The sequence below is a fragment of the Stenotrophomonas sp. I18B00994 genome, assembly GCF_014145825.1.
Lineage (GTDB): Bacteria > Pseudomonadota > Gammaproteobacteria > Xanthomonadales > Xanthomonadaceae > Stenotrophomonas > Stenotrophomonas maltophilia.
In genome coordinates this window covers 1-56834 of the sequence record NZ_JACIUW010000007.1, presented here as the reverse complement: position 1 = coordinate 56834, position 56834 = coordinate 1, and the positions used below count along the sequence as shown (strand labels likewise).

Annotated in this window: 50 protein-coding genes (1 of these 50 running past the window's edge); 24 read left to right on the top strand and 26 right to left on the bottom strand. The window is 67.8% G+C overall.

Going from position 1 to position 56834, the window contains the following annotated elements:
- Both dld and H4O10_RS09445 read left to right on the top strand, forming a co-directional pair.
- Positions 1 to 754: the 3' end of a D-lactate dehydrogenase gene (dld, locus tag H4O10_RS09450; RefSeq protein WP_049442216.1), read on the top strand. 947 nt of this gene lie to the left of the window's left edge; the window shows 754 of its 1701 coding nt (coding positions 948–1701); its start codon lies beyond the left edge, outside the window; the stop codon is at positions 752 to 754.
- A gap of 111 nt (positions 755 to 865) precedes the next feature.
- Positions 866 to 1750, top strand: coding sequence for a hypothetical protein (locus H4O10_RS09445; protein WP_012480576.1), 885 nt, complete (start codon positions 866 to 868; stop codon positions 1748 to 1750).
- Between the two features lie 94 nt (positions 1751 to 1844).
- On the opposite strand, the gene H4O10_RS09440 is transcribed toward H4O10_RS09445, so the two are convergent.
- The gene (locus H4O10_RS09440; protein WP_005413768.1) at positions 1845 to 2141 is read right to left on the bottom strand and encodes a hypothetical protein; all 297 of its coding nucleotides are present in this window, start codon (positions 2139 to 2141) and stop codon (positions 1845 to 1847) included.
- A 170-nt stretch (positions 2142 to 2311) separates the two neighbouring features.
- Here H4O10_RS09440 and H4O10_RS09435 point away from each other — a divergent pair, with 170 nt between their 5' ends.
- Positions 2312 to 2968, top strand: a complete 657-nt coding sequence (locus tag H4O10_RS09435) for a hypothetical protein (protein WP_044570435.1) — start codon at positions 2312 to 2314, stop codon at positions 2966 to 2968.
- Between the two features lie 68 nt (positions 2969 to 3036).
- Positions 3037 to 3813, top strand: a complete 777-nt coding sequence (locus H4O10_RS09430; RefSeq protein WP_012480573.1) for a CDP-diacylglycerol diphosphatase — start codon at positions 3037 to 3039, stop codon at positions 3811 to 3813.
- Here the strand turns inward: H4O10_RS09430 and H4O10_RS09425 are convergent.
- The gene (locus H4O10_RS09425; protein ID WP_033833900.1) at positions 3810 to 4409 is read right to left on the bottom strand and encodes a GNAT family protein; all 600 of its coding nucleotides are present in this window, start codon (positions 4407 to 4409) and stop codon (positions 3810 to 3812) included. The two genes, H4O10_RS09430 and H4O10_RS09425, sit on opposite strands and share 4 nt — an antisense overlap.
- A 217-nt stretch (positions 4410 to 4626) precedes the next feature.
- Between H4O10_RS09425 and H4O10_RS09420 the strand changes: the two genes are divergently transcribed.
- Together H4O10_RS09420 and H4O10_RS09415 are read left to right on the top strand one after the other, a co-directional pair.
- Entirely contained in the window at positions 4627 to 7353 is a 2727-nt protein-coding gene (locus H4O10_RS09420; RefSeq protein WP_182681006.1) for a TonB-dependent receptor, read from the top strand.
- Positions 7354 to 7463: 110 nt separating this feature from the next.
- Positions 7464 to 8090 carry a hypothetical protein gene (locus H4O10_RS09415; protein ID WP_099596117.1) on the top strand — a complete coding sequence of 209 codons (627 nt, stop codon included), beginning with the start codon at positions 7464 to 7466 and terminating at the stop codon, positions 8088 to 8090.
- Between the two features lie 29 nt (positions 8091 to 8119).
- Here the strand turns inward: H4O10_RS09415 and H4O10_RS09410 are convergent, their stop codons facing one another.
- The gene (locus H4O10_RS09410; RefSeq protein WP_012480569.1) at positions 8120 to 8761 is read right to left on the bottom strand and encodes a hypothetical protein; all 642 of its coding nucleotides are present in this window, start codon (positions 8759 to 8761) and stop codon (positions 8120 to 8122) included.
- Positions 8762 to 8943: 182 nt separating this feature from the next.
- On the opposite strand from H4O10_RS09410, the gene H4O10_RS09405 reads away from it, so the two are divergent.
- A complete protein-coding gene (locus H4O10_RS09405) occupies positions 8944 to 10104 on the top strand; it encodes an amidohydrolase family protein (RefSeq protein ID WP_043035214.1) in 1161 nt (386 codons plus the stop codon).
- Between the two features lie 77 nt (positions 10105 to 10181).
- Here the strand turns inward: H4O10_RS09405 and H4O10_RS09400 are convergent, their stop codons facing one another.
- Together H4O10_RS09400 and H4O10_RS09395 are read right to left on the bottom strand one after the other, a co-directional pair.
- Positions 10182 to 10619, bottom strand: coding sequence for a DUF3806 domain-containing protein (locus H4O10_RS09400; RefSeq protein WP_012480567.1), 438 nt, complete (start codon positions 10617 to 10619; stop codon positions 10182 to 10184).
- A gap of 132 nt (positions 10620 to 10751) precedes the next feature.
- The gene (locus H4O10_RS09395) at positions 10752 to 11633 is read right to left on the bottom strand and encodes a LysR substrate-binding domain-containing protein (protein ID WP_012480566.1); all 882 of its coding nucleotides are present in this window, start codon (positions 11631 to 11633) and stop codon (positions 10752 to 10754) included.
- Positions 11634 to 11755: 122 nt separating this feature from the next.
- Here H4O10_RS09395 and H4O10_RS09390 point away from each other — a divergent pair, with 122 nt between their 5' ends.
- Together H4O10_RS09390 and H4O10_RS09385 are read left to right on the top strand one after the other, a co-directional pair.
- Positions 11756 to 12457 carry an ankyrin repeat domain-containing protein gene (locus H4O10_RS09390; RefSeq protein ID WP_012480565.1) on the top strand — a complete coding sequence of 234 codons (702 nt, stop codon included), beginning with the start codon at positions 11756 to 11758 and terminating at the stop codon, positions 12455 to 12457.
- Positions 12458 to 12508: 51 nt separating this feature from the next.
- Complete coding sequence (locus tag H4O10_RS09385) at positions 12509 to 13966, top strand: amidohydrolase family protein (RefSeq protein WP_043035216.1); 1458 nt, start codon at positions 12509 to 12511, stop codon at positions 13964 to 13966.
- 93 nt (positions 13967 to 14059) lie between these two features.
- Here H4O10_RS09385 and H4O10_RS09380 read toward each other — a convergent pair whose 3' ends face one another.
- Positions 14060 to 14989 (bottom strand): LysR family transcriptional regulator, encoded by a 930-nt coding sequence (locus H4O10_RS09380; RefSeq protein ID WP_043035217.1) that lies wholly within the window; start codon positions 14987 to 14989, stop codon positions 14060 to 14062.
- A gap of 93 nt (positions 14990 to 15082) precedes the next feature.
- Between H4O10_RS09380 and H4O10_RS09375 the strand changes: the two genes are divergently transcribed.
- Complete coding sequence (locus H4O10_RS09375; protein WP_012480562.1) at positions 15083 to 16273, top strand: MFS transporter; 1191 nt, start codon at positions 15083 to 15085, stop codon at positions 16271 to 16273.
- Positions 16274 to 16315: 42 nt separating this feature from the next.
- Here H4O10_RS09375 and H4O10_RS09370 read toward each other — a convergent pair whose 3' ends face one another.
- Both H4O10_RS09370 and H4O10_RS09365 read right to left on the bottom strand, forming a co-directional pair.
- Positions 16316 to 16969 carry a response regulator transcription factor gene (locus H4O10_RS09370; RefSeq protein WP_012480561.1) on the bottom strand — a complete coding sequence of 218 codons (654 nt, stop codon included), beginning with the start codon at positions 16967 to 16969 and terminating at the stop codon, positions 16316 to 16318.
- Positions 16962 to 19991 carry a sensor histidine kinase gene (locus H4O10_RS09365; protein WP_012480560.1) on the bottom strand — a complete coding sequence of 1010 codons (3030 nt, stop codon included), beginning with the start codon at positions 19989 to 19991 and terminating at the stop codon, positions 16962 to 16964. Before H4O10_RS09365 ends, H4O10_RS09370 begins: the two co-directional genes overlap by 8 nt.
- Positions 19992 to 20087: 96 nt before the next feature.
- On the opposite strand from H4O10_RS09365, the gene H4O10_RS09360 reads away from it, so the two are divergent.
- From H4O10_RS09360 to H4O10_RS09330, 7 genes are all read left to right on the top strand, one after another.
- Positions 20088 to 20420: a hypothetical protein gene (locus H4O10_RS09360; protein ID WP_005413754.1), complete on the top strand. Its 333-nt coding sequence runs from the start codon at positions 20088 to 20090 to the stop codon at positions 20418 to 20420.
- Between the two features lie 50 nt (positions 20421 to 20470).
- Positions 20471 to 20914, top strand: a complete 444-nt coding sequence (locus H4O10_RS09355; protein WP_012480559.1) for an AraC family transcriptional regulator — start codon at positions 20471 to 20473, stop codon at positions 20912 to 20914.
- Entirely contained in the window at positions 20911 to 21567 is a 657-nt protein-coding gene (locus H4O10_RS09350; protein ID WP_012480558.1) for a hydrolase, read from the top strand. Before H4O10_RS09355 ends, H4O10_RS09350 begins: the two co-directional genes overlap by 4 nt.
- A gap of 2 nt (positions 21568 to 21569) precedes the next feature.
- Positions 21570 to 21995: a DoxX family membrane protein gene (locus H4O10_RS09345; protein ID WP_005410009.1), complete on the top strand. Its 426-nt coding sequence runs from the start codon at positions 21570 to 21572 to the stop codon at positions 21993 to 21995.
- Positions 21996 to 22114: 119 nt separating this feature from the next.
- Positions 22115 to 23962 carry an amidohydrolase gene (locus tag H4O10_RS09340; protein ID WP_180845632.1) on the top strand — a complete coding sequence of 616 codons (1848 nt, stop codon included), beginning with the start codon at positions 22115 to 22117 and terminating at the stop codon, positions 23960 to 23962.
- Entirely contained in the window at positions 23941 to 25224 is a 1284-nt protein-coding gene (locus H4O10_RS09335) for an alginate export family protein (RefSeq protein ID WP_099596118.1), read from the top strand. The genes H4O10_RS09340 and H4O10_RS09335 overlap by 22 nt, the downstream gene beginning before the upstream one ends.
- A complete protein-coding gene (locus H4O10_RS09330) occupies positions 25218 to 26864 on the top strand; it encodes an MFS transporter (RefSeq protein ID WP_044570429.1) in 1647 nt (548 codons plus the stop codon). Before H4O10_RS09335 ends, H4O10_RS09330 begins: the two co-directional genes overlap by 7 nt.
- A 226-nt stretch (positions 26865 to 27090) precedes the next feature.
- Here the strand turns inward: H4O10_RS09330 and H4O10_RS09325 are convergent, their stop codons facing one another.
- Positions 27091 to 27915, bottom strand: a complete 825-nt coding sequence (locus tag H4O10_RS09325) for an alpha/beta hydrolase (RefSeq protein WP_012480554.1) — start codon at positions 27913 to 27915, stop codon at positions 27091 to 27093.
- Between the two features lie 185 nt (positions 27916 to 28100).
- Here H4O10_RS09325 and H4O10_RS09320 point away from each other — a divergent pair, with 185 nt between their 5' ends.
- On the top strand, positions 28101 to 28496 hold the full coding sequence (locus tag H4O10_RS09320) for a hypothetical protein (protein WP_024958102.1): 396 nt from the start codon (positions 28101 to 28103) through the stop codon (positions 28494 to 28496).
- A 69-nt stretch (positions 28497 to 28565) separates the two neighbouring features.
- Here H4O10_RS09320 and H4O10_RS09315 read toward each other — a convergent pair whose 3' ends face one another.
- From H4O10_RS09315 to H4O10_RS09255, 13 genes are all read right to left on the bottom strand, one after another.
- The gene (locus H4O10_RS09315; RefSeq protein ID WP_012480553.1) at positions 28566 to 29279 is read right to left on the bottom strand and encodes a DUF2968 domain-containing protein; all 714 of its coding nucleotides are present in this window, start codon (positions 29277 to 29279) and stop codon (positions 28566 to 28568) included.
- Positions 29280 to 29378: 99 nt separating this feature from the next.
- The gene (locus H4O10_RS09310) at positions 29379 to 31532 is read right to left on the bottom strand and encodes a TadG family pilus assembly protein (protein WP_099596120.1); all 2154 of its coding nucleotides are present in this window, start codon (positions 31530 to 31532) and stop codon (positions 29379 to 29381) included.
- A gap of 8 nt (positions 31533 to 31540) precedes the next feature.
- Positions 31541 to 31999 (bottom strand): DUF3613 domain-containing protein, encoded by a 459-nt coding sequence (locus H4O10_RS09305; protein WP_044570426.1) that lies wholly within the window; start codon positions 31997 to 31999, stop codon positions 31541 to 31543.
- Positions 31996 to 32886 (bottom strand): hypothetical protein, encoded by an 891-nt coding sequence (locus tag H4O10_RS09300; RefSeq protein ID WP_012480551.1) that lies wholly within the window; start codon positions 32884 to 32886, stop codon positions 31996 to 31998. The genes H4O10_RS09305 and H4O10_RS09300 overlap by 4 nt, the downstream gene beginning before the upstream one ends.
- Positions 32886 to 33821 carry a type II secretion system F family protein gene (locus H4O10_RS09295; protein ID WP_012480550.1) on the bottom strand — a complete coding sequence of 312 codons (936 nt, stop codon included), beginning with the start codon at positions 33819 to 33821 and terminating at the stop codon, positions 32886 to 32888. The genes H4O10_RS09300 and H4O10_RS09295 overlap by 1 nt, the downstream gene beginning before the upstream one ends.
- Before the next feature lie 28 nt (positions 33822 to 33849).
- Positions 33850 to 34806 carry a type II secretion system F family protein gene (locus H4O10_RS09290; protein WP_044570423.1) on the bottom strand — a complete coding sequence of 319 codons (957 nt, stop codon included), beginning with the start codon at positions 34804 to 34806 and terminating at the stop codon, positions 33850 to 33852.
- Between the two features lie 2 nt (positions 34807 to 34808).
- Positions 34809 to 36158 carry a CpaF family protein gene (locus tag H4O10_RS09285; protein ID WP_182681005.1) on the bottom strand — a complete coding sequence of 450 codons (1350 nt, stop codon included), beginning with the start codon at positions 36156 to 36158 and terminating at the stop codon, positions 34809 to 34811.
- Positions 36143 to 37399 (bottom strand): fimbrial protein, encoded by a 1257-nt coding sequence (locus tag H4O10_RS09280; RefSeq protein WP_012480548.1) that lies wholly within the window; start codon positions 37397 to 37399, stop codon positions 36143 to 36145. The genes H4O10_RS09285 and H4O10_RS09280 overlap by 16 nt, the downstream gene beginning before the upstream one ends.
- A 27-nt stretch (positions 37400 to 37426) precedes the next feature.
- Entirely contained in the window at positions 37427 to 38782 is a 1356-nt protein-coding gene (locus H4O10_RS09275; RefSeq protein ID WP_005413741.1) for a type II and III secretion system protein family protein, read from the bottom strand.
- An 18-nt stretch (positions 38783 to 38800) separates the two neighbouring features.
- Entirely contained in the window at positions 38801 to 39838 is a 1038-nt protein-coding gene (gene cpaB / locus H4O10_RS09270) for a Flp pilus assembly protein CpaB (RefSeq protein ID WP_012480547.1), read from the bottom strand.
- A gap of 23 nt (positions 39839 to 39861) precedes the next feature.
- The gene (locus H4O10_RS09265) at positions 39862 to 40338 is read right to left on the bottom strand and encodes a TadE/TadG family type IV pilus assembly protein (RefSeq protein WP_012480546.1); all 477 of its coding nucleotides are present in this window, start codon (positions 40336 to 40338) and stop codon (positions 39862 to 39864) included.
- Positions 40335 to 40880, bottom strand: a complete 546-nt coding sequence (locus tag H4O10_RS09260) for a prepilin peptidase (protein WP_005409992.1) — start codon at positions 40878 to 40880, stop codon at positions 40335 to 40337. The genes H4O10_RS09265 and H4O10_RS09260 overlap by 4 nt, the downstream gene beginning before the upstream one ends.
- A gap of 88 nt (positions 40881 to 40968) precedes the next feature.
- Positions 40969 to 41175, bottom strand: a complete 207-nt coding sequence (locus H4O10_RS09255) for a Flp family type IVb pilin (RefSeq protein WP_012480544.1) — start codon at positions 41173 to 41175, stop codon at positions 40969 to 40971.
- 694 nt (positions 41176 to 41869) lie between these two features.
- On the opposite strand from H4O10_RS09255, the gene H4O10_RS09250 reads away from it, so the two are divergent.
- The 4 genes from H4O10_RS09250 to H4O10_RS09235 all read left to right on the top strand — a co-directional run bounded on the left by H4O10_RS09250 (position 41870) and on the right by H4O10_RS09235 (position 49478).
- The gene (locus H4O10_RS09250) at positions 41870 to 42850 is read left to right on the top strand and encodes a helix-turn-helix domain-containing protein (protein WP_005409990.1); all 981 of its coding nucleotides are present in this window, start codon (positions 41870 to 41872) and stop codon (positions 42848 to 42850) included.
- 235 nt (positions 42851 to 43085) lie between these two features.
- Positions 43086 to 48167: a YadA-like family protein gene (locus H4O10_RS09245; protein ID WP_182681004.1), complete on the top strand. Its 5082-nt coding sequence runs from the start codon at positions 43086 to 43088 to the stop codon at positions 48165 to 48167.
- Between the two features lie 62 nt (positions 48168 to 48229).
- Entirely contained in the window at positions 48230 to 49066 is an 837-nt protein-coding gene (locus H4O10_RS09240) for an OmpA family protein (protein ID WP_044570414.1), read from the top strand.
- Positions 49067 to 49187: 121 nt separating this feature from the next.
- Entirely contained in the window at positions 49188 to 49478 is a 291-nt protein-coding gene (locus H4O10_RS09235) for a hypothetical protein (protein ID WP_019659952.1), read from the top strand.
- An 80-nt stretch (positions 49479 to 49558) separates the two neighbouring features.
- On the opposite strand, the gene H4O10_RS09230 is transcribed toward H4O10_RS09235, so the two are convergent.
- Positions 49559 to 50386: a class I SAM-dependent methyltransferase gene (locus tag H4O10_RS09230; RefSeq protein WP_012480540.1), complete on the bottom strand. Its 828-nt coding sequence runs from the start codon at positions 50384 to 50386 to the stop codon at positions 49559 to 49561.
- A gap of 63 nt (positions 50387 to 50449) precedes the next feature.
- On the opposite strand from H4O10_RS09230, the gene H4O10_RS09225 reads away from it, so the two are divergent.
- Positions 50450 to 50857, top strand: a complete 408-nt coding sequence (locus H4O10_RS09225) for a MerR family transcriptional regulator (RefSeq protein ID WP_044570411.1) — start codon at positions 50450 to 50452, stop codon at positions 50855 to 50857.
- A 71-nt stretch (positions 50858 to 50928) separates the two neighbouring features.
- Here H4O10_RS09225 and H4O10_RS09220 read toward each other — a convergent pair whose 3' ends face one another.
- The 3 genes from H4O10_RS09220 to H4O10_RS09210 all read right to left on the bottom strand — a co-directional run bounded on the left by H4O10_RS09220 (position 50929) and on the right by H4O10_RS09210 (position 55689).
- A complete protein-coding gene (locus H4O10_RS09220) occupies positions 50929 to 51645 on the bottom strand; it encodes an MgtC/SapB family protein (RefSeq protein WP_005416969.1) in 717 nt (238 codons plus the stop codon).
- 127 nt (positions 51646 to 51772) lie between these two features.
- Positions 51773 to 53587, bottom strand: coding sequence for a chloride channel protein (locus H4O10_RS09215; protein WP_080047704.1), 1815 nt, complete (start codon positions 53585 to 53587; stop codon positions 51773 to 51775).
- A gap of 20 nt (positions 53588 to 53607) precedes the next feature.
- A complete protein-coding gene (locus H4O10_RS09210; RefSeq protein WP_044570408.1) occupies positions 53608 to 55689 on the bottom strand; it encodes a TonB-dependent siderophore receptor in 2082 nt (693 codons plus the stop codon).
- A 131-nt stretch (positions 55690 to 55820) separates the two neighbouring features.
- On the opposite strand from H4O10_RS09210, the gene H4O10_RS09205 reads away from it, so the two are divergent.
- Positions 55821 to 56741: a M14 family metallocarboxypeptidase gene (locus tag H4O10_RS09205; protein WP_099596121.1), complete on the top strand. Its 921-nt coding sequence runs from the start codon at positions 55821 to 55823 to the stop codon at positions 56739 to 56741.
- The last annotated feature ends 93 nt before the right edge of the window (positions 56742 to 56834 follow it).

Here is a 56834-nt window from a genome sequence, read left to right as displayed (position 1 = left end):
CGGCAAGGACAGCTTCCTGCTGATCGATCGCCTCGGCACCGCACGTGTACCTGCCGCGTTCGCATTGAAGAGCCGCGTCGACGGCTGGTTCGAACGGCTGGGCCTGCGTGGGGTGACTGACCGGGTGATGCAGGTTCTGACCGGCCTGCTGCCCTCGCACCTGCCCAAGCGCATGGGCGAGTTCCGCCAGCGCTACGAGCATCACCTGTTGCTGAAGGTCTCTGCCCAGGACGCTGCGGAAACCGAGGCCTGGTTGCGCGCCTTCTTCGCCGGGCACGAAGGCGGCTTTTTCCACTGCACGGCCGAGGAGGGGCGCAAGGCGTTCCTGCATCGCTTCGCCGTGGCCGGTGCCGCGGTGCGCTACCGCGAAGTGCATCGCGGGCAGGTGCAGGACATCGTGGCGCTGGACATTGCCCTGCGCCGAGATGATGCCGACTGGTTCGAGCAGTTGCCGGCCGATGTCGACGGCCGCCTGCTGCACAAGCTGTATTACGGGCACTTCCTGTGCCACGTGTTCCACCAGGACTACATCGCGCGCAAGGGTGAAGACCCGATGGCGATCGAGCACGCGATGTGGGCGCTGCTGGACCAGCGCGGTGCCGAGTACCCGGCCGAGCACAATGTCGGTCACCTGTACCCGGCCAAGCCGGCGCTGGCCGGGTTCTACAGGCAGCTGGACCCGAGCAACACGTTCAATCCCGGTATCGGCCAGACCTCGAAGGCCAAGGGCTGGGGTGGCTGCGATTGCGGATGATGTAGAGCCGCCCCTATGCTCGGCTGCTCCTGCCGACAGACAGCAGACGAGCATGGCTCGACGCCGCCCGGGCAACGGTTACCATCGGAAGCCCATCCGCAGGAGCCATCCATGCCCACCGCCGCCGTCCGCGCCACCCTGTGCACTGCATTGCTGGCGACCCCGCTGCTGGCGCTGGCCCAGAGCGCGATCCTGCCGCAGCAGCGCGATGCCGCCGGCAACGTGATGGAGCCGCTGGGACAGGTACTGATCGCGAGTGAGACTGGACCGTCGGGGCTTTATGACTGCACGCGGGACGGCAACTGGTGCGTGCGCGTGCAGCCGGTTGCCGAGGAGGGTGACCGGCCGACCGTGCTGGAAGTGCTTGAGAAGGCACCGGGCCAGGGCAAGCCGCACAGCTACCACGTCAGCATCGACGTGCCGCAGGAAAGCGAGCTGTCGCTGTGGCCATGGATCGTGCGGCTGGCCCATGGCGTGGGCAGCGATGAACCGGTGACCGACCCGCAGCAGCGCGCCCGCCAGAATGTGCTGGTGGGTGGCATCGTCAAGTTCAGCACCATGTACTCCGGTGGAGGTGCCGACGCGTCCACGCTGCAGCTGGCACGCGTGCGTCACCTGCAGGACGACATCCAGGTGGACGACGACGTGCTGACCGTGCCATGGCTGGGCAATGCGATGATCCGCGCCTGTTTCAGCGAGCAGGACATCAAGCAGCGCGCCGGTGCCTGCCACGACGAATACGGGTTCTCGGCGAAGCTGGCGCTGGATACGGTTGCCGAGGGCATGCCAGTGCTGCGCTACCAGACCGTGGCGACCCGGTACCCGGCCGGTGTTTCGCGCTTCGAGGATTCGCTGGCCAGGGGGCCGCTGAAGAAGCAGGATCTGCGCATCGAACAGGACCCGGCGTGTACCTACACCCGGCTGTTCCGCTTCGGGGCGGGGATGTTCCACCCGGACCAGGCACTGCCGGACTGTGCCGGCTATACCGAACCCTGAATTGTAGCGTCGAGCGATGCTCGACGGGTCTTCGGACGGGCGGCGCGAAAAGCCAGTCGAGCATGGCTCGACCCTACAAAAGCGGTGGCGGCGCTTACTCGCAGCGCGTGGACGTGATGATGTTGTCCTTGTCCACGAACACGCGCAGGCGGTCCTGGCGGATGTCCTTGGTGGTGATGGTGCTGGGGCCGATCGGGTTGACCAGGCCGGCGCCACTCTCGCGGGACAGGCGGCGGATGTTGGGCTCATTGGCCGGCTGGCCGATCGCCCAGCCCAGCTGGCTGGCGTCGCAGCGGCCGCTGCCTTTGACTTCCGGGCCAGGCGTACTGACACAGGCCGACAGCAGCAGGGCAGAGGCCGGCAGCAACAAGGACAGACGGAATGCAGACATGCGAGCGCTCCTGCGCAGGGAAGATGGCGGGAACGATAGCACCGAGCGTGCGAAAGGCGTCAGCGTCCCGGTCATTGCCGGCACAGCGTGGTCATTGCATAGTGGGAGGAATGGCTGGCAGTACGCAAGCGGGCAGGCCGGGCCTTTCCGGCGCAGATGTTGGATACGGTATGACGGCAGGCAGTTTCCGCGGCAAGGACAAGACGATGACGGCGCTGGTGTTGTCGTTGCTGGGCGTGGCGTTTGCCGCCTCCGCTGCCGATCCGGAACCCGCGCCGGTCGAAACCCCGGTATTCGGTGCCTGGCGCAACCTGCAGACCGAATCCGGCTACGCACCGGCCCAGCGTAACCTGGCCTTCGCCATGCTGCCGCAGGCGGCCACCCGCGGTGACCGTTTCGCCATTCTTGACCGCGAAGGCAAGCGCACGGTGTGCTGCCTGCAGGTGGCCAGCCCCTCGCTGGGCGTGGCCGCGCTGCGCGAGCAGTACCACCTGCCGCAGGCCTGGGTGACCGACCTGAGCAATGGCCGCAGCCCCGCACGTCCCTATGTGCCGCACGTCTATGCGATGCAGCGGGTGGACGAGCTGGCCGACTACAGCTTTGCCGATGTGCCTGGCGCCTACAGTGACCTGGGCGGGCTGCTGATTCCGGAAGGTGCAGCGCTGGAGGCCGACGGCAGCGCCGTGCGCCTGGGGGACACCCGCTACCCGCTGCATTTCCAGCGCCAGCCGCACGCCGATGACGATGGGGCGCTGGACCGCTACAGCCTGCAGGCCGGCGAGGGTGCCGCCCCGATCGTGGTTGAAGTGCCGTTCGGCACCTACTGATTGCAGCTTCGCACTGGCTAGAATGCAGCGCGGCGCTGTCTGCCGTGCCTGCTCCGTGAGTCGTTGCCGTGTCCCTGCGCCCCTTCCTGCTGTCGTCCCTGCTGTTGTTGTCCGCCTGTGCCAGTGCGCCGCCGCCGCCGGCCCATTCCGATGCATTGTGGCGATTGATCGAACGTGACTGCCGGGGCCCCGAAGGTCCACGCGGCGACTGCCTGCGCGTGGAGACGGCCGCAGACCGCCGCGATGTGCTGGTCAAGGATGCGCACGGCGACTACCAGTTCCTGCTGATGCCGCTGGACAAGGTGAGCGGTATCGAGAGCCGCAGCCTGTACCAGCGTGGTGCACCGAACTACTTCGCTGCCGCCTGGCAGGCGCGCAGCCACACCGAACAGGCCCTGCGGCAACCACTGCCGCGCAACGTCGCCAGCCTGGCGTTGAACTCGCCGCACGGCCGCTCGCAGCACCAGCTGCATATCCACGTGGATTGCCTGCGCGCCGACGTGCTGCAGGCGCTGGACACGCATGCTGCCGCCCTCGGCAGCCGCTGGGCACCGCTGCCGGTCCTGCTGCGCGGCCATCAATACCAGGCACGCCTGCTGGCGGGCGCGGAACTGACCGCCAATCCGCTCAATCTGCTGGCTTACGATCTCGCAGGCGTGGACGATGTTGGTCAGTGGAGCCTGGTCGTGGCCGGCCGGGACGCCGTGCAGGGCGGCCCGGGCTTCATCCTGCTGGCGACCCGGGTGGACGCCGGCACCGGCAACGAGGCCAGCGCCGAAGAACTGCAGGACCACGCCTGCTCGGTGCTGACCGGCGCAGGCGACGCGTTGGAGCGGGTCCGCTAACCCGGTGGCTGCTGGCGGCTGCGCCAGACCGGTGCAGTCAGCGCCAGCAGCTGGCGGTCCTGCCAGCCATCCAGATCCAGATGATGGTCGCGCAGCAGGCCTTCGTGCTCGAAGCCGAAGGCGTGCAGCGCAGTGGCGAACGGGTCACTGCAGTCCGGTGGCAGCATCACGAACAGGCGGTGCACGCCCACATCCTCGAACAGGAACGGGCACAGCGCGCGCAGCGCTGCATCCACGTGCGGGTGCCAGTGCTGCAGCGACAGCAGCTCGGCGCAGCGCGTATGCAGGGACTGCAGGCGGACATGCAGCTGGTCCAGGACAGTGCCGTGCTCGTCATCGAACACACCCAGCAGCAGCTGGTCGTTGTCCTGCTCCAGCCGCGAGCGATGCATGTGGGCAAGGAAGCGGGCTTCTTCGTCGATACCGGCCGGATGGCGGCGCCCGCGCCGGCGCCGGTCGTCGAACAGGCGCCAGGCCGGCAGATCGGCCCGCTGGAACGGGCGCAGGGTGACCGGTGCCACCTGCAGCTGCAGCAGATGGCGGCGCGACACAGGGCGCAGCGGGGGGAGGAGGGATGTGGGGTACGGGGTCATCATCCCCGGAACGATGGCAATGCCCGGTTCGCCAGACCATTCAAAAGATTGCAAAAACGCGACGATCACCGGGCGGAGCCTGATTCGGTTCAGGCATAAGTCCATCAGGGCTGGTCATTTCCGTTGAAACCATCCATTCAGGACACTTTCGTTACGGGATCGTTATGCGCCGCGCAGGCCTCCGGTCCCATACCACCCGTCCAACTCCCCCAGGAAGCCCATGTCTGCCTCCCACAAGGCGCTGCGCCCGCGTCCGCTGGTGCTCGCGCTGTCGTCCCTGATGCTGGTGTCGTCGCCGGCCTTCGCGCAGGAAAGCGCACCCACCTCATTGCAGGAAGTGAAGGTCACCGGCTCGCGCATTCCGCGCGCCAGTGTCGAAGGGCCGTCGCCGGTGACCGTGATCAGCCGCGAGCAGATCGACGCGCAGGGCTACCGCAACGCGTTCGACGCGCTGAGCGCCCTGACTGAAAACACCGGCAACGTGCAGGGGGAGGACTTCGGCAACACCTTCACCCCGGCCGCCAACACCATCAACCTGCGCGGGCTGGGCCCGAACCGCACGCTGGTGCTGGTCAACGGCCGCCGCCAGGCCGACTACCCGCTGGCCTACGAGGGCTCGGTGAACGTGGTCAACCTGGCCAACATTCCCAGTGCGCTGATCGAGCGCATCGAGGTCTTGGCGGCCGGTGCGTCGGCGGTGTATGGCTCCGACGCCATCGCCGGTGTGGTCAACATCATCCTCAAGGACCGCTTTGAGGGTGTGGACGTGAACGTGCGGGCCGGCGGCACCCAGCAGGGCGGTGGCGACAACCAGCGCGCGCAGGTGGTTGGTGGCAGTTCCGGCGAGCGCTGGGATGCCCTGTTCGGCTTCGAGTTCGATGTGCGCAAGGCGATCCATGCGCGCCAGCGCGATTTCATGGACTCGCTGGATGATGACCCCGCCGGCAAGGCGCCGCAGGCGACCGCGATCGCGTATCGCCGCAACGCCGCGACCGGTCGCAACATCGATCCGGGCGCCAATGGCTGCGACGCGGCGTCGGATATCTATGGCGGCAGCGTGTTCCGTGCCTTCAACCCGCGCCAGGGCTGGTATTGCGGCAGCAACGAGGCCGCCGCCAGCTACTGGACGGTGCAGACCGAGAAGCGCAACCTCAACGGCTACGGCCTGCTGACCTTCCACGTCAACGAGACCACCGACCTGTTCGCCGATCTGGCCGTGGGCAGCGCACGCATCACCAACAACACCCGTGCGCCCACCTGGACCTCGGCCCGCAACTACTTCTACAACCAGACCACCGGCAACCTGGAAAGCTGGTACCGCCGGTTTGCGCCCGAGGAAATCGGTGGCCTGCCGCGCAATGCCAACCGCTTCCTGGAAAACTCGTGGTCATTCAACGTCGGCGCGCGCGGCCAGATCGGCGACAGTGGCTGGGACTATGAGGCGGTCTACAGCCGTTCGCGTTACGAGAACCGCACCCGCCGCCCGGTGCTGCTGGCCGGCATCAATGAATACCTGCTTGGCCCGAAGCTGGGCGTGCGAAATGGCGTAGAGGTCTATGCGCCGGACCCGGCGCGCCTGTTCCAGCCGCTGAGCCCGAATGAGTACCAGGACCTGTCCGGCTACCAGGAGAGCCGCAACGCGGCGTGGCTGCAGACCTTCAGCGCCAGCGTCAACGGCCGGCTGTTCGCACTGCCCGGTGGCGACGCTGCGCTGGCCGCGGTGGTCGAGGCTGGCAGCCAAGGCTATCGCAATCGACCGGACCCGCGACTGGGCACCGGTGAATTCTGGAACACCAGCGCCGGTATTGGTGCCGGTGGCGAGCGCGACCGCTATGCTGCCGGCGTGGAGCTGCAGCTGCCGTTGCTGCAGTCGCTCACCACCACCCTGGCCGGGCGCTATGACCAGTACCGAGCCGGTGGTGAGCATATCGGCAAGGCGACCTGGAGCTTCGGCGTCGAGTTCCGCCCGATCGAGAGCCTGCTGATCCGTGGTACCGCTGCCACCAGCTTCCGGGCGCCGGACATGAAATACGTGTTCGCGACAGAGACGCGTGGTTACAACCCGGGCATGACCGACTACTGGCGCTGCCGCACCGCAGGCCAGTCGTATGACAACTGCGACTACAACGGCCTGTCGATCGATTACAGCAACCGTGCCAACCCGCAGCTGCAGCCGGAGTCGGCCAAGTCGTATGGCTTCGGCGTGGTCTGGTCGCCGCTGGCTGGCCTGGATTTCAGTGCCGACTACTACGACATCCGCATCGACAACGAGGTGACCAGCCTTGATACCAGCCGCATCCTGCGCGACGAGGCCGATTGCCGGTTGGGAAAGACGCTGGGCGGCGAGGCGCGTGACATCGGCTCACCGCTGTGCCTGGACGCGCTGTCGCGTGTGATCCGCAACCCGTCCAATGCAACCGTGCAGCCGGACCAGGTGACCCGTGTGCTGATCAATCCGATCAACGCCGCCTCCGAATCGGTTCGCGGGCTGGACCTGAAGGGCAACTGGCGTTTCGATGCCGGTCGCTATGGCCGCTTCACCACGCGCCTGGCCTACACCGTGGTGCTGGAGCACAAGTACCGGCAGTTCTCCGATGATCCGGAGCGTGACATCCGCAATTCGCTGGATGACTACCAGTGGCGCAGCAAGGCCAACGGCAGCATCACCTGGAACCAGGGTGACTGGACCACCACGCTGTACGGCAACCGCTTCGGCTCGCTGCCGAAGACCGATGGCAGTGGCCGCATCGCGCCGTACATGACCTACAACGCCAGCGTGTTCCGCCAGTTCGGCGAGAACCTGTCGGTGGGCGTGATCGTCAACAACCTGCGTGACAGCCGCCCGCCGGCGGACAAGAACGGTGGCGGCTGGCCGTTCTATCCGGTCGGCAACTACGATCCGTATGGCCGCCAGTACTGGGTGCAGCTGGACTACCGGTTCCGCTGATCCGGCAGGCGAACGAAAGGCCCGGCATTGCCGGGCTTTTCTTTGTGCAGTGCATCCGTGTTGCCGGCGCGCACATGGCATGCTGGGGCGATACACGGAGGAGGATGCGCATGGATGTCAGGGGGTGGAGTGTGATTGCCGTGCTGGCCATTGCAGGTTGCAGTGGCAGGCAGGCGGCCAGCGTGGAGGATGCCGCGGAGGTGGCCAATGCCGCGCCTGCGCCGTCCCTTTCCAACCCCGCGACCGATGCTGTATCAGCGCGCGTGCCAACGGCATCGAGTACCACGACGGCTGCCCCTGGGCTCGCGCAACCGGAGGGTCACTTCCTCGAGGGCGAGCGCATGCTGCTGAACGAGGGTGCGGTGTCCGCACAGAAGAGCGAGGCGGTGCTGGGTTCCGACAAGGCCTTCGCGCAGGCGATCAGCCAGTTCGAGCGCGATGCAGCCGGTCACCTGGAAGTGCAGGACCTGACCCGGCTCTACAGGGCGGCCGCGACCCGGCTCATCGGCAACGACGGCACGCTGGTGTCTTTTGCCTGCGGCTACAGCCTGTGCGTTGGCGAGATCCGCAGCCGTACCGATGAGGATTTCAGTGCCTGGTCCGAGGCGATCGGCATGGACAAGGTGGTCCCGGTCTACAGCCTGGCCACGGCGCCGATGACATGGGGCAGGGACCAGCATGGCGGGCGCTTCGTGTTCTCGGTGGATCCGGCCGCCAACGGCATCACGGGCCCGTAGCGCCGGCGGATGACCGGCGCCACGGCGCGTTACGGAAGCGCCTGTTGCAGGTACGACTCGATGACGTAGCTGAAAGGCTGCTGCTGGCGGTCGCGCAGCAGGGCGCGCACTTCAAGGATCACGCCGCGGTCGCCTTCGCCCCGCGGCGGCCAGAACGTCTGGTCGGCCAAGGTCTGGCGCTGGAAACCGAGCGGGCCGACCACGCGACCGAACGGTTCGTCGGTGCTGTCCAGCACCTGGTTCATGGCCGGGCTGAGATGGCCGGGCAGGTACCAGTTGTCGGCCTCGGACAGCACGCGGCTGCCGCAGACCAGCTGCACGCGGCGATAGCGCAGCTCGGCACCTGGCTTCACACCCAGCGCCTGCAGCACGTCGGCGGGGGCAGGCTTGTCCTGGCCGTGTACGCGCACTGCACGCACCCGCGCCTGTTCGGCCAGGCCGTGCTCGGCGCACCAGTGTTCCAGCGTGGCAGTGGCGCTCTGCCCGGACAGCACGCGCTGGTGCAGGCGCTCGACCAGTGCAGCCGGGGCAATGCGCTGCTGACCCGGCGGCGACTGCAGCGGCGCAGCGGCCGCCGCATCAGTGGCGGACAGGCTGGCGATCGGGGCGGCGGCAAGCAGGGACGCGGCCTGCCAGCGGCGGAGACGATCGTGGCGGTCGGACGGGCCCATGCGGCATCACAGCGGAAACAGGCGCCCATGTTACCCGTTCAGGGGTGTGCACGGCGTGGCTGCGACCGGTTGTCGCAGGGCAGTCATCGTTCTGGTGAATGCGTGCCATCCAGATATTTCGTTGGCCGATGGCTGCGGCGAGGCGCACGATGGCGCCATTCTTGGCATTCCGGGAGTTCCCGATGACCCTCCAGTTCGTCCATGGCGGTGTCGACCGCGACGGTGCGCCACTGCATTTCCATATCCGTGATGGCCGCATCAGCGGGCTCAATGGCGAGGCGGCGCCGGCCGACGCGGCGGAATGCGTCGACCTGCAGGGCTTCGCGGTGCTGCCCGGGCTGGTCGACGGCCATATCCACCTGGACAAGAGCTTCGTCGGCGACCGTTGGCACCCGCACCAGCCGGTGAACAGCCTGCGTGAGCGGCTGGCGGTGGAGAAGGCGGCGGTGGCGGGTGCGGCACCGATGGTGGACCGTGCCGAGGCGCTGATCCGCCAATGCAGTGCTTTCGGTACGGTGGCGATGCGCTGCCATGTCGATATCGACGGCAGCACCGGTCTCGGCCATCTCGAAGCGGTGCGCGAGGCGGCACTGCGCTGCGCCGACATCATGCGGATCCAGCTGGTGGCGTTTCCGCAGGCCGGGGTGATGTCCTGTCCCGGCACCGCCGCCGTACTGGAGCAGGCGCTTGCCGCGGGCGTGGAGGTGCTCGGCGGCATCGACCCGACCACGCTCGATGGTGATGCCGAAGGCCAGCTGGCGCTGCTGTTCGGCCTGGCCGAGCGTTACGGCGTGCAGCTGGACATCCATCTGCACGAGCCCGGCGAAACCGGCCTGGCCCAGCTGCTGCGCATCGCGGCGCGGACGCGGGCCGCCGGCCTGCAGGGGCGGGTTGCGGTCAGCCATGCCTATTCGCTGGGCGACGTGCCGCTGGCGCGCGCGCTGCAGGTGGGCGAAGCACTGGCCACGGCGGGTGTGGCGATCATGAGCAACGCGCCGGGCGATCATCCTTTCCCGCCGCTGCGCGCGCTGCATGATGCCGGTGTGCGCGTGTTCGCAGGCAACGACAACATCCGCGACTGCTGGTGGCCGTACGGTAACGGCGACCTGCTGCAGCGGGCGATGTTGCTGGGCTACCGGTCCGGCTTCTACACCGATGCCGACCTGATGCTGGCGCTGGACATGGTCACCACCCACGCCGCGCAGGCGATCGGCCTGCCGCAGCATGGTATTGCCGAAGGCCGGCCGGCGACGTTCGTGGCCGTGCGTGCCGACCACGGCCCGGCCGCTGTGGCCGGGGTGCCGGTGGAGCGCCGCGTGGTGGTCGACGGCCGCTGGCTGTAGATCCACGTCATGGCGTGGATGCGCCATCGCGTGGTCTCATTCATCCACGCATGGCGTGGATCTACCCCGATGTACCGTCAGGCGTAATCGTCGGCGCGGGTGGCGACGAATTCCTCAAGCCACGCAAGCAGGTGGGCGATGTCGATGATCTCGCCCTGTTCGACGCGCTTGAGCAGCAGTGTGCTGGCGCCGATCTGCAGGCTGCTGTCGGCATAACGCAGCACCGCGTCGATGCCCCATGCATCGGTGACCTGCATCCAGGCCAGGCCCGGCACGCGCTGGGCCAGGGTGTCACCGAATGCCACGCCCAGCGCTTCCCAGCCATCGCAGTCGGCACGGTCGATCAGCTTGGCATCGATCACGCGCTGCAGTGTGCTGGCCGCCAGCGGCCACTGCACCGGCAACGTCGGGAAGCCGGCCGCCACGCGCGCGGCGATCAGCGAGCGCTGGTGCTGCAGATGCGTCTGCAGGGCAGCGGGCAGGGGATCGAAGCGGGTGGGGATTTCGTCGGACATGGCAGGGCGCCGTGGGGCACGGAAACAACAGGCACTCTACGAGGCGATTGTTGCCCGCTATACGGCCGGAGTGACCATGTTTCGATGCGTGATGCGCGAAAGGCATCCACGCATGGCGTGGATCTACCGTGGTCAGTCCGGTTCGCGCTGCACCTGCCGCCACAGCTCGCTGGCCAGCGCACGCACGGCATCGTCGGCGTCGGCACGGTGCAGCAGGCCGATTTCGTAGTTGTCGATCACCGGCAGCTCGCGCTCGCCATCGATGATGCGGTGCTCGCGGCTGACCGCGCGGCGTGGCAGCAGGCTGATGCCGATGCCATCGGCCACCGCGCCCTGGATGCCGCTCAGCGACGAGCTGGTGAAGGCGATGCGCCAGCGCAGGCCCAGCGCTTCCACGGCATGGATCATCTCGTCGCGGTACAGCCCGCGCGGGGGGAAGGTGACCAGCGGCAGCGGGTCCTGCTGCAGGCAGCTGCTGCGCAGGCTGTCGATCCAGTGCATCGGCTCGCGGCGGCAGTGCACGGCCTGGCGGCTGTTGCGGCGCTGCTTGACCAGCACCAGATCCAACTCGCCATGATCGAAGCCCTGCGCCAGGTCGCGGCTGAGGCCGCTGCTGATCTCCAGCTTCACCTGCGGGTGGCGACGGCTGAAGGCGGCCAGCATGCGCGTGGTCTGCGCGTTGACGAAATCCTCGGGCACGCCGATGCGGACTGCGGTCTCCACCATCGCACCGGCCAGCGCCTGCGCCATTTCCTCGTTCAGGTCGAGCATGCGCCGCGCGTAGCCGAGCAGGGTGTGGCCGGCATCAGTGGGGTGCACGTCGCGATGGCCGCGTTCAAGCAGGCGATGCCCGGCCAGTTCCTCCAGCCGGCGCACCTTCTGGCTGACCGTGGACTGGGTCGAATGCAGGCGCGTGGCCGCCGTGGTGAAGCTGCCGCAGTCGGCCACCATCACCAGCGCCCGCAGCAGGTCCAGTTCGAACAGGGTTCTATTCGATTTGGCACTGTCTTGCATTTGAACATTTCACTTCTGGATACCCAGGCCGACTTCTACCATGCAGGGCAGGGGCCGGCAACGCCCGGCTGTTGCTACCGTCGCACGGCGTTCCGTGGCGACGGACATGAGGAGACACTGTCATGCGCGTCCATCATTCCGCTGGTTGGCCTGCGCCGTTCACGCGCGTGCTGCTGTTGTGCCTGCTGGCCATGGTCACCCCTGCCTGCACCGCCACGTCCAGGGCCGACGCAGACGCGCGCCTGCGGGATGCCGCCAGCCGCGGCGACGCCGATGCGGTGCGACAGGCGATCGAGGATGGCGCCACGCTGGAGGCGCGCGATGGCCAGGGCCGCACCGCGCTGCTGCTGGCCACGCATGGCAACAACGTGGATGCCGCGCGTGAGCTGATCGAGGCCGGGGCAGACGTCAACGCCAAGGACGCGTTGCAGGACAGCGCCTACCTGTACGCCGGTGCGCGCGGCCTGGACGAGATCCTGGCGATGACCCTGGCGCATGGCGCCGATCTGCGCAGCACCAACCGCTATGGCGGCACCGCGCTGATTCCGGCCGCCGAGCGCGGTCACGTCGCCACTGTGCGCACGCTGCTGCGGGCCGGTGTGGCGGTGGACCATGTCAACCGGCTGCACTGGACCGCGCTGCTGGAAGCGATCCTGCTCGGCGATGGCGGTGCGCGCCACGTGCAGATCGTGCAGCTGCTGCTGGAGGCCGGTGCCGACCCGGAGCTTGCCGACGGCGACGGCGTGACGCCGCTGGCGCACGCGCGCCAGCGCGGCTATACCGGAATTGAGACCCTGCTGCGCCAGCACGGCGCGGTGCGTTGAATGCAACCCCCTTCCACCCGCACGCTGGGCGTGCCCATCAGGATGCTGTCCATGTTCCGTTCCCGTCCGTTGTCCCTTGCCATCCTCCTTGCGGTAGCACCGCTGTCGGCGTCTGCCGCCGAGCGCGCCGACCTGCTGATCCGCAATGCCACCGTGGTCGATGTCGAGCACGCCAGCACGCTGGCCGGGCAGAGCGTGGTGATCCGTGGCGAGGACATCGTCGCCGTCGGTCCGGACGCGCAGCTGCGCAGCCAATGGAGTGCGGCCCGCCAGATCGATGCCAAGGGCAAGTACCTGATTCCGGGCCTGTGGGACATGCATGTGCACTTCGGTGGTGGTCCGGCGCTGATCGAAGAGAACAAGGCGCTGCTGCCGCTGTACATCGCGCATGGCATCACCACGGTGCGTGACTGCTCCGGCGATCTGCCCGAGCAGGTGCTGCAGTGGCGTGGCGAGATCGCCAAGGGCACCTTGTTCGGCCCGCGCCTGCTCAGTTCCGGCGCGAAGATCGAAGGCATCAAGCCGGTCTGGAAGGGCACGATCGAAGTGGGCAGCGAGGCCGACGCCGACAAGGCGATTACCCGCCTGCAGCATGACAAGGTCGATTTCGTGAAGATCACCGACAGCACGCTGAAGCCGGAACTGTTCCTGTACTCGGCCAGCGCTGCGCGAAAGGCCGGCTTCAAAGCCTCGGGGCATATTCCGATGGCACTGACCGTGGAGCAGGCGGTCGATGCCGGCCTGGCTTCGATCGAGCATCTGGACTACGCATTCAAGGCCGGCAGCAAGGATGAGGCGCAGATCGCCGCTGACTTTGGAGCCGGCCGCATCGACCGTGCCGAAGCCAACCGGCGCCTCGACGCCAGCTTCGACCGTGACACTGCGATGCATGCCTACCGTGATTTCGCAAAGCGCGGCGTATTCGTGACCCCGACCCTCAACGGTGGCCGCATCCTCGACTTCCTTGACCAGGATGACCACGCCAACGATCCGTACCTGGCCTACATCGGCCCTGGCCTGCGCGCGACCTACCAGTGGCGCGTGGACCGCGCAGCCAAGGCCACGCCGGCGCAGATTGAAGCGCGCCACGCGCAGTACCACCAGGTGGCCGCGGTGCTGCCGCTGCTGCAGGAGGCGGGCGTGACGATCATCGCCGGTACCGATGCGGGCTTCCTCAATTCGTTCAACTTCCCGGGCATCGCGCTGCACCAGGAACTGCAGCTGTTCGTGAAGGAAGGCCTGACCGCACCGCAGGCGCTGTCGGCCGCAACCCGTTCCGGTCCGGCCTGGTTCGGCCAGATGGACCGCTACGGTGGTGTCGCACAGGGCAAGGCCGCCGATCTGGTGCTGCTGACCGCCAACCCGCTGCAGGACATCGCCGCCACCGGGAAGATCGACAGCGTGATCCTGCGTGGCAGCGTGTATGACCGCGCTGCGCTGGACAAGATGTTGGCTGATACCAAGGCCAAGGTGGCGGCGTGGAATGCCGAGGCGGCGAAGACGCAGTGATCGACAGGGTCAGAGCCCTTCCCGAGTGGGAAGGGATCCGACCCATGGAGTTGGACGGCATCCACGCCATGCGTGGATGACACGGCCGTTGGCCTAACGCGGTGCCGGCCGCATGCCATGCAGCTGCGGCAGTGCGGCCTTCATCGCATCGATGAAGGCGCGCAGCCGCGGCGGCTGCTGGCGCGCAGCAGGAAACACGACATGCACCGGCAGTGCCGGCGCCTGCCAGTCCGGCAGCAGCTGCACCAGACGTCCTTGTGCGAGGTCGTCGGCCACCAGCCAGGCCGAGACCACCGCTGCGCCCAGCCCGGCGCGTGCAGCCTGCTGCACCACGAACAGGTTGTCGCTGAGCAGGCGTGGGCTGATCGACAGCGTATGCGCGCGGCCCTGTGCGTCATGCAGCAGCAGGCGTTCGCGGTAGTAGGTGACCAGTGAGATCCACGGCAGTGCCTGCGCTTGTTCTGGTGTGCTGATCGCGGTGGCCTGCACCAGCGACGGCGCTGCCACGACGATGCGCGGCACTTCGGCGAGCGGCAGTGCGACCATGCGCGGTTCGTCGACCGGACCCACCCGCACCGCGCAGTCGATGCCTTCGGCGATGAAATCCGGGCGACGATCTTCAAGGATCCACTCCAGGCTCAGCTGTGGGTGCTGGGCGAGGAACGCGAGCATGGTCGGCAGCAGCTGCGCCTGGCCGAAGGCGTGCGGCACCATTACCCGCAGGCGTCCGCGCAGCGTTTCCGGTTCGCCGTGCAGTTCGGCCTGCAGCGACTCCCATTCGTCGACCACGCGTTGCGCATGGCGCTGGCAGCGCAGGCCATCTTCGGTCAGCTGCAGGCCGTGGGTGGAGCGCTGCAGCAGGCGCAGGCCGAGCTGTCGCTCCAGTGCCTGCAGGCGGCGACTGACCGTCGGCTGGGTGGTGCCCAGCTGCACGGCAGCAGCAGACAGGCTGCCGGCATCGACGATGCGCAGGAAGGTGCGCAGCAGATCCAGGCGATCCGCGCCGGTGGCAAGGTCATTCATGCGTTTCACGTATGAAGTGTATGTGCAGGAGCCTACTACAGACGCCGGGCGAATACCGGCAGGATACGCCCACTTCCTCCTCCGGACTCCCCAATGTCTACCCCTTCGCTATCCGTCGCCGCGCCCGCGACCGCACCCTCCACCCCGCTGGTGCTGGCAATGGCGGCTGGCGCCGGCTTCTCGGTCGCCTCGCTGTACTACAGCCAGCCGATGCTGGGCCTGATCGCCCAGGACCTCGGCGCAGGCGAGCGCGCCGCCGGCCTGGTGCCGACCTTGACCCAGCTTGGGTATGCGCTTGGCATTCTCCTGCTGGCGCCGTTGGGCGACCGCTTCGACCGCCGCACCCTGATCCTGTTGAAGTCCGCGTTGCTGGCACTGGCATTGGGCGCTGCAGCGATGGCCGGGCACCTGCCGGGCCTGCTGATGGCCAGCCTGCTGGTCGGGTTGATGGCCACGCTGGCACAGGACATCGTGCCCGCCGCTGCGGTGCTGGCGCCGGATGCACAACGCGGCCAGATCGTCGGCCGGGTGATGACCGGCCTGCTGCTCGGTATCCTGCTGTCGCGCGTGGTCAGTGGCGTGGTGGCTGAAGCATGGGGTTGGCGCACGCAGTTCGTACTGGCCGCGGTATCGGTGGCGGTGATGGGCGCGGTGATGGCGCGCGCGCTGCCGCGTTTCGCACCGACCAGCACGCTGCGCTATCCGGCGTTGCTGGGTTCGTTGCTGGCGTTGTGGCGCGAGCAGCCGCAGCTGCGCCGTGCGGTGGCCAGCCAGTCGTTGCTGGCAGTGGGCTTCAGCGCGTTCTGGTCGACGCTGGCGCTGATGCTGCATGCCCGCCTGGGGCTGGGCAGTGCGGCGGCGGGTGCGTTCGGTATCGCCGGCGCGGCCGGCGCATTGGCTGCGCCGTTTGCAGGACGTTTCGCCGATCGCCTGGGTTGCCATGCGGTGGCGCGGCTGGCGATCGCAGTGGCGCTGGTGGGTTTCGGGCTGCTGCTGGCCGAAGCCTGGTTGCCGGCCGTTGCGCTGCTGCCGCTGCTGGTGGTAAGTGCGCTGCTGTTCGACTTCGGTTTCCAGTCGGCGCTGGTGGCGCACCAGACGCTGGTCTATGGCCTGGTGCCGCCGGCCCGCAGCCGCCTCAATGCGCTGCTGTTCACGGGCATGTTCATCGGCATGGCCGCCGGTGGTGCGCTGGGCAGCCTGGCGCTGGCGCAGTGGGGGTGGCACGGCGTGGCCTGGCTGGCAGTGGTGTGTGCGGGCGGCAGCCTGCTCCTGCGCTTGAAGTAAGGGGGGCGTTCGGCAGGGCTTGCAGCCCTGCCGAACAACCCCCTAATCGTGACCGCTGTCGTCCAGGCTGATGATGCCGCGCCGCAGCGCCTGGGTCACCGCGTGCGTGCGATCGCCCACGCCCAGCTTGTCCATCAGGCTCTTCATGTGCGCCTTCACCGTCTGCTCTGAAATCTGCATGCGCTCGCCGATGCGCTTGTTCGACAGGCCACCGGCCACGTGCCGCAGCACTTCGGTCTCGCGCGGCGACAACCGGTCTTCCACCACATGCGCGGCGATGCTCGCCGCCACCGCTGGTGGAATCGGCGCGCGCCGGCCGCCCGCAACCATGCGGATCGTGTCGACCAGCTCGTGGCGCAGCATGTCCTTCAGCAGGTAGGCGCTGGCGCCGGCCTGCAACGCCCGCACCGCACGTACGTCACCGCGGTAGGTGGTCAGCACGATGATGCGCGCGCGCGGGTCCATTGCGCGGATCCGCACGATGGCTTCCACACCATCCAGGCGGGGCATCTGCAGGTCCATCAGCACCACGTCCGGCTGCAGCTGCTGATAGTGTGCGATGGCTTCCTCGCCGTCGGCGGCTTCACCGAGCAGGCGCAGATCGGGTTGTGCGCCCAGCAGGGCGGCCAGGCCGTCACGCAGCAGCGGGTGGTCGTCGACCACCAGTACGCCGATCGGGGCAGGGGTTTCAGTCATGGCTCGTTCTACTCCAGGGCCAGCGCCAACGTGATGGGCGGTGGTGATACAGGCGCCGGGCGGGAACTGCCAGCGCGACTTCGGTCCCCAGCCCGGGGCGGGTCCACAGCTGCAGTTCCGCGCCAAGGCGCTGCGCGCGCTCGCGCATGCCCTGCAGGCCCCAATGGCCATGGCCGGCATTTTCGTCGGCGATGCCCACGCCATCATCGCGTACGTGTAGAAGGAAGCACCGCGTGCCGTAGGACAGCTCCACTTCGATGGCGCTGGCATTGGCATGGCGCAGCGCGTTGCGGATCGCCTCGCGTCCGATCAGGAACACTTCCTCGGCGGCATCGGCCTGCAGCGGTGGGTGGGGGCCTTCCACGGTCAGGCGCAGCGGATTGGTGCCGTGCCCGGCATACTCGGCGTGCACATCGGCCAGTGCCGAAGCGAGGTCGTGACCCGCGAACGGCCCCTCGCGCAGCGCATTGACCCGCTCGCGGCCCTCGGCCAGGTTGCGCTCGGCCAGCTGCATCGCCGACTCCAGCTGGCTGCGCACCGGCTCGGGGGTCTGGGGTGACTGGCTGATCGCATGCAGGCGCAGGATAAGGCCCTGGCTGCCCTGCAGCAGGGTGTCGTGCAGGTCGCGCGCGATGCGTTCGCGTTCGCCATTGCGTTCCTGCAGGCGCGCACGGAACAGCGCGGCCAGCTGCCCGCTGCGGATGCGTACTGCCAGCACCAGTAGTGCGAGCACGGCGGCGGTGCACAGCAGTTTGAACCACACGGTCTGGATGAAGGTAGGCGCGATGCGGAAGCTGCGGCTGGCCGGTGCGGTGCTCCAGATGCCGTCCTCATTGGCGGCTTCCACCTCGAACCGGTAGTTGCCTGGCGCGAGGTTGGTGTAATACGCGCGGGTGCTGCTGCCCGCGTCCTGCCAGCCATCGTCAACGCCGGACAGGCGATAGCGGTAGCGGTTGCGTTCCGGGCGTGCCAGCGACAGCGCCACGTAGTCGATCTGCAGCTGGCTGGTGCCGGCCGGCAGGCGCAGGCCGTCCCGCAGTGGTTGCCGTTCGCTGCCATGCAGCACGTCGCCGATGCGCACGCTGGGAGCCATCGTATTGACGTGCGACCGGGTGGTGTCCAGCCAGGCCAGGCCCTGGTTGGTGGCCAGCCATAGCAGGCCGTCGTCGGCCAGCACGGCGGTGGGGATCGGTCCGCTCTGCAGGGCGATGCCCGGCATGCCATCCACCGCATCGAACAGGCGTGGCGTCACCGGCTGCCCGGTACGCAGCGCCCGCCGCAACTGATCGCTCCCCAACCGGACCAGGCCACGACTGCCATTGAGCCACAGGTGACCGTGCGCATCGGCAACCATGCCGGTGATGCCCTCCAGCACGCCGGCCATGTCGGTGTTGACCGGCATGAAGCGGCCATTGCCGAGGCGGGCGGCCAGCCCGGCCTCACCGGCCACCAGCAACAGGTCTTGGTGGTGCAGCAGCGCGGTGACCGGGCCGACCAACAGCCCGTGGTTGGCATCGAAGGTTTCGATGCGGGTCGCGTCCATGCTGCGCAGCCGACCGTCGGCATAGCCGAGCAGCAGCTGGCCATTGGCATCCAGCGCCAGTGATGAGCAGGCCTGTTCGGGCAGGCGCGTTTCGCGCTGCCACTGGCCGTGCAGATAGTGCAGCACGCCACGTTCACCGGTGCAGACCCAGGCCTGGTCGTCATCGGCGAACAGCAGGGCATGCAGCGGTTGCCCGGTGAAGGGCTCGGGCAGCGGAATCAGCGTGGTGTGGCCTGCCACCGTGCGTGCCAGGTTGACCCAGTCGAACTGCCAGATCGGCGTGGGCGCCCGGCGCGCGGCCGCCTGCAGTTGTGCGGCGCTGCCTTCCAGCAGTGGCCGGCGCAGGTCGTACGGCTTGAGGTCCTCGCCGTAGCCGTACACACGCCCATCGCTGGCCCGCACCAGCGAGCGATAGGGATCACTGGGGCCGACCGCCAGCGTGTGCACGCTGCGCACGCGGAAGCGGTTGAGGCCCAGATTGGTGCCGACCCAGAGATTTCCTTCGCGGTCGGCGATGATCGGCACGGCCGAGGTGGCGGTCAGCCCGTGCGGCGAATCGAAGCGCTCCATGCGCACGGCGCGGCTGCCGTCGAACGTGACCCGGGCCACACCGCCATGCGGACTCATCGTGGCCCATAACGCGCCGTCGGCAGTGAACTGCAGGCGTGCGGCGACCAGGTCCGGCAGGCGTCGCGCTTCGCGTTCGCTGTCCGGCAGCAGGCCCTGCGCATTGGCCAGCGGCGAGGTGCCGCGCACACGGTCGGCCAGCCAGACTTCGCCCTGCGGGCTCTCGGTCAGCGTCGCCATCTGGGATACAGCAATGCCGGTGTCCTCGAAACGCGGTTGGCCTGCAGGACGCATCCAGATCCTGAGGTTGGCCAGTACCCAGAAGGTGCCACGGCTGTCGTGCAGCACCCATTGCACGCGGTGTTCCGGAACGCCCGTGTCTGCGGGCAGCGGCTGCCAGCGCTGGCCATCGAACTCGCGCAGCCCTCCATTGATGGCTGCCCACATGCGGCCGTCTCGGTCCTGGCTGAAGTGCGGTACCACGCCAACCGGCACGCCCTGGCCGCGGCCGTAGTTGTACAGCTGGCCGCGCGCGAACTGGCTGATGCCTGCCTGGAAGTAGCCGATCCACAGTGCGCCATCGGCGCTGTGTTCCAACGTGACCATGTTGGTGGACGGGTAGCGGGTGCCAGCCGGTGGCGCCTGCCGTTCGAAGCGACGTCCGTCGAATCGGTACAGGCCCGAACCGGTAGCCAACCACAACAGGCCGTCACGGTCCTGGCTGATGTCCCAGATGTCACCGGGTGCACCCTGGCCGACCCGCCAGGCGGTGTGCTCGTAGCCGGGCAACCCGCTGCTCACGGCCGGCCGCTGCACGGCGAGGGCGGGCAGGGCGGTCCACAGCAGCAGGCACGCCAGCAGCGCCGGCAGGCGACGCAGGAACGGGAAGGGGCGGCGGTGCATGGCGCGCATTCTGGCAGGTGCGGGGCAGCCGCGGGTGACCCGAACGGGGTAGGCGCCTGGTGCCGTGGTCGGCTATCACGCCGGCATGTCCTGTGGAGTCCGGCCATGCAGCGCCTGTTCGTGATGTTCCCCGACCGCGGGCCGGGCATCGGCCTGCTGTGGCTGCGGCTGTGCGTGGCCGCTGCATTGTGCACGCCGGGCACGCACGCGGGCTGGCTGTCGGCGCTATGCCTGCTGGCGGTGGCGATGCTTGCACTGGGCGTATTGACGCCGCTGGCGGTAGTGCCGGCAACACTGGGCCTGTATGCACAGGCACTGCCGTGGCCACTGGTGGTGTTGCCGCTGGCCTTGCTGGCGCTGGGCCCTGGCGCTTATTCACTGGATGCGCGGTTGTTCGGGCGCCGCCTGCTCGGCCGTCGGCCTCCCCCATTCGGGTAGGTGCTGGCCTCGACCGACGGGGGTAGGGCATCACGCAGGGGTCACGCACCATGGGGCATCCCTTCGCGGCGTCCCGCATGGCCACCATCCTTCCGCCTGATCCGCCCGCCGCTTCACTGGCGCCGCAGCAGGTCGCCGCATTGCAGCGTGCATTGCGCTATGTCGATGAACACCTGTCACAGCCGCTGCGGGTCACCGAACTGGCGGCCGTCGCCTGCGTCAGTCGCTTCCATCTGGTGCGCCTGTTCCGCAGCGGTACCGGCGCCAGCCCGCTGCGCTATGTACGCCGTCGCCGTATCGAACGTGCGCGCCAGCTGTTGTCGGCCCAGCACCTGCCGATGTCCTGCCTGGCGCAGCAGCTCGGCTTCTTCGACCAGAGCCATTTCGTCCGCAGCTTCCGCGCCGAGACCGGCTGCAGCCCCGGCCAGTACCTGGCCGGCGATGCAGCCCTGTTGCTTCCCCCTGATCGTGTTTCCAACGGAGTTCACCCATGAGCCTTGCCACCGCCACGCCCGCCCCGGCCCTGTTGTCGCCCACCGACCATGCCCTGGTGCTGATCGACTTCCAGTCACAGATGGCATTCGCTACCCATACCATCGACATCTCCGCGCTGCGCAACAACGTGTCGTTGATCAGCAAGGGTGCCAAGGGCTTCAATGTGCCGGTGGTGCTGACCACGGTTGCAGAAGCGTCGTTCTCCGGCCCGATGTTCCCGGAACTGCCGCAGATCTTCCCAGGCCAGCCGGTGTTCGACCGCACCTCGATGAATACCTGGGAAGACCGGGCGGTGATCGACGAGATCAACCGCATCGGCAAGCGCCGCCTGGTGCTTGCGGGCCTCTGGACCAGCGTCTGCATCGTCGGGCCGGCGCTGTCGGCGCTGGCGCAGGGTTTCGAGGTCTACGTGATCACCGATGCCTGCGGCGATGTCAGCGAAGAAGCGCACGAGCGTGCGATCACCCGCATGGTGCAGGCCGGCGCGGTGCCGATGACCAGCGTGCAGTACCTGCTTGAACTGCAGCGCGACTGGGCACGCGGTGAAACCTACGACCTGACCACCGGCATTGCCCGCGACCATGCCGGCGGCTACGGCATCGGCATCCAGTACGCCAAGCGCATGTTCGGCGCGCAGGAAGGCGGGCACTGAGCATGCTGGCTGGCCATGGCCTCGACCTGGCCCTGCTGATGCTGCGCGTGGCGGCAGGAGGCTTCCTGCTGCCGCACGCATTGGGCAAGCTGTTCGGCTGGTTCGGTGGACCGGGGCTGTCCGGCTTCGCTACCGAGCTGCGCGGCTTCGGGCTGCCAGCGGTGGCACCGTTGCCGCTGTTGCTGGCCCTGCTGCAGGTGCTGTCCGGGCTGGCCGTGCTGCTGGGCTGGCAGACCCGCATCGCCGCGCTTGCAGCGGCTGCTTTCATCGGCTTCACCGTCCTGTTGGCCCTGCCCAGGGGCTGGTTCTGGATGCGCGGTGGCAGTGAGTACCCGTTGATGTGGACCACGGTACTGCTGGCCATCGCGTTGGCCGGGCCCGGCACCTGGGCACTGGACGTGCACCGCCTTCCGGGAGACCTCGCATGAGTCACGATCCCCTCGATCACGGCCGCCGCAACGTGCTGCTGGCCAGCGGCGCCGCTGTTGCGCTCGGTCTGGCCGGCCGTGCCGGTGCCGAACTCGATTCCACTTCCAAGGAGCGTCGCATGAGCACGCTGGTCATCCGTAATGCCCGCATCACCACCCTCGACCCGCAGCAGCCGCATGCGCAGGCGCTGGCCGTGCAGGAAGGCCGCATCGTCGCCGTCGGCAGCGACGAGGAGATCATGCGTGGCTGGGGCAACGAAGCGACCTTGATCGACGCCCAGGGCCGGCGCCTGTTGCCCGGCCTCAACGACAGCCACACCCACCTGATCCGCGGCGGCCTGAACTACAACCTGGAACCGCGCTGGGACGGCCTGCGTTCGCTTGGCGACGCCCTGGACATGCTGAAGGCCCAGGTCGACCGCACGCCCGCACCGCAGTGGGTACGCGTGGTTGGTGGCTTCACTGCCGCGCAGTTCAACGAGAAGCGCTTGCCGACCCTGCAGGAGCTCAACGACATCGCGCCGGATACACCGGTGTTCCTGCTGCACCTGTATGACCGCGCACTCCTCAACCGTGCCGCGCTGCGCGCCTGCGGCTACACCAAGGACACGCCGGATCCGCCGGGCGGGCAGATCGTGCGTGACTCGCTGGGCAACCCGACCGGGCTGCTGCTGGCCAAGCCGAATGCGTTGATCCTGTACGCGACGCTGGCCAAGGGACCGCGCCTGCCGATCGAGTACCAGGCGAACTCGACGCGCCACTTCATGCGCGAACTGAACCGGCTTGGCATCACCTCGGTGATCGACGCCGGCGGTGGCTTCCAGAACTATCCCGAGGATTACCAAATCATCGAGCAGCTGCACCGCGATGATCAGCTGACGGTGCGCATTGCCTACAACCTGTTCACCCAGAACAAGGGCAGGGAAGTGGATGACTTCCGTGGCTGGAGCGAGATCCTGCAGCCGCGCCAGGGCGATGACCTGCTGCGCCACAACGGTGCCGGCGAGATGCTGGTGTTCTCCGCCGCCGACTTCGAACTGTTCAACGAGCCCCGCCCGGAACTGTCGCCGGAGCTTGAGCCGGAACTGCACGACGTGGTGAAGCTGCTGGTCGAGAAGCGCTGGCCGTTCCGCATCCACGCCACCTACGACGAGAGCATCACCCGCATCCTGGATGTGTACGAACAGGTCAACCGCGAGGTGCCGTTCGATGGCCTGCACTGGTTCATCGACCACGCCGAGACCATCACCCCGCGCAACATCGAACGCATCCGTGCGCTGGGTGGCGGCATTGCCGTGCAGCACCGCATGGCCTACCAGGGCGAAGCCTTCGTCGAGCGCTATGGCGTGCAGGCCGCGCGGCATACACCGCCGGTCAAGCGCATGCTGGCCGATGGCGTACCGGTCGGTGCCGGTACCGACGCCACCCGCGTGGCCAGCTACAACCCGTGGGTGGCGTTGTCCTGGCTGGTGACCGGGCGCACCGTGGGCGGTCTGGCCCTGTATGGCGATGAGAACCTGCTCGAACGCGAGCAGGCGCTGCGCCTGTGGACCCAGGGCAGCGCCTGGTTCTCCGGCGACGAAGCGGTGAAGGGCACGCTGAAAGCCGGTCAGCTGGCTGATTTCATCCTGCTCTCGGCCGACTTCTTCCGCGTGGATGACGCGCAGATCGCCGACATCACCAGCGTGCTGACCGTGGTCGGCGGACGCATCGTGCATGCAGATGCCGACTATGCAGGGCTGGCGCCGCAGCTGCCGCCGGCGATGCCGGACTGGTCGCCGGTCAACCGGTTCGGTGGCTACCACGTCGGCGGTGCCGCCACCGGCTTGGCCACCGCCCATCGCCACCATCACGGCGTGGCCTGCAGTACGCATGGCGCTCACGGTCACGCCGCGCAGCATGCGGCGCCCACCGATGACCTGACCGCGTTCTGGGGCGCGATGGGATGCTCGTGCTTCGCGTTCTGAGCCTGGCGCTGCTGACCGTGCCATCGCTGGCGCTGGCGTGCGGGGGTGGCCGTTGCGCTGACGCCGGTGACGGCCAATTGCAGTGGGATGCGTCACTGCGCCTGCGTGGCCTGTACTACGATCCGACCCGGTTCGGCATCGGTGGCAGCGAAGATGGCCATGGCCTGCTGCGTGCGCTGGCCTCGGCCACCTATGTGGAGGACCGCTGGCAGGCAAAGCTGCAGCTGGGCGTGCATGCCGAGAATGGCAAGGCCGGCGGCCCGGGCCGCACCGACCGCAGCGCATTGGACGTGCAGCAGGCGTACTGGCGCTGGCAGCGCAGCGGCTTCCACCTGCAGCTCGGTCGGCAGGAAGCCGGCTACGGAAGCTCACGGCTGTTGTCGGTGCGCGATGGGCCGAACATCCGCCTGGCCTTCGATGGTGCGCGCCTGGGCTGGAAGGGCCGCCTCGGCACGCTTGATCTGATGGCACTGCGACCGGTGCAGAACCGGCCGGGCGCCTTTGATGATCGAGGGGAACACGGTGCCCACCTGTGGGGCGCCTACGCCACCACGGCACGCGGGCAGGGCGCAGGACAGTGGGACCTGTATCTGCTCGACTATCGCCGCGAGGGTGCGCGCTTCGCGGCGGGCTCCGGCATCGAACGCCGGCAGACCGTGGGTACACGCTGGTTCGGCCAGGCCGGTGCACTGGACTGGAACAGCGAGCTGGTGGCGCAGGGCGGTGAACTGCGAACGGCCGTCGGCACGCTCGATATCCGCGCCTGGACGCTGGCCACCGATACAGGGTGGCGCCGGGCGGAGCTGCCGCTGCAGCCGCGTCTGGGGCTGAAGGCCGACATCGCCAGTGGCGATGGCAATCCGCGGGACGGCCGCCTGGGAACCTTCAATGCACTGTTCCCGAAATCGGCCTACTTCAGCGAGGCCAGCCTGCTGGCCCCGGCCAACCTGATGGACGTGCAGCCGACCCTGAGCCTGCGCCTGCACGACACGGTGACGACGGAGCTGGGCGTACAGATGGCCTGGAAGCATCGTCGCGCCGATGCGGTCTATACCACGCCGGCGCCGTTGGTGGCGTTGCCAGGCAGTGCCGGTGCTGCGCGCCGCATCGGTAATCAATACAAATCCGAAACCCGCTGGCAGGCCAGCGAACACTGGCAATGGCAGCTGCAGCTGGCCTGGGTCGATGCCGGTCCTGCGCTGAAGCAGGCCGGTGGCCAGGACACGCTGTTCGCCTCGATCGTTGGAGCATGGCAATGGTGAACGCAAGCGCGTCGCAACCCCCCGTACAGGCCGCAGGTGCCTGGTCCCCGCTGAAGATCCAGATGTTCCGCTCGATCTGGCTGGCGATCCTGGCCAGCAACATCGGCACCTGGGTCAATGACGTGGCGGCCGCCTGGGTCATGGCCGAACGTACCGGTTCGCCGTTGATGGTGGCGCTGGTGCAGTCGGCCACCACGGTGCCGATCGTGCTGCTGGCACTCGCCGCCGGAACGCTGGCCGACATCGTCGATCGCCGCAGGTACCTGTTGGCGACCCAGGGCTGGATGCTGCTGGTCGCGGCCGTGATGGCGGCGCTGACTGCGATGGACATGCTGACTCCGCAGCTGCTGGTACTGCTGACCTTCTGCATGGGTTGCGGTGCAGCGATGGCAATGCCGGCGCAGGCCGCGATCGTGTCCGAGCTGGTGCCGCAGCCGATGCTGGCCTCGGCGGTGGCGCTGAACTCGATCGGCATCAACATCGCCCGCTCGATCGGCCCGGCCATTGGTGGCGTGATCGTGGCGCAGCTGGGTGCGGTGTGGGCGTTCGGCTTCAATGCCATCACCTTTGCCGCGATGCTGTTCGTGGTGTGGGGCTGGAAGCGTGATCCCAAGCAATCCAGCCTGCCACCGGAGGGCTTTGGTGCAGGGCTGAAGGCGGGCCTGCGCTATGCCAGCCGCGCTGGACGCCTGCAGGCCGTGCTGATCAAGTCGGTGGGCTTCTTCTTCTTTGCTGCGGCGATGAATGCACTGCTGCCGGTGGTGGTACGCGGCCAGATGCAGGGTGGGGCGGGGCAGTACGGCATGCTGCTGGGCTGCATCGGTATCGGTGCCGTAGGTGGTGCCTTGCTGCTGCCGAAGCTGCGCGCGCAGTTGGATCGCGACCTGCTGGTGCTGCTGGCCACGCTGTCGCTGGCGCTCAGCCTGGTCGGGCTGGCGCTGACCCGCAGCTGGTACGTGCTTCCGGCTGTGATGCTGGTCAATGGCTTCGCCTGGATCACCGTACTGTCGTCGCTGCAGATCGCCGCGCAGACGGCGGTGCCGGCATGGGTACGTGCGCGTGCGCTGGCGCTGTACATCATGGTGTTCTCGGCCGGCATGGCGGCCGGTGGCCTGAGCTGGGGCGCGCTGGCACAGCGCACCTCGCCGGAGCTGGCGTTGCTGGTGGCTGCCGCAGGTGCGGTGATCGGCGGACTGCTGGTGTGGCGCGTGCGGATTGCTGGCACCGAGGATCTGAACCTGCGTCCGGCCGGGCATTGGCCCGCACCCGAGCTGTCGGTGCCGGTGTCGAACGATCGCGGCCCGGTGCTGGTCACCATCGAGTACCGCATCGACGGTGCTGATCGTGCCGCGTTCCAGTCGCAGATGCGCGCGCTGGGCACGATCCGCCGCCGCGATGGCGCGGTGGTCTGGGGCGTGGTCGAGGACGTGGCCAGTCCAGGCATCCACCTGGAGTATTTCGTGACCCCGTCGTGGCTGGAGCACCTGCGCCAGCACGAACGCATCACCGCTGATGACAAGGCCATCCAGGAAGTGTTGCGGGAGCTGCATCGCGGTGAGCGTGCCCCCGTGGTGCGTCACTTCGTGGGTGGGCATGACCCGCTGCCTGCCGCCGTGCCGCATCACCACACCGACATCTGACCCGCCGGTGGTAGAGCCGGCCGCTGGCCGGCTGTGCGTGATCACGATGGGTGATCGGGGTTGCCGGCCAGCGGCCGGCACTACCGAAGCAGAGGCGGTTGACCCGCCGGTGGTAGAGCCGGCCGCTGGCCGGCTGTGTGTGATCACGATGGGTGATCGGGGTTGCCGGCCAGCGGCCGGCACTACCGAAGGGGCGGCGGCACCGGTGCAGCGCCGCCGCGGTACATCAGCTGCGCGCGAACGCGAGCAGGTCGGCGTTGAACTGGTCGGCGTGGGTGACGGTCAGGCCATGCGGCGCACCGGCGTACACCTTCAGCTCGGCATCCTTGATGATCTGCGAGGACAGCTTCGCCGAGGCATCGAACGGGACGATCTGGTCGTCATCGCCGTGCACCACCAGCGCCGGCACGTCGATCTTCTTCAGGTCCTCGGTGTAGTCCACTTCCGAGAATTCGTGCACGCAGTCGTACTGGCCCTTGACGCCGCCGAGCATGCCCTGCAGCCAGAACGAATCACGCATGCCCTGGGTAACGGTATTGCCATCGCGGTTGGCACCGAAGAACGGTGTGCTCAGGTCCTTGAAGAACTGCGAGCGGTCACCGCCCGTGCCCTTGCGGATGCCGTCGAATACTTCCAGCGGGGTACCGGCCGGATTGGCGTCGGTTTTCAGCATCAGCGGCGGCACGGCGCCGACCAGCACCACTTTTGACACGCGCTTGCTGCCGTGGCGGCCGATGTAGTGGGCCACTTCGCCGCCGCCGGTGGAATGGCCGACCAGGATCGCGTCCTTCAGGTCCAGCGCCTCGATCACCGCGGCCAGGTCATCGGCGTAGGTGTCCATGTTGTTGCCATCCCAGGTCTGGCTCGAACGGCCGTGGCTGCGACGGTCGTGGGCGATCACGCGGAAGCCGTTCTGGCCCATGAACAGCATCTGCGGGTCCCAGGCATCGGACGACAGCGGCCAGCCGTGGGCGAACACGACCGGCTGGCCGGTGCCCCAATCCTTGTAGAAGATGCGGGCGCCATCGGCGACGGTGACGTAATTGCTCATTGCGGGTTCCTTGGCGGAAGGGAGGGAAGGCACTGGCAGCGGTGCCGGTGCCTTCGGCAGTACATCGCAGTGCACATCGGACGGCTTGCACGGCTGTGCTGGATTGCCCGGACTGTGACGCGTATCGCTCTGGCACGAAGCGGCCACCGCACAGACGATGGCGGCAGCTGGTCGAGGAGCCCCCGATGCCGAGAATGCGATGCAGCCCACTGTTGTGCCTGATGCTGGTCACGGCGGTTCATGCGCAGACCAACGTGTATAAATGCGTGGACGGGCCACATCCGGTCTATCAGCAGACACCCTGCCAGGGGCATGCGGAATGGCGCTGGGAGGTGCCCGAGGAGCAGTCGCTGTCACGCGGACCGGTGCCAAAGCCGGCCGGCGCGGGCAGCGCGGTGCCGGCGCGACCGCGCACCGTGCGCTCGGGGCGGCCGCAGGCCGCGCTGATACCCATCAGCACGGACCCCAGGGCCTGTGAGCGCGCACGACAGCGCCGCGGGGAGGTGCTGGCCAAGGCCAAGCGCCTGGACTTCGTACAGCGTCGGCAGCTCGATGACGCGGTGTACGACGCGTGCCGCTGAATCCGGTAATGATGGAAACGACAACGGCGCCCAACGGCGCCGTCGTGCGGGACTACTGTGCGCTGGCCTTCAGCGCCCGTCGCTGGCGGCAGCCGGTGCCGGCGAAGGCACGCTTTCCGGCTTGGGCAGGCTCAGTTCCGGGTTGCCCTGTTCGGCCTGCAGGATCTGGATGCGGCGCTGCAGGGCGTCCAGCTGGCTGTTGGTGCTCTGCACGTCGGTGCTGAGGCTGACCGCCTGCTGCTGCGCCTGCTGCAGGGCCGCGCTGACCTGGGCCGACTGCGCCTGCTGCTGTTCCATTTCCTGCTGCAGGGTGCGCAGGCGCTCCTCGTTGTAGGCCACCAGGCGCTCGGTGTAGCGCTTGCCGGCTTCCAGGCGGGTCGTATCGATGTAGACCTGCGCCAGCTGTTCCGATTGCTGGGCAAAGGTGCGGTAGACGCGCTCGGCGTTGTCGACCGCATCGGTCTTGATCACCCGCCAGAAGTTCTTCTCCTGGAACAGGGCGACGTAATAGGTCAGGGTGTTGGCGTTGAACAGCAGGCTGGCGCCATAGTTGCCGTTGTAGGTCGTGCGCAGCTCGGTCAGCTGGCGCGAATCCATCAGCTGCTTGAGCTCGTCAACGGTGTTGCGCACCACCGGCGCGCTGCGTGCGGCCGGCTCTGCGGCTGCTTCGCGGTCGCCACGGGCAGCCATTGCCGCCGGTGCCACCAGCATCATGGCCACGGCCAGCAGTGCCGCGCCGCGCGCGTGCCGGGCGAAGACCGCGCCCCCTGAAGTTTCTCGCATGTCTAGACCATCCACGGATGAGTGTGGGTTGAGATGAAGGTGGTTCCCCGCCGGGAGTCTAGCATGGGCGCAGGCGCCGCCAAGGGCGCCCGTCACGGGTCAGTAGACCAGCTGCGCCGCGCTGCACTGGATCGACTGCACGTTGACGTCGGTGCGGCCGAGTTCCAGGCCCAGCACGCTCGCCAGCAGGTTGGTCAGCAGGGTGCCGACGCTGTTGAGCACCGGCCGCAGGGCGGTCAGGATCGGCTTGAGCAGCGTGCACAGCAGGCCGCTGCAGCTCACGCTGCCATCCGGATTGGTGACGCCGGTTCCACCGGTACCATCGAGGAAGCCGGCCGGCGCGGTCTGGATGTACGAGGCCAGGTTGTTGCGTACACACCCGTTGTAGTCGATCAGGTTGCCCAGCAGGCTGTCGCAGCGGTTGATCAGCAGGCCGCCCACCAGCGATCCCAGCAGCCCATCGAGCACGCCCAGTCCCTGGCCGGTGACGGTCACCTTGAACGCGTCCCAGACCGGACCGTCCTTGTGGCAGGTGGCCAGGTTCAGCAGGCCGCAGGCGTAGGGCAGGCCTCCGGGTACGGTCCAGCTGTTGAGCGGGGCCAGTTGCCGGCTTGCGTCGCCATCGCGCAGCAGTGGAATCAACTTGTCCACCTCATAGCGGGTGTTCGGCGGGAAGGCCGCCTGCAGGTAGCGGTCGGCCAGTGCCTTGGCAGTGTCGTTGGCGCTCATGCCCTGCTTGGGTGAGCTGAGCATGCCTGACAGCACGCGCAGCAGTTCATTGACCAGGTCAGACACCGCGTTCCCTACTGCCAGCGGGTTGATCCGGGTCGAGGCGGTCTCGCCGGCGGCCAGGGTCAGGTTCTGGGAGCTGGTCAGGGCGGGCAGGGTGATCCTGTCATTGATCAAGGGTTGTCCGAGTAGTCTCAGCAACTGCTCGTTCTTCAGGGTGGCGTCGCAGACATTGCTCCTGGAAAAGCGTTGCGCCGGGTCGACATTACCGACGCAGGCGCGCAGCACCGACGAATCGACCTGGATGGTGGCCTTCGGTGGACTGGCGCCGCACTGGATACCGGTCAGCGTGCCCATCGCGTTGGCGACATCGACATGCAGAGGCAGGTGCAGGCGCGTGCCGAGCAGGTTCAGCAACGGGCCCACCGCGAACAGGTTGTTGCTGTCCACGTCCACCATCAGCCGCACCTGCGCGTTGTACGCGCGTGTGCCGACGCCACCGATGGCGATCGAGGGCGGTTCCACCACGCCGGCCTGGATGTTGATGCCCAGCAGGTCCAGTCCCTTCACCGCAACGCCATTGCCGTCGTTGGCGATGGAGATGGCGGTACTGATCAGGTTGAGCACGTTGACCTTCGTTTCCAGCGCGCTGCCGATCGTGCCATCGGGCGAGACCACTTCGGCGAACAGACCGCCGCCACCGGACTGGCTGCCCAGCACGATGTTGAGCTTGTTGATGTCCAGCTGGGTGGCGACCAGATCGGACAGTGCACGCAGCTGTACGCCCACGGTGCTGTCGCGGCCGACCACGGTGGCGGTGGCATCGACCAGCTGTGCCAGCGAGACCTTGTTGACCGACAGCAGCCGGTTGAAGTCAGCCACGCTGAGGTTGGCGCTGACCGGGATGTTCAACGCCTTGAGCAGGCCCGACGGCGTGACGTTGGCCTGGGCGAGGCCGTCATAGGACAGCACGGTGGCGTTGGTCACATCCAGGCCGACCAGGCGCAGGGTCGACAACAGTACCGAGTCGCCATTGGTGCGCAGCAGCTGCGAACCGACCGCGAATACTGCAGTGGGCTCCGAACGGCGGGCTACGGCCTCCACGCTGACGGTGGGCAGGCCGGTGTTCTGGCCGAAGAACGGCAGCACGCTGCGCTGCGCGACTACCTGCACGGCATTGCGCGGGTTGCTGGCATCGACGGTGGTGACGAAGCGGTTCGACGTGCTGCGTATGGCGCTCCAGTTGCCGCAGCGGATCTGCACGGTGCCTGCAAACCTGTTCTGGGTGACCGCGCTCTGCCGCGCTGCACTGTTGTCGCTGTTGTCAGACGTGCACAGCTCCAGCCGCTGTGCACCGGCCAGTGCAGCGAGGTCCGCGACTTTCTGTGCGTCACGCTTGGCCCAGAACAGATAGCCGATCTCTACCAGGCCCAGCATGGCGAGCAGCGCCAGCATGACCAGCATCATGGTGACCGACATGCCGCCGCGTGGGCGGCCGAAACTGAACTGGCGTGGGCGTTTCATGGCCTACCTCAGCGTCCCGATGAGGATGATCCCTTGGACTTGGCGACATCGGTTTCAAAGAAGTCCGGGATCTCGTGTTCGAAGCTCTTCATGTAGCGGGCGTAGCTCAACGTGGCCTGGTCGCCGAGGATCGGCAGGCGTTGCCCGGCCTGCTGCCCTGATGCCTGCAGGTGGAACAGGTCGCGCGTGGTGTCGCCGATCTGGCCGCGGCCGGGTCGCGCGGCTGCAGCGTTGCCGTCGGTGGTGGCGACCGCTGCAGGCGCCGCCTGCGGCACCGGTGCCGGCGGGGTCGCCAGGTCCACGGTGGCCAGTGACTCGGACTGCAGCGGCTGCGAAGCCGGCGCAGCGGGCGTGCTGCCGCCAAGCATCTGCCCGGTCAGGGGTTGCTGTTGCGCCTGCGCGCCGCCGGTCAACAGCAGGCAGGCCAGTGCAGGCAACAGGTGTCGGGTCAGGGGCATGGCGCTCATGGAGTGTTTCCGTTCGGCTGATCGGAGGTGCTGAAGCGTTCCAGCATCGAGGGCGGCAGGCGCTGCGGATCGCGCTCATCGCGGCTGTCGCGGCGTGGTTCCGCCGCCAGTCGCGTGGCGCCGGGCCGGTTGCTGCCGGCATCGCTGGCGGTAGCACGCGCGGGGGCCGGCACGACTGCGGCAGCTGCCGCGGCGGCCTGGCGCTGCTGCAGGCGGGCACGGATCTGCGCGGCCTGTTGCTGGATGCTGCGGCGGGTGTCCTCGTTGAGATTGGCCTGTCCGGCGAGGCGCTCTGCAGTGGTGGTGTCGCCACGCAGCTCCGCCCACAGGGCGAGGTTGGCGGTGGCCTTGGCATTGCCTGGAGACAGCTCCAGCGCCTTGGCCAACGGTTCACGCGCCTGTTCGAACTGACCTGCACGCAGACGTGCATAGCCGAGATCGCCCAGGTAATCGGTGTTCAAGGGCTGCAGCTGCGTGGCCCGGGCCAGTGCCTCCTCGCTGCCGCCATCATCGTCACGGCGCGCGGCGATCAGGCCCAGGCCGTGTGCGGCGGCAGCGGCCTGCGGGCCACTGGAGAGCTCGTGGTACAGGGCGATGGCAGCGTCGGCCTGGCCGGTCTCGCGCAGGGCGTCGGCCTGCAGCAGGCGCAACGCCGGCGGGTCGCCATAGCGCTGGCGGAAGGCATCGACGTGGGCCAGCGAGGCATACCAGGCACCCTGCTGCTGCATGCGCCCGATCAGTTCCAGGTAGGCATTGCGGCTGTCCTGCGGCGCCGGTTCGGGCGCGGCCAGGCTGGGCGCGCGCAGGTACTTCGGCGTGGTCGACGCACAACCACTGGCGACGGCGGCAAGGGCGAGCAACAGGCAGGAGGTGCGCAGGGCAGGCATCAGGGCGATCCCATCTTGGACATGGTGGTGGCCAGCGCGACCAGCGCCGGTCCGGCAAGAACCAGCATCAGCGCTGGCAGCAGGGTCAGCATCATCACCACGGTCATCTTCACCGAGAGCTTGCCAACCTTTTCCTTCAGGGTGTTGCGGCGCTGTTCGCGCAACCGGATGCTGAACTGCCGCAGTGGTTCCTGCACTGCGCCGCCATGCGCGTGCACCTGCAGGATCAACTGCATCAGGCTGGTCAGGTCATCATCCGCGTAGACCTCGCTCAGCCGGCGCAGGGACTGCGCGCGCGTGCGGCCATGGGTGTACGCGACATTGGCCTCCTGCAACTCGCCGCCAAGCACCGGCAACGCGTCGCGCAGCTTGTCGCCCAGTGTCTGCAGGCTCTGGTCCATGCTGAAGCCCACGCCCTGCAGCAGGCGCAGCAGGTCGATCAGCAGGGGCAGCTCGTTGTCGACGGCGCGCCGGCGCCGCTTCACCCACGAAGAGAGGATGAACTTCGGCAGCAGCAGGCCTGCCGCGAGCGCACCGATCACAACCATCATCCTGGCCAGCCCCTGGGTGCTGCTGAACGCCAGGGCCAGCACCAGCACCAGCACGCCCAGCAGCAGGCGCAGGCCAAGATAGATGGCGGTGCCACGACGTGTGTTCCAGCCCGCCAGGTCCAGCAGCAGCCGGTCTTCATTGGCCAGCAATGCAGATTCCAGGCGGCCGCCACTGAGCGCGCGCCCGAAGCGTTCCAGCCAACCCAGCGAATCACGGCGCGCGGCCTCCGTGTCGCGCGCCTCCTCCCGCGGTTGCAGTGCGGTCTTCAAGGTGGCCGAAGTGCGCTGTTCGCGATGGCTGCGTACCCATCCGGCGATGCCCAGCAGGGCAACACCGGCGGCCAGAACCAGCAGCGACAGGGCAAACCAGGTGCTGGCACTCATCGGGTACCTCCGTGGCGGATCCGGGTGGTCATAGCGACTTGGCCAGGCGGTAGAGCAGGAACGCGCCAAACAGCTCCAGCCCCAGCGCGATCAACAGGATCTTGTGACCCAGCGGATCGTGCAGCACCGGCTGGAAGAATTCGGGGCTCGATATGGCCATCAGCACCGCGCTGGCCGGTGGCAGCAGGCCGAGCACCCAGGCTGACATGCGCGTTTCCGACGTGGTCGCGGCCAGCTCCTGCTGGGCCTGCTCCAGGTCGCGCATGAAATCGCCCATGCGCTGCAGGATCTGATCGGAGCGTCCGCCGATGCGTACGCTGACACCGATCACGACGGACAGCACCTTGAGCACATCCATCCGGTAGGGCTGTGCCGCCAGGCTCAGGGCACGGTCCAGGTCCATGCCGCTGCGCGCGTAGCGCACGGTGGTGTCCAGCAGTCCGCGCAGCGGCGCGCTGGTCTGCATCGATGCCACCTGGAAGGCAGCCTGCAGGCTGTTGCCGAGCGCGGTCAGCCGCACCAGGTTGTCGAGGAAGTCGGGCAGCTGGTGCAGCAGCTGTGCACGCAGTTTCGTGGTGCGGCGCATGACCCACAGCCAGCAGGCCAGCAGGTACAGCAGCAGGGTCAGGGGGAACATCCACGCCGTACCGAGCCTGAGCATGGCCACGACCGAAAGCACCAGTCCCGGCACCAGCACCATGATGGGCAGCTTCCAACCCGTCTGCAGGCCCGCACGTTGCAGCAGGCCGTCCAGCGGCAACACCCGGCGCCCGGCACTTGCCGGTCGCGCCGGGTCGTTGGCGGCGGCTACGGATGCCCCGGCCGGGGCTCCGCCACTGGCGCCTCCGCGAGCCAGCTGCTGCTCGGCGTGCTGCAGCGAAGCCTGGCGTTGCTCCCGGTTGCTGGCGGTGCCCCACAGCCATACCGCAAGCGCCAGCAGCACCGAGATGATGCTCAGTACACCCAGCATCAGGCCCGTGCCCATGCTCAGAAGTCTCCGTACAACGATTCGCGCAACTGCTGCCGGAACGGCTCCAGCTTGTGCGAATGCGGGTGGAAGCCCAGTCCGATCCAGCGATCGATTTCCTTGCCGTTGCCATCGATCTGCAGTTCGTGACGGAACATTTCCTGGGTCGTGATCAGGTTGTCACTGACACCGGTGATTTCCGTGATCGAGACCAGCACGCGCCGGCCGCTGCCCAGCCGCGAGATCTGCACGATGAAGTCGATGGCGCTGGCGATCTGCCGGCGCAGGCTGTCCTCGCTGCCCTGGAACCCGGCGAAGCCGGCCAGCATCTCGATGCGGTACAGGCAGTCGCGCGGAGAGTTGGCATGGATGGTCGCCATCGAGCCGTCATGGCCGGTGTTCATCGCCTGCAGCATTTCCAGTACTTCGGCGCCGCGCACCTCGCCGACCACGATACGGTCCGGGCGCATGCGCAGGCTGTTGCGGACCAGGTCGCGGATGCTCACCGCGCCATGGCCTTCGGCGCCACCGATGCGGCTTTCCAGGCGGACCACGTGCGGGTGGTTGAGTGACAGTTCGGCGGTGTCCTCGACGGTGATCACGCGTTCGTTCGGCGGCACGTAGCTGGCCAGTGCGTTCAGCAGTGAAGTCTTGCCGGAACTGGTGCCGCCGGACACCAGGATGTTGCAGCGGCCCAGCACCATGGCCTTCAGCAGCGCCTGCATCGGCGCATCGAAGGTGCCCTTGGCCAGCAGCTCGTCGGGGGTGAACGGATCCTTGCGGAACTTGCGGATGGAGACCATCGGCCCATCCACTGCCAGCGGCGAGATGATCGCGTTGAGGCGGCCGCCGTTGGGCAGGCGCGCATCGACCATCGGGTTGGAGTCGTCCAGTCGGCGGCCCGGCGGCGCGAGGATGCGGCGAAGGATGCGCAGCAGGTGGGTGTCGTCGGTGAAACGCTGGGTGGCGCGCTTGAGCTGTCCTCCCTGCGAGACATGCACATCCTTGAACCCATTGATCAGGATGTCCTCGATCGTCGGGTCGTGCAGCAGGTCGTCGAGCGGGCCGAAGCCGGTCAGCTCCTTGACCAGGCCTTCGGCCACCACCTGCATCTCCTCCTCGTTGATCGGGATGCGCCATTCCTGGATGAAGCCCACCGTCTGCACCTGCACCCAGCGGGCGATGGTGTCAGGGGCCCAGGAATCGATGTCGATGCGCTCGTCCTCGATGCTGTTGAGCAGGTGCTCATGGGCGGCCGACAGCACTTTCTGGTACTGCTCGGTCTGCGCGAACGGCAGGTGGGCCGGGGCGCTGTCGGGCAGCACCGGGCGGGTGGCGGCATGCGGGAACGGGGTTACCTTGTCTTCCATTGCGATCCACCCAGGGCAAGGGAGAGTCTTTCCCGCAGGCCATGGGCCTGGACCGCGCAGGCAGCCGGATCCAGGCGCGACACAAGCGGGGCGAGGGCACGCAGGTAGGGGTCGCGCGGTGCGTCCTGCAGCAGCAGATGTCCCTGGCTGGCCGCCAGGCGCACGCGCGGGCGTTCGGGCAGCGTGGCCAGCAGTGGCACTTCGAATCGGCGTGCGATCTGGTCGGGACTCATGCCGCTGCTGTCGTCGTGGCGGTTGATCACCAGCTGCAGGCGCTTCTCCCGTTCGCGCTGGCCGGCCAGGTGCTTCAAGGCCTGGTCGAGCGATACCAGCGTGGCGATCGAGGCGTCCGTGACCAGCCAGATCTCGTCGGCCTGGTCCAGCAACAGCGGCGGTAGCTGCCGCAGCGGGCAGCCACCGGCATCGCACAGCACGCTGGCGAATACGTGGCGCAGGCGCTGCAGCAGCGCAGCCGGATCGGATGGCGGCACCGCATCGCTGCCGCTGGCGCGGTCCAGCAGCACCAGGCCGGTGTCATGGCGAGCCATCGCAGTGCGGGCCAGGGTGGCGTCGATGCGGCTGGCGTTGCGCAGCGCGTCTTCGTAATGGAAGCGGCTGTCCAGGTTGAGGTACAGCGCGAGGTCACCCGAAGGCTGGGCCAGCTCCATCAGCAGGCCGTCCTGCTGCAGTGCCTCGCCCTGCGCCAGCGCACGGGTCTGCTGTGCCAGCACCGAAAGATGCGCGGCCAGCGTACTGGTGCCCACTCCGGCGCGCACGCCCAGCAGTACGATCAGGCGCGCCTTGTGCGCGTGCTGCGCGGCGGCAGCCGGTCGTGGCGACAGCGCGCGGCGCAGCGCGGCCTCGATGCCGACGTTGTCGCTGTCCAGGTCCAGCACGTCGCGCAGGCCCGCCCGCAATGCAATGACGATGCCTTCCACCTGGCCGGTACTGGTGGCACCGACGGCAACCAATGCAAGATCCGGTTCGGTCTGTTGCAGTTGCTGCGCCAGCACGCTGGAGGCGGCGGCATGTTCAGGGCGGAAATCCAGCAGCACAAGGCTCTGCGGCCCGCGTTGCAGGTCCAGAGCGGAGGTCGGCGCGCTGCTGTCCTGCCAGTGCAGGGTAGTGGTCGGCGGCAGTTTGGCCGCCAGCCGGGGCAGCAGTTCGCGATCCATTCCGTACAGGACCAGATTCATCGGCGGTCCTTGCGGATGCAGCGGCTGGGCAGTGGCGTAGGGCATGGGCGTGGTATCGCAGGCATCATGGAATCAGCGTGAGAAGCCGGGTACCGGGTCCTGGCTGATGGGACCCAGCAGCCAGGCGCCCCATTCGGGCATGTGCGGCTTGGCCTCGCGTTCGCCAGGCAACGGCAGCTCGGTGTTGCGCGCCAGCGGCTGCACCAGCCGCGGCGTGACGATGATCACCAGCTCCTTGTCCTGGCGCTTGTAGTCGAAGTTGCGGAAGAACGAGCCGATGATCGGCAGGTCGCCCAGCAGCGGGATCTTGCCGACGTTGGAGACGACATTGGAGCTGACCAGGCCGCCGATCACGAAGCTCTCGCCATCGCCCAGTTCGACCGTGGTGTCGGCACGGCGCGTGGTGATCGAGGGAATCTGCACGCCATTGAGGGCAATGGCGTTGCTGTAGTCCAGATCACTGGCTTCCGGTGCGACCTTCAGCGCGATGCGGTTGGGGGCCAGTACCGTTGGTGTCACCGTCAGGCCGATGCCGAACGGTTTATAGGTGATGGTGGTGGTGCCCAGGCCCTGCGGCTCCAGGATCGGCAGTTCGCCGCCAGCCAGGAAGCTGGCGCTCTGGCCGGATAATGCGACCAGGGTAGGTTCGGCCAGCACGCGCGCCATGCCGTTGCTCTGCAACAGGTCGACATCGGCGTTCCACAGGCCCTTGGTCGAGCCGAACACCAGCCGGAACGCCGAAGAAATGGGCGACTCGGCCTCGTTGCCGGAGTTGCCTTCCTTCATGCCCGGCAGGATGCCGGTGTTGCCCGGCAACTGGCCGCCCGGGCGGGCGAAGCCGTAGGCGAAGCTGCCATTGCGGTTCTGGAAGCTGATGCCGATCTGCTTCAACGCGGTCTTGTTGAATTCGACCACCTTGACCTCGACCTGCACCACGCCGCCGCTGCTGACCGTCGACGCGTCGGCAAGCAGCCCGTCCTTGCCCAGCGCCATGGCCGCGGTCTTCTGTTCCTGCATGTGCGAGAGCACGCTATCGGTGCTTCCCTGCAGCAGGCCCTGGTTGTCCTGCTGGGTGAACACCAGCCCGTTGGAGCCTGCGTCTGCCGCGCCCTGCACGGCACTCTGCACCCGCACCTGCAGGCGTTGCGGCTCGGCCTGCTTGCGGTGCCACAGCAGGAGGGTCGTCGTACCCGGCGCTTTTCCGACCAGCAGGGCCTGGCGCTGCCCACGCAGCATCACGATGTCGGCGACGCCTGGGTCGGCGATGGCGACCCGCTCCAGATCGGCCGGAAGCGTCCACGGGCGCTGCTCACGCGCCTGCAACACGAGATCGTCTGCGGCCACGCTTGTTGCCGGAGCCAGCAGCACCAGCAGCAGGGCCAGCCAGCGCTGGCGGGGGGAGGGGCGTGGGCGGCGGCGTTCGGTCATGGGTGCGCTCGATGCAGGTCAAAGGGAACCGCGGGGGGCGGAGCTGTCGCCACGGATGATCTCGATGCCCGACGCACGCGGTGCGCTGCGTCGAGCCGCCGGCGCATGCACCGGGGGCTGCGGGTTGCTGCGGGCTGCGCTGTTGCCGCGGCCGGCCAGGGCATCACCATCGATGCCGGCGAAGGCGTGGTTCTCCGGCCGCTGCAGTGCGAGCTGCTGTTCGGCATCGAGGCCACGCACGGGATCGATCACGCCACGCGCCTGTGGAAACAGTGCAAGGTCGGGTTGCCCCGTATCGGCCGGGTTGCGCAGGGCAAGGAACAGCTTTCCCTGCTGCGCACCCAGCAGCAGCCGGTTGGCATCGGCTACCGGCACTGCCAGCACCGCACTGCGTGCCGGCTGGGTGGTCTCGTTGCCCGAGCCATGGTTGCTGCCATTGCCGGTGATGTCGGCGGCGCGGGGATCGTTGCGGGTATCGCCTTCGTTGCCGGCGACGGCATCGCCGGTGACCGGAGCGATGTCCTGTTGACCGTAGCTGAGCACGCGTAGCCGCGACAGCAGCAGGCGGGTCTGCGCGGCCTCTGCCGGACCGCTGGCGTTGGGCTGGGCATTGCGCAGGTTGAGGAAGACATCGACGAAATCACCCGGCAGGATGCGGTTTCCGGCGCCGACCAGTTCGTCCACCGGGATGGCCAGCGCGCGTTCGCCCGGGCGCAGCTGCAGCGAGAATCCCTGTGCCAGGGCGCCGCTGCTGATGGCGGTGCCCTCGGCGATGTCCTGCACCGGTACCTTGCCGACCACGGCCGAGATGCTGGTGGCAGCACCGGCTACCGGCGTGGTCCGCTGCGCAAGGCGCACTCCATTGGCAGAGATCGGTTCGCCGGCCGGCAGTCGTGCCACCGCCTCTACCACGGTGATCGCCTGGGCTTCGCTCTGCGCGACCGGGGCAACCGTGGCCGGCGCGGCCTGCTTGCGCCCGATCATCAAGGCGATCACCGCCAGCAGCACGGCCAGCCCGATAAGGGCGACGGCAGCGATGCGGGTCAACTTGAGCATGGAACCGTCTCCTGTGCCGATGGTCAGTTGCCGCTGCCGAGGTCGAGCTGGGCGACCGCGACACTACGGATGGGGGCCTGCATCACCCACTTGTATAGCGTGGCGGTGCCCGGCAGGAAGGGATGGCTGGCGTAGTCGTAGCTGACGGTCACCGTCATGCACTGGGCAGTGGCCAGGCCGGCGCAGGGTGCCTGCGCGGAGACAACGATTGCGTTGCTGCCGCCATTGCTGCAGTCGACACCCTGTCCAGAGAATTTCAACAGCCACTGCATCGAACTGCGGGCTGCTACGCAGGCTGCGGTACGCCGTTCATTGGCGCTGCCATAGCGCAACGAAGCGCGAGCGCCCTCGGCCGAGGCCGTCGCCAATGTCTGTTGCGCGGCCATGATCATCACGCCGGAGAACGTGAACATCAGCAGTGGCAGCAGGCCCAGCATGAGCATCAGGGCAAATTCGATGCTGGCTGCACCGCGTTGACGCCGTGGATCGCGGATGTTCATGCCACACCTCCATAGACGCTTGCCAGGACCCAGCCGATGCCGGTGATGGCCAGGTAGGCTGCGTAGGGAATGCCATGTCGTCCCTGGCGCGCGGCCTGCATGTCGCGCAGGGCGGGGTGCGATTGCCATTGGCTGCTGGCGCGGTTGACCTGCATCTGAAGGCCCGTGGGCAGCATCACGCCCAGGCGGCGGCCAACAATGATCACTGCCGCGTGCAGGCCGGCCGCGAGACTGGCCACCATCCAGATCGGCAGCAGGGCTTTCCAGCCCAGCATCAGCCCCAGTACCGCGAAGAACTTGACGTCACCGGCGCCCATCCAGCGGATGGCATAGAACGGCAGCAGGGCGACCAGGCCGAGCGCCGCGCCCGCCGCGTGGGCAGGCCACGGCTGGCGCGGCGTGCTGAACTGCCCCGCGATGATCAATGCGATGGCAATGATGGACGCAGACAACAGCCAGGCATTGGGCACCCGGCGGGCATACAGATCGCTGATCGCGATCCGCAGGCACACGCCGATGGCCAATAGTCCCAGCAACGTCATCACACACTCCGTCGTCCGTCATTGGACAGCCTGCAGTTGCCACCGGCACATCCCAGCACCGCTGCAGGGATGTGCGATGCGCGCAGGCTCAGCCGCCACCGCTGGTCGCAGGTGCCGACCCGGAGGCCTTGGTGGCAAGGTCGGAGAGGTTCTTGAACAGCGTCTCGAAGAACCCCTTGATCTCCTTGTTGCCGACCGCGATCAGGATGCCGGCGATGACGGCGGCCAGCAGCCCGTACTCGAGCGCGGTGACGCCATCTTCTTCCTTCAGGAACTTGCGGATGGATGCGTTCATGGCCTTGTCTCCCTCTACTTGTTGTCTGCAGATGCAGGACACCTGTTGGGCGGTGGCCCGGCTCCGCCGGGATCGTCCGTGGGCCCCGCACATCCTGGCGGGGTGGCATGACGGGAATGACCCGCCGTGCTCATTCCTGGTGATCTGCCCCGGGGGAAATGCCGGCCGCAACGTCGCAACCACGCGGCGATGCGCCGGCGGTCGAACTGTTCTGCGATACGGTCGTGGTCATACGCTCCCCCAGGTGTGGTCGTTTTTGAAGCGACCGGATCACCGTGTCGTCGACTTTGCCTGAATGGCGGTTGGCTGCAACTGGAACCTATATGCAAATTCGGCAGAAACGCGGCAGCCCTTAAACTTTCAGGTTGTTTCTGTGACGCGTATCCGTTCGCTGGCAAAACGATTCATCGACGTGCAGATATTGTGATGGCGCAAATGATGCATGCGAATATCGTGCCACTGGCGACGACATTTTCTTCATCTCTGTATCTATTTTCGTCAATGCGGAGTTCGGGTTTACCTTCGATGATTATCGGGCATACTCGCTCTCACGTTGCTGCTTTCAACCGGGTTGGTCGCGCGGCACCGGCCGAGGCAATCCCGGCAATGGCGAAGGTTCCTGGAGGAATGGTGTGGCCCTGTCAGGCAGTGGGGGCCGCAGCGAGTTGCGGATCAACGGGGGGACGACACTGTCATGGTCGATGGTGGGGTAGAAGACAGCGACGACAGCGGCCTGCGATCGATCGATCTGGCGACGCTGGGCGGCGTACTTCGCGTGTGCGATGTCGAACTGCTGCTGCTCGATGGCAACGGGCCGCGGGCGGCCTTCGCTTCGCGCGTGCATGAGGAAGCCCTGTTCTGCAGCATCAGTTGCGGTTTCCACTGTCGTGGCCGCTTCATGCTGCCACCCGACTGGGCGATGCTGGGGTATCTGCACGCCACCGATGAAACACTGAGCTGGTGCCACGGGGTGCCGCTTGCACCGGGGATGGCGCTGACGGTGATGCCCGAAGGCATCAGCGAGTTTACGCTCAGCCCCGGTACGCACATGACCCTGATGCTGGTGCCGGTCGCACGGGTGCAACGCAAGTTGACCGAACTGAGCCTGCGCAGCACACCGCCCGCGGGCCAGGCACTTTCTCTGTTCAATCTGGCGAACGATTCGGCACCACTCGCCCATCATTATCAGCAGCTGCATCTTCAGCTCGGCCAGGGCGCTGGCCTGCAGCCGCAGGAAACCGAACGATTGCTGCACGAGCACGTGCAGGCCCTGCTCGGCGCAGGCGCCGCCGATCGGCCCGGTTGCAGCCGCGCCCGGCGCACGCATTATCTGATCGCGCAGCGGGCGGAGAACTTCATGCGGCTCAACCTGCGCCGCAATATCTACATGAACGAGATATGCGACGCGGCGGGTGTCAGCGAACGCGGCCTGCGCTATGCCTTTGAGGACCTGTTCGGAACTTCGCCCAACCGTTATCTGTCGATGCTGCGCCTGTGCGCTGCCTGCCGCAGCCTGTCCATGGCCGATTCCAGCCGCCGTTCGGTGAAGGCGATCGCCCTCAGCTGTGGCCTATGGGACCTCTCCCGCTTTGCCGACAACTACCGCAAGGTTTTCGGCGAGCTGCCGCGCGATACGCTGATGCGCGCTCCCGCGCAGATCGGCCAGCCGGCCTGAATCAAGCGCCGCAAGGGTTTCGGGGTGGTTTCTGCCGGAATTGCCCATGTGCTTGCCGATATCGTTGCCGCTTCTGCATAGCCCGCTGCCGATTCCGGCCGTGGATTTGCCGGAATGCACGATTGCCGTGCCGGAATGAAGTGCGCAGCCACCGTTGCAAACGCTGAAATGTCAGTCACCTGCCTAACGGCAAGTCCACTGACATTCAAGTTGTTCGCCTACGGGGGAAGTGCTCATGAATCGCATCTACCGGCGTGTATGGAACCGCCAGCTCAATGCTCTGGTTGTGGCCTCGGAACTGGCCACCGGCGACAGCGGCGGCAGCGCCGCGCGGGATCCGCGCGCCTTCCTGCTGATGCCCACCACGCTCGCCCTGGCACTGCTGTGCGTGCTGGCCAGTGGCCACGCGGGAGCATCCGAATCCAATCAGTCGCTGCGTGATCTGCAGGCTCTTGCAGCCAAGTACACCCAGCCGATGCCAGTCAAGGTCGATGCCGAGGTAGCCCTCGCGGCTGCCGCAAGCCAGGCCCAGAGCAGCCCGGCGATCAGCGCGGATGCGCGCGTCGGCCTGCAGTTGAGCACCGCGTCGCTGCCGGTGGTGCGTGACGTGCTGCCGGCCTCCGTGCAGGTCAAGCTGGCCGCGAACACAGCGCCGAAGCAGGTCGCCGTGCCAAGGCTTGCCGCTGATGTCCGAGCGAATGCCAACATCGGTCTTGGCGGCGGGCAGGTGGCATCAATCGATACCGGTGCAAAGGCGGCCGCCGGCATCAGCGGCGCGCCGGCGGGCGCACTGCGGGGTCTGAAGGCTTCTGTGGATGGGGCGCTGGATTCGAAGCTGAAGGTGGCAGGCCACCAGATCGACGCCCAGGGCCAGGTAAAGGCGACGGCGGCGATCACGCTGCCCGCCAAGGAGGAACTGCCGGGAGAAACCCACGATCGCGCGATCACCGCAGCATTTGATGCTGGTGCTGCCGGCAAGGTGCGCGTGCAGGCGCCGAATGGCCAGGAAGTGGTTGCCGATCGCAATCTGAAACTGGCCGGCCAGGCAACGGTTGCGGCGCAGAACAGCGCACTGGGTGTCGGTGGGCTGGTGGGTAGTGCGGTCGGCGCCGCAGGCAATGCAGTCGGTGGTGCGCTCAACGGCACCGTCGGTACGGTCGGCAGCGCGGTCGGTGGTGCCCTCAATGGCACGGTCGGCAGCGTGGGCGGCGCCGTAGGCGGCACGCTCAACAACACTGTAGGCGCCGTGGGTGGCGCACTGAATGGCACCGTAGGCAGCGTCGGTGGTGCGGTCGGCGGAGCCCTCAATGGCACGGTCGGCAGCGTCGGCAGTGCCGTGGGCGGCGCGCTCAACAACACCGTGGGCGCCGTTGGCGGCGCACTGAACGGCACCGTAGGCACCGTCGGTGGTGCGGTCGGCGGCGCCCTCAATGGCACGGTCGGCAGCGTGGGCGGCGCCGTAGGCGGCACACTCAACAACACTGTAGGCGCCGTAGGCGGCGCACTGAACGGCGCCGTAGGCACCGTCGGTGGTGCGGTCGGCGGCGCCCTCAATGGCACGGTCGGCAGCGTGGGCGGCGCCGTAGGCGGCACGGTTGGCAGCGTCGGCACTGCGGTCGGCGGCACGCTCAACAACACCGTCGGTTCCGTCGGCGGTCTGCTCAATGGCGCCACCGGCTCCGGCACTGGCCTGGGTGGCCTGCTGGGCAACACGCTCGGCAACGTCGGCAGTGCCGTGGGCAACCTGCTCAACGGCAACCTCAATGGCACCCTCGGCAATCTGGGCAGCGCGGTCGGCGGCCTGGTCGGCGGCACGCTCGGTGGCCTCGGCCTGACCAAGCCCTCGGCGATCCCGCCCACCAGCCCGAAGGCGCCGGCTCCGGCCGATCCGAACGCGGGCCTGATCATCGGCACCGGCGGCCTGGTCGGCAATGTCGGGCAGCTGATCGGCCCGACCACCACCAGCCTGTTCGGTGGCGATGGCTACCTGAGCAACGGCAACCTCAAGCTCAGCAATGCCAACGTGATGCAGACCTACTCGACGGTCAATGTGCTGGGCCTGCCGGTGGTCAACCTGTCGCCGGTCGGCAGCACCCTCAACGGGCTGGGCGGTGCCGCTACCGGTGGCAGCTCGCACCTGACCCTGATCGGTGGCGTTACCTCCGACAGCTACATCTACAACATCAACAACGGCAATCCGGGCGGCCTGCTGGGCCTGCTGCTGCCGAAGGACTCGCCGGCGTGGGCCGCCAAGTGCCTGGACGTCGCCCTGGCTGACATCTCGTGCTGGGCCGTGAACGCCGCGCAGGACTACCAGGTGCTGATGGGCGATGGCGCCTTCGCCAACGGTTCGAAGGAAGTGGTGATCGGTGCCAATGCACGGCACGAATTGCCGAAGGTCGATGCCAACGTCGCCTTCCCGGGTGATGGGGTCAACGACCCGAGCAACCCGACCGGTGTACCGACCGCGGACTACGCTGCGCGCATGGGCCATTCGGTGATCGTCGGCGACAGTGCCGTCGGTACCGCAAACGGGCAGACCCTGCTCGGTGCTGAAGCCACCTCCAACCAGGCCAACTCGGTCGCACTGGGCTACCGCTCGGCCGCACTGCGCGGCGCGCAGGCCAGCTACAGTGCTTACGGCCTGACTGCTCCGCAGGTTTCGGCGGGCGAAGTGTCGGTGGGCACCGCCGGTGGTGGCGAGCGCCAGATCACCAACGTGGCTGCCGGTAGCGTCAACACCGATGTGGTCAACGTAGCCCAGTTGAAGGGCGCGATCAGCCTGATCAACGGCGTGGCCGATGCCGCCGTCACCTACGACCTGGATGCCGGCGGCAATCCGAACTACCGTCGTGTCACGCTTGGCGCGGGCACCGGCACCACCACCATCGGCAACCTGGCCGGCGGTGCGGTCACCACCGGCAGCCTGGAAGCGGTCAATGGCGGCCAGCTGGCGGCGACCAATGCTGCCATCGCCAGCTTCTTCGGCGGCCGCGCGGCCTTCGATCCGGCCAGCGGCGCGTTCACTGCACCGCTGTTCGAGATCAGCACCATCTCCACCGGCGGCGCCATCGCCAAGGGCCTGTATGAGAACGCCACTGATGCTTTCGCCGCGGTCGACGGCTCGCTGGTCAATCTCAACACGCAGATCACCGATATCCGCAACGGTGGCACCAGGTACCTGCGGGTGAACTCGACCGGTACCGAGGCGCTGGCCACCGGCGCCGACTCGATCGCGGTCGGTACCAACGCCCGCGCCACCGCCGCCAACAGTATCGCGGTGGGTGCCGGCAGCCTGGCCGACCGTGCCAACAGCGTGTCCATCGGTGCGGCGGGTGCCGAACGCCAGGTCACCAACATGGCCGCCGGTACCGCCGCGACCGATGCGGTCAACCTGGGCCAGCTGCAGGCGTCGGAGCAGGGCGCCCTGCGCTATGACCTCAACGGCGACGGCAGCGTCAACTACGCCAGTGCCACGCTGGGCCAGAGCGGCACCGCCACCACGCTGCGCAACCTGGGCCCGGGCCAGGTCAGTGCCACCAGCAGCGAGGCCATCAACGGTGCCCAGCTGTTTGCGGCCAACCAGGCCGTTGCCACCCACCTCGGTGGTGGCGCGGCGGTCAACGCCAGCGGCGTGCTGACCGCACCGACCTACTCGATCAACAACGTCGCCGCCAACGGCACGATTACCAAGGGCAACTACAACGACGTCGGTACCGCCTTCGACGCGGTCAGCAATTCGCTGGCCAACGTTGCCGACCAGACCGGCGAGATCGACAAGTTGGCCGTGAAGTACGACGTCGACGGCAGCGGCAACGTGCTCAACAGCGTGACGCTGACGGGCACCGGCACCGGCGCGGTGAAGATCACCAACGTCGCCGCCGGCAGCATCCTGGCCGGCAGCAGCGATGCCATCACCGGCGACCAGCTGTTCAGCACCCACAGCACCATCGCCAACTACTTCGGTGGCACCACCGCGTACAACGGCACCACCAACGTGTGGACCGCGCCGAAGTTCAGCATCTCCAGCATCGCCACCGATGGCACTTTCACCAGCGGCGACTACAACAATGTCACCGCCGCCTTCACTGCGGTGGACGGCTCGCTGAAGGTCCTCAACCAGCGCATCACCAACGGCGGCGGTGGCAGTGCCTACCTGGCGGTGAACTCGACGGCAGCGGCCGCAACGGCGGCCGGGGCGGAGGCGGTGGCGGTCGGCCCGCAGGCCAGTGCGGCCGGTGCCAACAGTGTGGCGGTCGGCAACGGCGCCAGCGCCAGTGCCGGCAACAGCGTGGCACTGGGTGCAGGTTCGGTGGCCAGCGTCGGTGCGCAGAGCGGCTACACCGGTGCCTACGGCCAGACCGGTGCCAGCAACTCGGCCGGTGAGGTCTCGGTCGGCAGTACTGGCAGTGAGCGCAAGATCACGCATGTCGCCGACGGTTCCGATACGTACGACGCAACCAATGTCGGCCAGCTGAAGAACGGCGTGAACTACGCCATCGACGAATCGAAGAAGTACACCGACCAGAAGATCCAGAACATCACCAACGTGGCCGGCAGCTTCCGCGCCAACAACACCAACAACCTGGCCGACCCGTCCGCCAGCGGTGCCAACTCGGCCGCCGGTGGTGCAGGCTCAACCGCAGCCGGCGCCAACTCGACCGCGCTGGGCAATGGTTCGCAGGCGCAGGCCGACAACTCGGTGGCGCTGGGTGCGGGATCGGTGGCGAACCGGGCCAACACGGTCTCGGTGGGTGCCGCTGGTGCCGAACGCCAGGTGGTCAACGTGGCCGACGGTTCGCAGGCCACCGATGCGGTCAACGTACGCCAGCTGCAGGCCTCGCAGCAGGGCACGATCCGCTACGACACCACGGTGAACGGTGCGACCAACTACAACAGCGTCACCCTGGGCAGCACCAGCAGCGGCCCGACCACGGTGCGCAACGTCGCCGCCGGCACCGCCGGTACCGACGCGGTCAACGTGGACCAGCTGAAGTCGGGCATGGCGCAGACCCTGGATTGGTCGAAGGCGTACACCGACGAGCGCATGGGCGGCTTCGAGCGCGACCTGCGCAAGACCGACAACCGCGCCTCGGCCGGTATCGCGTCGGCGATGGCCACCGCAGCGCTGCCGCAGCCCAGCGAAGCGGGCCGCAGCATGGCCTCGGTCGCCGCTGGCAGCTACAACGGCGAGTCGGGCGTGGCGATCGGTATCTCCGGTGTCTCTGAAGGTGGTCGCTGGATCTACAAGTTCAGCGGCTCCACCAACAGCCGTGGCGAGGCCGGTGTGGCCGTCGGTGCCGGCATCCAGTGGTGATCCCCGCGGCCGGGCCGCACGCGCGGCCCGGCATCGCGGAAACGTCCAAAGGGGGGAATGACATGAAACAGCATCGCATCGCCCGCACCGGCCAGATGGCCGCAGTGCTGGGCCTGGTCCTGGGGATGGGGCTGCTGGCCGCCTGCCGCAGCCATGCGCCGGCCGCCGACCGTCCTGCCGACACCACCGCCGTGAAGTTCCCGGAGGCGTCGAAGGCTTCGTTGAAGGAGGGCATCTATCCCGACGTCGCCGACCTGCGCAGATTCGCGCCGGGCATGAGCAAGCGGCAGCTGTATACCTTGCTGGGCACGCCGCACTTCAACGAAGGCATGTGGGGCGTGCGCGAGTGGAACTACCTGTTCAACTTCCGCACCGCGCAGGGCGCGGAGTATTTCACCTGCCAGTTCCAGGTGCGCTTCGACAGCAAGGGCATCGCCCAGGGGGGCTACTGGAAGCCGGAATCGTGCGCGGCGGTGATCGAACCGCCACGGCCACCGGCGCCGCCTGCACCGGCACCGCTGCCGGAGCAACCCCTGCGGCTGTCGGCCGACGCGCTGTTCGGATTCGACAGCGCGGTACTCAGCGCCGAAGGCCAGCAGGCGGTGCAGGGCATCCTGGCGCAGGTGCGCGAGGCTGCGCAGGTGCAGTCGATCCGGGTGACCGGGTACACCGACCGTATCGGCAGTGCCAGCTACAACCAGACCCTGTCGCAGCAACGTGCCGAGGCCGTACGCAGCGCGCTGGTGCAGGGCGGGGTGCCTGCGGCCAGCATCAGCGCCGAAGGGCGGGGCGCAGCCGAGCCGATCGTGCAGTGCGAGCAGCGCAATCGGCGCGAGCTGATCGCCTGCCTGGCGCCGAACCGTCGCGTGCAGATCGCTGGGATCGCCCAACCGCGCTGAGAGTCCCGCACCGGGGCCATGCCCCGGTATCCCGAGTCCCCCCTGACCGTCGGCAGGACGTGGTTACGTCTCCCCCGTTGACCACGCCTGCCGGCGGCTCAGGTTTTCCATGGTGCCCGCGATGAACGCTCAATTCCTGCCTCTTTCCATGAAGACGGAAACCACACTCAGCGTGTACGGCCAGCTCGGCAACCATGCCGTGGTGCGCATTCCCGGGCGGCGCCTGCCGGGGTTGATCCTGCAGGCAGACACCGTGGCCGGGTTCCTGGCCCAGCTGCAGGAAGCCCAGGCCTGCCTGCGCAGTGGCCGCGCACAGCGTACCGACGCCGAGCTGGACATGCTGATCGACGTGCTGCAGCAGTGGTATGCGCTGATCGAATCGCGCCTGGCCGACGCCGGCGAGGCGCTGTAGGGAAAAAGGGGACGGAGGGGATTAAGTCGTTTCCGGCACACTCGGGGCAAGAGCGACTTAATCCCCTCCGTCCCCTTTTCCTAGGCGCGGGCGCGGACCAGCCAGCAGGCGGCATCCACGCGTACGCGGTCGCCCTCGATGAACGGGGTGAATGCCGCTACCGCCTTGTTCCGGAGCGAGGTGGCCCGGTCTTCGGGCAGATTGCGCAGTGCCAGGCCCAACGGGCCCAGCTGGCCGACATAGGTCGGCAGGTCTTCGCGGGCGAGCGAGCAGGGCAGGTCGACCGCAACAACCTCCACGTCATTCCAGCCGGCGGCCTGCAGCAGGTGCTGCACACGCTCGCCATCGGCAAAGGCGAACTGGCCCGGTGCGCCGGGCGCGCGGGGCGGAAGATCCAGTGCATCGCCGATGGCGCGCTCGGCCGTTGTCATGAACGGGTTCTCCGCTGCGCTGCGCCAGGCGATGAAACGCAGGCCGGCACCCGGTCGCGCGGCACGGTGCAGGTTAGCGAAGGCGGCCTGGCTGTCTTCGAAGAACATCACACCCAGCCGCGATTGGATCCAGTCGAAGTGCGCGGTGGGCAGCGGATGCTGCTGTGCGTCGGCGACGATGAAGTCTGCGTCCAGTCCTGCCGCCTCGGCGCGTTGACGGGCCAGCGCCAGCATCGGCGCGGAGATGTCCAGGCCGGTGCAGTGCGCCGACGGGCGTGCGGCGGCTGAGGCCAGCAGGCTGGCACCGGTCCCGCAGCCTACATCCAGCAGTTGCGTGACGGTGTCGGGCAGTTCGTCGACCAGCAGGTCGGCCAGGGGTTGGAACAGGCCGTCGAGGATGGCCTGCTGCGCAACCCAGATCTGACCGCCGGGGCCGTTCCACAGCGCGCTCTGATCAACGGGGGATGTACTGGTCATGGTCTTGCCTTGCGGGGAAGTCGCCCATAGGTTGGCGCTTGAAGGTCACTTGAGGTCAAGCCCGTGCGTGAACTTGATATCGGCGAGGTGGTCAAGCGCAGTGGCGTGCCGGCCTCGACCCTGCGCTACTACGAACAGCTTGGGCTGCTGCAGGCACTGGGTCGTCGCGGCCTGCGCCGGCAGTACGACGAGCGCGTGCTGGAACGGCTGGCGCTGATCGGTCTTGGCCAGGCGGCCGGGTTGTCGCTGCAGCAGATCGGGTTGTCGCTGCCGCCGCAGCATGGATGTATCTCGCTGGACCGTGAGGCGCTGCTGGCACAGGCCGATGTGCTGCAGCGGCAGATCACCCAGTTGCAGCGGGTGCGCCGGCACCTGCAGCGCGCGGCGGCCTGCCCGGAAGCGCAGGACGCGCGGCAGTGCGGTTCATTCCGCAAGCTGCTGCGCGCACAGCAGCGCATGGCGGGTGGGTGAGAGAAGCATCCACGCATGGCGTGGATCTACTTCACCGCGACCTCGGTAGATCCACGCCATGCGTGGATGAATCAATCGCGGGTGCTGACTTCCCAGGTGGCATGCAGCACGCCCGGCACCTGCTCCATCCGCGCCAGCACCACATCCAGTTCATCGGCACTCACGGCGGTACTGACCAGCACCGCGATCACATCGGTGGGCGCGTCGGCATGTTCGACCACCTGCACATCACCGACCGGATACTGCGCCGCTTCCAGCGCATCGACCAACCGCTCGCGCACCCGCGGCACGGCGTCGGCATCCACGCTCAGGCGCACTTCGTAGGTGGCTTCGGTGGCGGCCTCGTTGATCGGGATACGGTTGATCGCATTCACCAGCGGCCGCAGCAGGGTGTTGCCGGCGATGATCAGTACGGTCAGCAGCACGCCTTCGGCCAGCATGTCCGCGCCGGTGCAGCTGCCCACCGCCGCCGAGCACCACAGGGTGGCGGCGGTGTTGAGGCCGCGAACGTTCATGCCTTCCTTCATGATCACGCCGGCACCGAGGAAGCCGACGCCGGAGACCACGTAGGAGATCACCCGCACCGCCTCGGCGCTGCCGGCGATGCGCATGCCCAGGTCGACGAAGGCGGCGGCGCCGACGGCGACCAGCACGTTGGTGCGCAGGCCGGCGGTGCGTTGCCGGTACTGGCGCTCGGCGCCGATCAGCGTGCCCAGCACGAAGGCGGCCAGCAGGCTCACCACGGTGTCGGCGAAGGGACCGGCCTGGAAGGTCTCAATGAAGCGCATGGCCGGAGTCTACCCGGTCGAGGTGACAGTAGAGCCACGCCATGCGTGGATTTCCAGCGGTCCACGCCACGCGTGGTTAGTCAGGTGCCAGAAACGACTTAATCCCCTCCGTCCCCTTTTTGCGGGATCAGTCGGTGTCCTCGACGCGCTCGCCCATCAGTTCGCGCTGGCGCTTGTCCAGTTCCTCGGCGTAGCGCTTGCGTACGAAGGCTTCAGAGACCACGCCCAGCACCTGGCCGTCGGCGGCGACCACGGCCAGTTCGTCGGCCTGGGTCTGGTCGAAGCGCTGCATCACGCTGACCACGTCCGCCGCTGGCGGCAGCGACACATCACGGTTCTCGGCCAGCTCGCCGATTGTGGTTTCCGGCTTCACGCCGTCGCCGTAGACGCGCGGAATCTGCACGATGCCGGCGTAGTGGCCTTCGCTGTCGATCAGGATCACCCGGCTGCCCGAGCCCAGCGGGAAGCGCTGGCGGAACGCGGCGGCATCGAGATCGGCCGGCGCGGTCGCCACGCCCTTGCGCATCAGCCGGCCGGCGTTGAGGTTCTGCACCCAGCCGACGTCGCGGGCGCTCTTGATGGTCTCGCCGCGCAGGTGCATGCGCCAGGTCGAGAACGAGTAGCCGAACCACTGCCGTACCAGCGTGCTGGACACCAGCACCGCGCTCATCACCACGCTGGTCAGCAGGAAGTCGTGGGTGCCTTCCAGCACCAGCATGGCCATGGTCATGGGCGCGCCGACCACCGCCGCGGCCAACGCTGCCATGCCGGCCAGCGCAGCGGACGTGGCGTCGACCACCGGCACGCCGGTGGCCATCGCCAGCAGGCCGGCGAACAGGGCGCCGACCAGGGTGCCCATGAACAGCGAGGCGAAGAACAGGCCGCCACGGAAGCCGAAGCCCAGCGAGATGCCCGAGGCCAGGCACTTCAGGGTCAGCAGGCCGCCGATCCAGATCAACGGCAGGTGGGTAGTCAGGTCCAGGTGCAGCGCGCCATGGCCGGACGACAGCACCTGCGGGCTGGCCAGGGCCAGCGGGATCAGCAGCAGGCCGCCCACCACCGGGCGACCCCACAGCGGCAATGGACTGCGCTTGACCGTGCCTTCGATCGAAGCGATCAGGCGCATGATGACAATGCCGACCATCGCGCAGCAGCAGCCGAGCAGGCCGTAGATGGCGTAGTCGGCGGCGCGCACGTCGATGGTCGAGGCGGCGGGCAGCAGGTAGGCCTCGATGCCAGCCTGGTCGGCCACGAACGCGCCGGCCAACGCGGCCACGGCCACCGGCGCCAGTGCGGCCGGGGTGTAAGCGCCGATGACGATCTCGAAGGCGTAGAACGCACCAGCCAATGGCGCACCGAAGGCGGCGGCGATGGCACCGGCGGCACCGGCACCGACCAGGATGCGCACATCGTTGCGGCGCAGGCGCATCACCCGGCCCAGCTGCGAACCGCTGCCGGCACCCATCTGCGTATACGAAGCCTCCAACCCGACCGAGGCGCCGCAGCCATTGGACAGCAGGGTCTGGGTCAGCACGATCAAATTGTCGCGCATCGACATGCGGCCGCCATGCAGGGCATTGGCTTCCACCGCATCGAGCAGGGGGCGCTTAAGCCGCGTCGCCGCAAGGCTGACCAGGCCGACCAGCAGCCCGCCCAGTGGCAGCACCAGCAGCGCGGTCCAGGTCAGCGAGGGCAGGGAGCTCAGGCGCATGCCTTCGTCCAGCCCATACAGCGTGCCCTGCAGCCAGCGTGCGATGCCGGACTGCAGCAGGGTCAGGTAGCCGGCGATCAGGCCGACCAGCAGGGCAAGCGCGATGAACCACAGATCACTGCCGCGCAGCCGCAGGCGCAGGCCCTGGAAGGCCGAATGCAGGCGCGATGGCGAAACAGGCAGTGACATGGTGGCGGCATGATACGCCGCCACCGTGATCGCCACCGTCACTGCATCGGGCGGTTACCGCCTCAGAAGCGGTAGCGGCCCTGCACGTAGAAGGTGCGCGGCGCGGCCACCATGCGGCCGGCATTGCCATCGACGTTGCGGGTGTACCAGCGCTTGTCGGCCAGGTTGTTCACGCCCAGTGCGATCTCGCTGTCGCCCAGGCCTGGCACCTGCCAGGCCACCTGTGCATTCCACAGGCGCACGCCCGGCACGCGGCCCACGCGTGCATCGGCGCTCTCGGCCCAGGTGTTGGCGGCATCGGCGTACTGGCCGCTCTGGTGGGTGCTGGAGACATTGAAGGTCCAGCCGGCCAGCGCGTAGCGGGCGCCGACGCTGTCGGTGTCGCGCGAGTAGAACGGCACGTCCAGGCCACGGTTGTCGCCCGACTGCTGGATCGCCTTGGTCCAGGTGTAGTTGGCGTACAGTTCCAGCCCGGCCAGCGCACTGTCCTCGGCGAAGTGGTACTCCAGTGCGCTCTCCACGCCCTTGTGGTCGGTGGCGCCGATGTTCTGGAAGGTCGGCGGGGTGATGCCCGGCACCTGCAGGATCTGGTTGTCGAAGCGCATCTTGAACACGGTCACTTCCGCGCGCAGTGCACCGTCCTGCCAGCGCGCACCGAGTTCGGTGGTTTTGGCGATTTCCGGGTTCAGCGGATTGCTGGCGGTCTGCGAGTTCAGTTGGATGTTCTGCACCGGCCCGAACGAGGTGGTGTAGTTGCCGAACACGGTCAGCTGCGGGGTCAGCAGGTAGGCGATGTTGAGCGAGGGCAGGGCCTTGTCGTTGCGGCTGCTGAAGGTCGCAGTGCCACCGGCCTGGCGGCGGTCCATGTCGATCCATTCCATGCGCACGCCCGGGGTGATCCGCCACTGGCCGATCGCAATGCGGTCGTCGATGTAGAACGCATGGGCATCGGTGGCGTTGTCAAAGCGGGTGGTGGCGCTGGCCACGCCGGTGCGGCGGGTGACGGTGTAGCTGCGGTCGTTGCCGCGCTCGCGCAGGAAACGGTAGCCGGCGGTGATGTCGTGCACGCTGGCGCCCCAGTGCAGGCGCTGGGTGTAGCGCGGCTCGATGCCGAGCACGCGGTAGTCGCGCGGCTGCACGGTCAGCTGGGTGTTGGCGGCGTTGATCAGCGAGCTGGCGCGGCTGCTTTCGTTGTAATAGGCCAGCACCTCGAACTCGCTGTTGGCCGACAGCGTGTTGGTGTAGCCCAGGTCGATGCCGGTGCGGTGGCCCTTCCAGAAATCGGTGGGGCGGGTGTTCTGGAACGGATCGGCCTGGTACTGGGCGCGGGTCAGGCCGCCCGGGGTCAGCGAACGCACATCGTAGTAGGACAGTTTGGCGCGCAGTTCCTGCTGTTCGTCGATGGCATAGGCGAACTTCAGCGCGAGGTCGTTGAAGCGGTCATCGCTGCCCTGGCGCCAGCCGCGCCCGTCCTGGCCCGAGTAGAGCAGCGCCGCGCCCAGACCGTTGCCGCCGGTGCCGCCGAGGAAGGCGTTGTACTGGGTGCTGTCACCGCCGCCATGGTCGTAGGCGGTGTAGCGCACACCCGCTTCGCCGTGCAGGCCCGCGCCGGTCGGAATGGCGCGGGTGCTGAAGTTGATGATGCCGCCCACGTTCTGTGGGCCGTAGCGCACCGCGCCGCCGCCGCGCACCACGTCGATCGATTCGATGTTGGACAGGCTGGTCGGTGCGAACGACAGCTGTGGCTGGCCATACGGCGCCACCGCCAGCGGCACGCCGTCCAGCAGTACGGTCGAGCGTGGCGAGTAGCGCCCGGTCAGGCCGCGCACGCCGATGTTCAGCGAGACCGAGCTGCCGGCCGTGCCGGAGTTGTCGGTGACCTGCACGCCGGGGATGCGGCGCATGGCATCGCCGATGCTGGCTGCGCCACTGGCCTCGATGCGCTGGCGGTCGACCACCGTGCGCGCGCCGGCGAAGCTCTTGACGCTGTCATGCAGGCCGGTGCCCAGCCAGCTGCCGGAAACCTGGATGCTGTCCAGCGTGGTGGCGCCGTCCTGGGCGAAGGCACGGGTGGCCGGGAGCAGGCACAGGGCGAGGGCGGCAGCCAGGGGCAGGCGGGCCGGTTGCAGGGCGTGGATGGGCATCGGTGAGGGTTGTGGAAGGTCGTAAATGAGAATTATTGCTGATTCCATTCGCTATTGGAATGCGCCTCCGGTTCATGCCGATGTCCCGGTGGTAGAGTGGGTGATTGCTTCCTGACCCGCTGAGATCCGCCATGTCCCAAGCTGCTTTCTACCCCGTCGGAACCCCTGGCCAGCCGTGGGGAGCGGCGGAGCGGGAGGCGTGGCGTGGCCGCCAGCAGCGCCTGCGTCGCTATGACGAAGAGGTGCCGCCGCGCATCGAGGCGTTGGCTTCGCGCTTTGACAAGGTGGCCTACGGCCAGCTCGACTACGCGGGCGAGACCTACACCTTGTTCGCCCTGCGCAGCCGCGACTGGAACCCGGCGCTGCCGGCTGCCCTGGTCACCGGTGGCGTGCACGGCTATGAGACCAGCGGCGTGATGGGCGCGCTGGAGTTCCTCGAAAAGCACGCCGCCGACTATGCCGGCAAGGCCAACCTGCTGGTGACGCCGTGCGTGAATCCGTGGGGCTTCGAGCGCATCAACCGCTGGAACTTCGATGCGATCGACCCGAACCGCAACTTCCGCGCCGACGGCCCGGCCCGCGAATCGACCGCCGTCATCGAACTGATCGCGCCGTACAAGGGCCAGTTCGTGCTGCACATCGACCTGCACGAAACCACCGACAGCGACGAGAGCGAGTTCCGCCCGGCGCTGGCCGCGCGTGACGGCAAGCCGTTCGAGCCGGGCCTGATTCCCGATGGGTTCTACCTGGTGGACGACAGCGAGAACCCACAACCGGCCTTCCAGCAGGCCGTCATCGCCGCGGTGGAGAAGGTCACCCACATCGCGCCGGCCGACGACAAGGGCGAGATCATCGGTTCGCCGGTGGTGGCCCATGGCGTGATCGAGTACCCGCTGGTGCAGCTGGGCCTGTGCGCCGGCATTACCGGCGCGAAGTACACCACCACCACCGAGGTCTACCCGGACAGCCCGCGGGCGACCCCGCAGCAGTGCAACGACGCGCAGGTGGCGGCGGTGTGCTCGGCGCTGGATTACGCGCTCGCCCATCGTTGATCGGCAGTGCCGGCCGCTGGCCGGCAACCACGGGACACTGGGATTGCCGGCCAGCGGCCGGCACTACCTCATCCAAGCGCGTCGGCCCACCAC

Coding starts and splice junctions, on each gene's coding strand:
- H4O10_RS09275 (WP_005413741.1), bottom strand. CDS start 38,782: ATGACCGAACGCCGCCGCCCACGCCCCTCCCCCCGCCAGCGCTGGCTG.
- H4O10_RS09210 (WP_044570408.1), bottom strand. CDS start 55,689: ATGCCCATCCACGCCCTGCAACCGGCCCGCCTGCCCCTGGCTGCCGCC.
- H4O10_RS09405 (WP_043035214.1), top strand. CDS start 8,944: ATGACCCTCCAGTTCGTCCATGGCGGTGTCGACCGCGACGGTGCGCCA.
- H4O10_RS09280 (WP_012480548.1), bottom strand. CDS start 37,399: ATGCCCTACGCCACTGCCCAGCCGCTGCATCCGCAAGGACCGCCGATG.
- H4O10_RS09395 (WP_012480566.1), bottom strand. CDS start 11,633: ATGCAAGACAGTGCCAAATCGAATAGAACCCTGTTCGAACTGGACCTG.
- H4O10_RS09305 (WP_044570426.1), bottom strand. CDS start 31,999: ATGAGCGCCATGCCCCTGACCCGACACCTGTTGCCTGCACTGGCCTGC.
- H4O10_RS09370 (WP_012480561.1), bottom strand. CDS start 16,969: ATGACTGAAACCCCTGCCCCGATCGGCGTACTGGTGGTCGACGACCAC.
- H4O10_RS09320 (WP_024958102.1), top strand. CDS start 28,101: ATGCCGAGAATGCGATGCAGCCCACTGTTGTGCCTGATGCTGGTCACG.
- H4O10_RS09345 (WP_005410009.1), top strand. CDS start 21,570: ATGCTGGCTGGCCATGGCCTCGACCTGGCCCTGCTGATGCTGCGCGTG.
- H4O10_RS09220 (WP_005416969.1), bottom strand. CDS start 51,645: ATGCGCTTCATTGAGACCTTCCAGGCCGGTCCCTTCGCCGACACCGTG.
- H4O10_RS09260 (WP_005409992.1), bottom strand. CDS start 40,880: ATGACGTTGCTGGGACTATTGGCCATCGGCGTGTGCCTGCGGATCGCG.
- H4O10_RS09420 (WP_182681006.1), top strand. CDS start 4,627: ATGTCTGCCTCCCACAAGGCGCTGCGCCCGCGTCCGCTGGTGCTCGCG.
- H4O10_RS09255 (WP_012480544.1), bottom strand. CDS start 41,175: ATGAACGCATCCATCCGCAAGTTCCTGAAGGAAGAAGATGGCGTCACC.
- H4O10_RS09400 (WP_012480567.1), bottom strand. CDS start 10,619: ATGTCCGACGAAATCCCCACCCGCTTCGATCCCCTGCCCGCTGCCCTG.
- cpaB (WP_012480547.1), bottom strand. CDS start 39,838: ATGCTCAAGTTGACCCGCATCGCTGCCGTCGCCCTTATCGGGCTGGCC.
- H4O10_RS09390 (WP_012480565.1), top strand. CDS start 11,756: ATGCGCGTCCATCATTCCGCTGGTTGGCCTGCGCCGTTCACGCGCGTG.
- H4O10_RS09335 (WP_099596118.1), top strand. CDS start 23,941: ATGCTCGTGCTTCGCGTTCTGAGCCTGGCGCTGCTGACCGTGCCATCG.
- H4O10_RS09435 (WP_044570435.1), top strand. CDS start 2,312: ATGACGGCAGGCAGTTTCCGCGGCAAGGACAAGACGATGACGGCGCTG.
- H4O10_RS09350 (WP_012480558.1), top strand. CDS start 20,911: ATGAGCCTTGCCACCGCCACGCCCGCCCCGGCCCTGTTGTCGCCCACC.
- H4O10_RS09365 (WP_012480560.1), bottom strand. CDS start 19,991: ATGCGCGCCATGCACCGCCGCCCCTTCCCGTTCCTGCGTCGCCTGCCG.
- H4O10_RS09285 (WP_182681005.1), bottom strand. CDS start 36,158: ATGGAAGACAAGGTAACCCCGTTCCCGCATGCCGCCACCCGCCCGGTG.
- H4O10_RS09355 (WP_012480559.1), top strand. CDS start 20,471: ATGGGGCATCCCTTCGCGGCGTCCCGCATGGCCACCATCCTTCCGCCT.
- H4O10_RS09325 (WP_012480554.1), bottom strand. CDS start 27,915: ATGAGCAATTACGTCACCGTCGCCGATGGCGCCCGCATCTTCTACAAG.
- H4O10_RS09265 (WP_012480546.1), bottom strand. CDS start 40,338: ATGAACATCCGCGATCCACGGCGTCAACGCGGTGCAGCCAGCATCGAA.
- H4O10_RS09245 (WP_182681004.1), top strand. CDS start 43,086: ATGAATCGCATCTACCGGCGTGTATGGAACCGCCAGCTCAATGCTCTG.
- H4O10_RS09300 (WP_012480551.1), bottom strand. CDS start 32,886: ATGCCTGCCCTGCGCACCTCCTGCCTGTTGCTCGCCCTTGCCGCCGTC.
- H4O10_RS09415 (WP_099596117.1), top strand. CDS start 7,464: ATGGATGTCAGGGGGTGGAGTGTGATTGCCGTGCTGGCCATTGCAGGT.
- H4O10_RS09315 (WP_012480553.1), bottom strand. CDS start 29,279: ATGCGAGAAACTTCAGGGGGCGCGGTCTTCGCCCGGCACGCGCGCGGC.
- H4O10_RS09375 (WP_012480562.1), top strand. CDS start 15,083: ATGTCTACCCCTTCGCTATCCGTCGCCGCGCCCGCGACCGCACCCTCC.
- H4O10_RS09385 (WP_043035216.1), top strand. CDS start 12,509: ATGTTCCGTTCCCGTCCGTTGTCCCTTGCCATCCTCCTTGCGGTAGCA.
- H4O10_RS09445 (WP_012480576.1), top strand. CDS start 866: ATGCCCACCGCCGCCGTCCGCGCCACCCTGTGCACTGCATTGCTGGCG.
- H4O10_RS09340 (WP_180845632.1), top strand. CDS start 22,115: ATGAGCACGCTGGTCATCCGTAATGCCCGCATCACCACCCTCGACCCG.
- H4O10_RS09240 (WP_044570414.1), top strand. CDS start 48,230: ATGAAACAGCATCGCATCGCCCGCACCGGCCAGATGGCCGCAGTGCTG.
- H4O10_RS09380 (WP_043035217.1), bottom strand. CDS start 14,989: ATGAATGACCTTGCCACCGGCGCGGATCGCCTGGATCTGCTGCGCACC.
- H4O10_RS09410 (WP_012480569.1), bottom strand. CDS start 8,761: ATGGGCCCGTCCGACCGCCACGATCGTCTCCGCCGCTGGCAGGCCGCG.
- H4O10_RS09290 (WP_044570423.1), bottom strand. CDS start 34,806: ATGGGCACGGGCCTGATGCTGGGTGTACTGAGCATCATCTCGGTGCTG.
- H4O10_RS09330 (WP_044570429.1), top strand. CDS start 25,218: ATGGTGAACGCAAGCGCGTCGCAACCCCCCGTACAGGCCGCAGGTGCC.
- H4O10_RS09230 (WP_012480540.1), bottom strand. CDS start 50,386: ATGACCAGTACATCCCCCGTTGATCAGAGCGCGCTGTGGAACGGCCCC.
- H4O10_RS09235 (WP_019659952.1), top strand. CDS start 49,188: ATGAACGCTCAATTCCTGCCTCTTTCCATGAAGACGGAAACCACACTC.
- H4O10_RS09440 (WP_005413768.1), bottom strand. CDS start 2,141: ATGTCTGCATTCCGTCTGTCCTTGTTGCTGCCGGCCTCTGCCCTGCTG.
- H4O10_RS09250 (WP_005409990.1), top strand. CDS start 41,870: ATGGTCGATGGTGGGGTAGAAGACAGCGACGACAGCGGCCTGCGATCG.
- H4O10_RS09295 (WP_012480550.1), bottom strand. CDS start 33,821: ATGAGTGCCAGCACCTGGTTTGCCCTGTCGCTGCTGGTTCTGGCCGCC.
- H4O10_RS09360 (WP_005413754.1), top strand. CDS start 20,088: ATGCAGCGCCTGTTCGTGATGTTCCCCGACCGCGGGCCGGGCATCGGC.
- H4O10_RS09425 (WP_033833900.1), bottom strand. CDS start 4,409: ATGATGACCCCGTACCCCACATCCCTCCTCCCCCCGCTGCGCCCTGTG.
- H4O10_RS09310 (WP_099596120.1), bottom strand. CDS start 31,532: ATGAAACGCCCACGCCAGTTCAGTTTCGGCCGCCCACGCGGCGGCATG.
- H4O10_RS09205 (WP_099596121.1), top strand. CDS start 55,821: ATGTCCCAAGCTGCTTTCTACCCCGTCGGAACCCCTGGCCAGCCGTGG.